This is a genomic window from Mycobacterium sp. (genome assembly GCF_035570115.1).
Classification (GTDB): Bacteria; Actinomycetota; Actinomycetes; order Mycobacteriales; family Mycobacteriaceae; genus Mycobacterium.
In genome coordinates, this window is the sequence record NZ_DATMLH010000241.1 from 1 (window position 1) to 42,086 (window position 42,086).

The 42,086-nt window shown below is 66.9% G+C and carries 37 protein-coding genes and 2 pseudogenes; 14 read left to right on the forward strand and 25 right to left on the reverse strand.

Features of this window, described 5'->3' with window-relative positions; all coding sequences use genetic code 11:
* The 3 genes and pseudogenes from aroB to aroC all read right to left on the reverse strand — a co-directional run.
* On the reverse strand, positions 1 to 969 hold a 969-nt coding region (aroB, locus tag VNW74_RS22040; protein WP_325680742.1), incomplete at its 3' end, for a 3-dehydroquinate synthase.
* A gap of 152 nt (positions 970 to 1,121) precedes the next feature.
* Positions 1,122 to 1,640: pseudogene (locus VNW74_RS22045) on the reverse strand (shikimate kinase); the annotation flags it as partial.
* Between the two features lie 6 nt (positions 1,641 to 1,646).
* Positions 1,647 to 2,861, reverse strand: coding sequence for a chorismate synthase (gene aroC / locus VNW74_RS22050; RefSeq protein ID WP_325680796.1), 1,215 nt, complete (start codon positions 2,859 to 2,861; stop codon positions 1,647 to 1,649).
* A 266-nt stretch (positions 2,862 to 3,127) separates the two neighbouring features.
* On the opposite strand from aroC, the gene VNW74_RS22055 reads away from it, so the two are divergent.
* Entirely contained in the window at positions 3,128 to 4,162 is a 1,035-nt protein-coding gene (locus VNW74_RS22055; protein WP_414686746.1) for a ferredoxin reductase, read from the forward strand.
* A gap of 15 nt (positions 4,163 to 4,177) precedes the next feature.
* Entirely contained in the window at positions 4,178 to 5,386 is a 1,209-nt protein-coding gene (locus VNW74_RS22060; RefSeq protein ID WP_325680746.1) for a fatty acid desaturase, read from the forward strand.
* A gap of 13 nt (positions 5,387 to 5,399) precedes the next feature.
* Here the strand turns inward: VNW74_RS22060 and VNW74_RS22065 are convergent, their stop codons facing one another.
* The 7 genes from VNW74_RS22065 to VNW74_RS22095 all read right to left on the reverse strand — a co-directional run bounded on the left by VNW74_RS22065 (position 5,400) and on the right by VNW74_RS22095 (position 12,075).
* Positions 5,400 to 5,807, reverse strand: coding sequence for a hypothetical protein (locus VNW74_RS22065; RefSeq protein WP_325680748.1), 408 nt, complete (start codon positions 5,805 to 5,807; stop codon positions 5,400 to 5,402).
* Between the two features lie 67 nt (positions 5,808 to 5,874).
* On the reverse strand, positions 5,875 to 6,297 hold the full coding sequence (locus VNW74_RS22070; RefSeq protein ID WP_325680750.1) for an A24 family peptidase: 423 nt from the start codon (positions 6,295 to 6,297) through the stop codon (positions 5,875 to 5,877).
* A gap of 10 nt (positions 6,298 to 6,307) precedes the next feature.
* On the reverse strand, positions 6,308 to 7,117 hold the full coding sequence (locus tag VNW74_RS22075) for a shikimate dehydrogenase (RefSeq protein ID WP_325680752.1): 810 nt from the start codon (positions 7,115 to 7,117) through the stop codon (positions 6,308 to 6,310).
* Positions 7,095 to 8,336 (reverse strand): endolytic transglycosylase MltG, encoded by a 1,242-nt coding sequence (gene mltG / locus VNW74_RS22080; protein WP_325680754.1) that lies wholly within the window; start codon positions 8,334 to 8,336, stop codon positions 7,095 to 7,097. Before mltG ends, VNW74_RS22075 begins: the two co-directional genes overlap by 23 nt.
* Complete coding sequence (gene ruvX, locus VNW74_RS22085) at positions 8,329 to 8,826, reverse strand: Holliday junction resolvase RuvX (RefSeq protein ID WP_325680756.1); 498 nt, start codon at positions 8,824 to 8,826, stop codon at positions 8,329 to 8,331. Before ruvX ends, mltG begins: the two co-directional genes overlap by 8 nt.
* Positions 8,827 to 11,538 carry an alanine--tRNA ligase gene (alaS, locus tag VNW74_RS22090; protein ID WP_325680758.1) on the reverse strand — a complete coding sequence of 904 codons (2,712 nt, stop codon included), beginning with the start codon at positions 11,536 to 11,538 and terminating at the stop codon, positions 8,827 to 8,829. It abuts the gene before it with no gap.
* Between the two features lie 147 nt (positions 11,539 to 11,685).
* On the reverse strand, positions 11,686 to 12,075 hold the full coding sequence (locus VNW74_RS22095) for a secondary thiamine-phosphate synthase enzyme YjbQ (RefSeq protein ID WP_325680798.1): 390 nt from the start codon (positions 12,073 to 12,075) through the stop codon (positions 11,686 to 11,688).
* A gap of 184 nt (positions 12,076 to 12,259) precedes the next feature.
* On the opposite strand from VNW74_RS22095, the gene VNW74_RS22100 reads away from it, so the two are divergent.
* The gene (locus tag VNW74_RS22100) at positions 12,260 to 12,886 is read left to right on the forward strand and encodes an antibiotic biosynthesis monooxygenase (RefSeq protein ID WP_325680760.1); all 627 of its coding nucleotides are present in this window, start codon (positions 12,260 to 12,262) and stop codon (positions 12,884 to 12,886) included.
* 175 nt (positions 12,887 to 13,061) lie between these two features.
* Complete coding sequence (locus VNW74_RS22105; protein ID WP_325680762.1) at positions 13,062 to 13,682, forward strand: antibiotic biosynthesis monooxygenase; 621 nt, start codon at positions 13,062 to 13,064, stop codon at positions 13,680 to 13,682.
* 87 nt (positions 13,683 to 13,769) lie between these two features.
* On the opposite strand, the gene VNW74_RS22110 is transcribed toward VNW74_RS22105, so the two are convergent.
* The 4 genes from VNW74_RS22110 to VNW74_RS22125 form a co-directional block, all read right to left on the reverse strand.
* A complete protein-coding gene (locus tag VNW74_RS22110; RefSeq protein ID WP_325680764.1) occupies positions 13,770 to 14,105 on the reverse strand; it encodes a hypothetical protein in 336 nt (111 codons plus the stop codon).
* Between the two features lie 76 nt (positions 14,106 to 14,181).
* Complete coding sequence (locus VNW74_RS22115; RefSeq protein WP_325680766.1) at positions 14,182 to 15,105, reverse strand: CoA ester lyase; 924 nt, start codon at positions 15,103 to 15,105, stop codon at positions 14,182 to 14,184.
* 13 nt (positions 15,106 to 15,118) lie between these two features.
* Entirely contained in the window at positions 15,119 to 16,303 is a 1,185-nt protein-coding gene (locus tag VNW74_RS22120; RefSeq protein ID WP_325680800.1) for a CoA transferase, read from the reverse strand.
* Complete coding sequence (locus tag VNW74_RS22125) at positions 16,303 to 17,652, reverse strand: LLM class flavin-dependent oxidoreductase (protein WP_325680768.1); 1,350 nt, start codon at positions 17,650 to 17,652, stop codon at positions 16,303 to 16,305. The genes VNW74_RS22120 and VNW74_RS22125 overlap by 1 nt, the downstream gene beginning before the upstream one ends.
* 69 nt (positions 17,653 to 17,721) lie before the next feature.
* Here VNW74_RS22125 and VNW74_RS22130 point away from each other — a divergent pair, with 69 nt between their 5' ends.
* Positions 17,722 to 18,372, forward strand: a complete 651-nt coding sequence (locus tag VNW74_RS22130) for a GntR family transcriptional regulator (protein WP_325680770.1) — start codon at positions 17,722 to 17,724, stop codon at positions 18,370 to 18,372.
* Here the strand turns inward: VNW74_RS22130 and VNW74_RS22135 are convergent.
* Entirely contained in the window at positions 18,369 to 19,712 is a 1,344-nt protein-coding gene (locus VNW74_RS22135) for a replication-associated recombination protein A (protein WP_325680771.1), read from the reverse strand. The two genes, VNW74_RS22130 and VNW74_RS22135, sit on opposite strands and share 4 nt — an antisense overlap.
* A 113-nt stretch (positions 19,713 to 19,825) precedes the next feature.
* On the opposite strand from VNW74_RS22135, the gene VNW74_RS22140 reads away from it, so the two are divergent.
* Positions 19,826 to 20,872: a hypothetical protein gene (locus VNW74_RS22140; RefSeq protein ID WP_325680773.1), complete on the forward strand. Its 1,047-nt coding sequence runs from the start codon at positions 19,826 to 19,828 to the stop codon at positions 20,870 to 20,872.
* A 63-nt stretch (positions 20,873 to 20,935) separates the two neighbouring features.
* On the opposite strand, the gene VNW74_RS22145 is transcribed toward VNW74_RS22140, so the two are convergent.
* The gene (locus VNW74_RS22145) at positions 20,936 to 21,772 is read right to left on the reverse strand and encodes a DUF3097 domain-containing protein (RefSeq protein ID WP_325680775.1); all 837 of its coding nucleotides are present in this window, start codon (positions 21,770 to 21,772) and stop codon (positions 20,936 to 20,938) included.
* 108 nt (positions 21,773 to 21,880) lie between these two features.
* Between VNW74_RS22145 and VNW74_RS22150 the strand changes: the two genes are divergently transcribed.
* Positions 21,881 to 25,225, forward strand: a complete 3,345-nt coding sequence (locus tag VNW74_RS22150; protein ID WP_325680777.1) for a transglutaminase family protein — start codon at positions 21,881 to 21,883, stop codon at positions 25,223 to 25,225.
* 14 nt (positions 25,226 to 25,239) lie between these two features.
* Complete coding sequence (locus VNW74_RS22155) at positions 25,240 to 27,906, forward strand: circularly permuted type 2 ATP-grasp protein (RefSeq protein ID WP_325680802.1); 2,667 nt, start codon at positions 25,240 to 25,242, stop codon at positions 27,904 to 27,906.
* A gap of 15 nt (positions 27,907 to 27,921) precedes the next feature.
* On the opposite strand, the gene VNW74_RS22160 is transcribed toward VNW74_RS22155, so the two are convergent.
* On the reverse strand, positions 27,922 to 28,977 hold the full coding sequence (locus VNW74_RS22160) for a putative zinc-binding metallopeptidase (protein ID WP_325680779.1): 1,056 nt from the start codon (positions 28,975 to 28,977) through the stop codon (positions 27,922 to 27,924).
* On the reverse strand, positions 28,970 to 29,923 hold the full coding sequence (locus VNW74_RS22165; RefSeq protein ID WP_325680804.1) for a transglutaminase family protein: 954 nt from the start codon (positions 29,921 to 29,923) through the stop codon (positions 28,970 to 28,972). Before VNW74_RS22165 ends, VNW74_RS22160 begins: the two co-directional genes overlap by 8 nt.
* Before the next feature lie 109 nt (positions 29,924 to 30,032).
* On the opposite strand from VNW74_RS22165, the gene VNW74_RS22170 reads away from it, so the two are divergent.
* Both VNW74_RS22170 and VNW74_RS22175 read left to right on the forward strand, forming a co-directional pair.
* Complete coding sequence (locus VNW74_RS22170) at positions 30,033 to 30,422, forward strand: MmcQ/YjbR family DNA-binding protein (RefSeq protein WP_325680780.1); 390 nt, start codon at positions 30,033 to 30,035, stop codon at positions 30,420 to 30,422.
* Between the two features lie 264 nt (positions 30,423 to 30,686).
* Positions 30,687 to 31,130 (forward strand): transglycosylase family protein, encoded by a 444-nt coding sequence (locus VNW74_RS22175; RefSeq protein ID WP_325680781.1) that lies wholly within the window; start codon positions 30,687 to 30,689, stop codon positions 31,128 to 31,130.
* 83 nt (positions 31,131 to 31,213) lie between these two features.
* On the opposite strand, the gene VNW74_RS22180 is transcribed toward VNW74_RS22175, so the two are convergent.
* Together VNW74_RS22180 and aspS are read right to left on the reverse strand one after the other, a co-directional pair.
* A complete protein-coding gene (locus VNW74_RS22180) occupies positions 31,214 to 31,651 on the reverse strand; it encodes a nitroreductase family deazaflavin-dependent oxidoreductase (protein ID WP_325680806.1) in 438 nt (145 codons plus the stop codon).
* 141 nt (positions 31,652 to 31,792) lie between these two features.
* On the reverse strand, positions 31,793 to 33,577 hold the full coding sequence (gene aspS / locus VNW74_RS22185; RefSeq protein WP_325680782.1) for an aspartate--tRNA ligase: 1,785 nt from the start codon (positions 33,575 to 33,577) through the stop codon (positions 31,793 to 31,795).
* A gap of 58 nt (positions 33,578 to 33,635) precedes the next feature.
* Between aspS and VNW74_RS22190 the strand changes: the two genes are divergently transcribed.
* Entirely contained in the window at positions 33,636 to 34,529 is an 894-nt protein-coding gene (locus VNW74_RS22190; protein ID WP_325680783.1) for an oxidoreductase, read from the forward strand.
* A gap of 8 nt (positions 34,530 to 34,537) precedes the next feature.
* On the opposite strand, the gene VNW74_RS22195 is transcribed toward VNW74_RS22190, so the two are convergent.
* The gene (locus VNW74_RS22195; RefSeq protein WP_325680784.1) at positions 34,538 to 35,116 is read right to left on the reverse strand and encodes a hypothetical protein; all 579 of its coding nucleotides are present in this window, start codon (positions 35,114 to 35,116) and stop codon (positions 34,538 to 34,540) included.
* A gap of 166 nt (positions 35,117 to 35,282) precedes the next feature.
* Here VNW74_RS22195 and VNW74_RS22200 point away from each other — a divergent pair.
* Positions 35,283 to 35,434, forward strand: a pseudogene (locus tag VNW74_RS22200) (SRPBCC family protein); the annotation flags it as partial.
* 14 nt (positions 35,435 to 35,448) lie between these two features.
* On the opposite strand, the gene VNW74_RS22205 reads toward VNW74_RS22200, so the two are convergent.
* The gene (locus VNW74_RS22205) at positions 35,449 to 36,945 is read right to left on the reverse strand and encodes a carboxylesterase/lipase family protein (protein WP_325680786.1); all 1,497 of its coding nucleotides are present in this window, start codon (positions 36,943 to 36,945) and stop codon (positions 35,449 to 35,451) included.
* Positions 36,946 to 37,016: 71 nt separating this feature from the next.
* Here VNW74_RS22205 and ypfJ point away from each other — a divergent pair, with 71 nt between their 5' ends.
* Positions 37,017 to 37,895: a KPN_02809 family neutral zinc metallopeptidase gene (ypfJ, locus tag VNW74_RS22210; RefSeq protein WP_325680788.1), complete on the forward strand. Its 879-nt coding sequence runs from the start codon at positions 37,017 to 37,019 to the stop codon at positions 37,893 to 37,895.
* 1 nt (position 37,896) lies between these two features.
* Here the strand turns inward: ypfJ and VNW74_RS22215 are convergent, their stop codons facing one another.
* A complete protein-coding gene (locus VNW74_RS22215) occupies positions 37,897 to 38,910 on the reverse strand; it encodes an Rv2578c family radical SAM protein (RefSeq protein WP_325680790.1) in 1,014 nt (337 codons plus the stop codon).
* Positions 38,911 to 39,036: 126 nt separating this feature from the next.
* On the opposite strand from VNW74_RS22215, the gene VNW74_RS22220 reads away from it, so the two are divergent.
* Positions 39,037 to 40,065, forward strand: a complete 1,029-nt coding sequence (locus tag VNW74_RS22220) for a hypothetical protein (RefSeq protein WP_325680792.1) — start codon at positions 39,037 to 39,039, stop codon at positions 40,063 to 40,065.
* Between the two features lie 95 nt (positions 40,066 to 40,160).
* Here VNW74_RS22220 and VNW74_RS22225 read toward each other — a convergent pair whose 3' ends face one another.
* Entirely contained in the window at positions 40,161 to 41,309 is a 1,149-nt protein-coding gene (locus VNW74_RS22225) for a hypothetical protein (protein WP_325680794.1), read from the reverse strand.
* 611 nt (positions 41,310 to 41,920) lie between these two features.
* Positions 41,921 to 42,086 (reverse strand): WXG100 family type VII secretion target (locus VNW74_RS22230; RefSeq protein ID WP_325678548.1); only part of this gene is annotated, 166 nt, incomplete at its 5' end.

Consider the following 42,086-nt stretch of genomic DNA (forward strand, 5'->3'; position numbering starts at 1 on the left):
CTTGTCGCCGGCCATGTACTCCAGGAGTTCCGGCAGGGCGTCGGCGTCATAGCCGACCGGCAGCCCGAGCGAGGCCAGGATGCTGCGGTGGCGGTCGGCGGTGGCGTCGTCGAGCCGCCCGGCCAGCCGGCCCAGCTCGGCCGCGAACACCAAACCCACCGATACCGCAGCGCCGTGGCGCCAAAGGTAGCGTTCCCGGCGCTCGATGGCGTGGCCCAAGGTGTGGCCGTAGTTGAGGATTTCGCGCAGCTGCGATTCTTTCTCATCCGCGGCCACGACCTCGGCCTTGACGGTGATCGCGCGCCGGATCAGCTCCGGCAGCACGTCACCCGACGGGTCCAAAGCCGCCTGCGGATCCGCCTCGATCCGATCCAGGATCACCGGGTCGGCGATGAAACCCGCCTTGACGACTTCGGCCATACCGGCCGCGATTTCGGTGCCCGGCAACGTCTGCAAGGTCGCCAGGTCGACCAGCACGGCGATCGGCTGGTGAAACGCACCGACCAGGTTTTTACCGGCCTCGGTATTGATACCGGTCTTGCCGCCGACCGCCGCGTCCACCATGCCCAGCAACGTGGTGGGCACGTGCACGATCGACACCCCGCGCAGCCATGTCGCCGCGGCGAAACCGGCGACGTCGCTGGCGGCCCCACCGCCGAGGCTGACCAAAGCATCCTTGCGGCCAATGCCTATGCGGCCCAGCACTTCCCAGATGAACCCGACGACGGGCAAGTCTTTACCAGCCTCGGCGTCCGGGATTTCGATGCGATGCGCGTCGATACCCTTGTCCGCCAGGCGGGTTCGGATCTCCTCGGCGGTCTGCGCCAGTACCGGCTGATGCAGGATCGCGACCCGGTTCCGGCCGGCGAGCAGTCCCCCGAGCTCGTCCAGCACGCCGGTGCCGATCACCACCGGGTAGGGCGGGTCGACGGCCACCTGCACGGTGACCGGTGCGTCGGCGTTGGTCATTTGTCGGCCTCGGCACTGCCGTGTCTGCGGGCCGCGGCCAGTGCCGCCGGCGTGGCGGGGGTGGGCGGCGGCCCGGTTGGAGTCTCGGCTTCGGTTGGGCTCAGCGAGGACGGCGAGCGTCGCCACGGTGGACGGCGACGGCCGCGCCCCGTGTCCCCGGGTTGCAGGTCTCGCAGCCGGCACACGATGTAGCGGACGACGGCGCCGGGATTACGACGGTTGGTGTTCACCCGGATGGTGGCGACCTGGCGGTACACCGGAACGCGTTGCGACATCAGCGCGCGGTACTTCTCGGCGCGGTCCGGGCCGGCCAGCAGCGGCCGCACGGTGCTGCCGCCGGTGCGACGCACCCCTTCGGCGGCGCTGATTTCCAGGAAGATGACGGTGTGACCGGCCAGCGCGGCGCGTACTCCGGGACTGGTCACCGCGCCGCCACCGAGCGACAGCACGCCGTCATGCTCGGCCAGCGCAGCGCGCACCACCTCTTCTTCGATACGACGGAACTCCTCCTCGCCGTCGGTGGCGAATATGTCGGCGATACGGCGTCCGGTCCGCGCTTCGATCGCCACGTCGGTGTCGAGCATCGTGACGTTGAGCGCCTTGGCCAGCCGTCGCCCGATCGTGGACTTACCCGATCCCGGGAGTCCAATTAATACGGCCTTGGGCGCCATGAGCCACTATCCCCCTACAGACCGAGCCGGGACTTCGGCGACGGGTTCGCGGTCGGCGACCGAGCGCAGGTATGCCTCGACGTTGCGGCGCGTCTCGGCCAGCGAGTCGCCGCCGAATTTCTCCAGCGCCGCGCGAGCCAAGACCAGCGCAACCATGGTTTCGACCACCACACCGGCGGCCGGCACCGCGCACACGTCGGAACGCTGGTTGATCGCGACGGCCTCGTCACCGGTCGCCATGTCGACGGTGGCGAGCGCGCGCGGCACGGTGGAGATCGGCTTCATCGCCGCCCGCACCCGCAGCGGCTGGCCATTGGTCATGCCACCTTCCAGACCACCGGCCCGGTTGGTCGAGCGGACCACGCCGTCGGGGCCGGGGTACATCTCGTCGTGGGCGCGGCTGCCGCGGCGGCGCGCGGTGGTGAACCCGTCGCCGATCTCGACACCCTTGATCGCCTGGATGCCCATCACCGCCGCGGCGAGCTGGCTGTCGAGCCGGTTGTCGCCGCTGGTGAACGATCCGAGCCCAACTGGTAGGCCCACCGCGACGGCCTCCACCACACCGCCGAGGGTGTCGCCGTCCTTCTTGGCGGCTTCGATCTCGGCGATCATGGCTTGCTCGGCCACCTTGTCGAATGCCCGCACCGGGCTGTCGTCGATCGCTTCCAGGTCGCCGGACTGCGGCGGCGGGCCCTCGTAGGGCTGTGATTCGCCGATCGAGATGACGTGGGACAGCACGTCGACTCCGAGGGCTTGCCGCAGGAAGAGCCGGGCCACGGTGCCGGCCGCGACGCGTGCCGCGGTCTCGCGGGCGCTGGCCCGCTCGAGCACGGGGCGGGCGTCGTCGAAGCCGTACTTGAGCATGCCGGCGTAGTCGGCGTGGCCGGGCCGCGGCCGGGTCAACGGGGCGTTACGGGCAACGTCGAGATCGGCTTGGTCCACCGGGTCGGCGGCCATCACCGTCTCCCACTTCGGCCATTCGGTGTTGCCGATCTCGATAGCGATCGGGCCGCCCATTGTCACGCCGTGCCGCACGCCGGCCAGCATGGTGACGTCGTCGCGCTCGAACTTCATCCGTGCGCCGCGACCGTAGCCGAGCCTGCGGCGGGCCAGCTGGAACCCGATGTCCTCGGAGGTCAGGCTGACCCCGGCGACCATGCCTTCCAGCACGGCCACCAGCGCCCGGCCGTGGGATTCACCGGCAGTGGTCCATCGCAACACGTGTCCCATCTTCCCATGACCGGAGTAGACGAGGAAAAGCGTCGCGCTCGCATCTGGCTGTTCACCCGATTGAGGCCTCGACTTGGGTTTGGTTACCGCTGAGTAGGGTAAGCAGTCTGTGATCACAGTCACAGCGCCCCGCGCGGGGCGCACGAGTGGAAGGCGGCCCCTTGTCTACGCCGCTGAAAAATCTGGTGCGCTGGGCCAGATCGCCCGCTAGAGATGTGGACTCTGCCTCAGGGGCGTGGGTCAACATGGTTCGAGGATTGGCTACCCGAGCAACGACACCGCTGCTGCCGGATGACTACTTGTCGTTGCTCAACCCGCTTTGGTCAGCACGCGAGCTGCGCGGCGAGATCGTTGCGGTCAAACCTGAAACCGACGACACGGCGACGGTCGTCATCCGGCCGGGCTGGGGGTTTTCCGGTGACTATCGTCCGGGCCAATACGTCGGCATCGGTTTGCGCGTCGAGGGTCGTTGGCACTGGCGGTCGTATTCGCTGACCTCGGTTCCCGAGCACGGGGGCGGTGATATCTCGATCACCGTGAAGGCCACACCCGAGGGATTTTTGTCCGCCCATCTGGTCAACGGCGTCGAACCGGGCACCATCATTCGGCTGGCATCGCCCAAAGGCGACTTCGCGCTGCCGAATCCTCCCCCGCAAGCACTTCTGTTCATCACCGCCGGCAGTGGCATCACACCCGTCATGGCCATGCTGCGATCGTTGCGGACCCGGGGTCAGTTCCCGGACATCGTGCACGTGCACTCGGCAGGGTCGCAGGAGGCGGTGATTTTTCACGACGAACTGCGCGAAATCGAACAAGAGCAGCGAGGCTACCGACTGCATCTTCAGCTCACCGAGACCGACGGCAAGGTCGATTTCGACGAACTCGACAATATCGTCGCCGACTGGCGGGACCGTTCGGCGTGGGCATGCGGACCCGCGGCCATGCTCGACACGGTCGAAAAAGTGTGGCGGGACAACGACGTCGATGACGCGCTGCACATGGAGCGATTCAGTATCGCCGCCACCGACAAAGGCGGTGAAGGTGGCACCGTGACATTCGCGATCTCGGACAAGAAAATCGAAATCGACGGTGCGACATCGATTCTCGAGGCGGGCGAGAAGTTGGGCATCCAAATGCCCTTCGGTTGCCGAATGGGTATCTGTCAGACCTGCGTACTGCCGTTGGAAGACGGCCACATCCGCGACGTTCGTTCAGGCCAGGAGCACGGGGCCGGCGATCGGATACAGACATGCATTTCGACCGCATCCGGCAACTGCACTATCAAGGTTTGAGAGGGAACCCGTCTAATGGCTATCACTGATATCAAGGCGTACGCGCATCTGAGCCCGCAAGACGTCGAGGATCTGGCCGCCGAGCTGGACGCTATCCGCGCCGACATCGAAGAATCGCGGGGCGAACGCGATGCGCGGTATATCCGCCGCGCAATCCAGTTGCAGCGCGGGCTCGCGGCATTCGGCCGCTTGGCGCTGTTCGCGAGCAGCAGCAGAATCGCGCGCCTGGCGGGTATTGCCAGCTTGGCGTCGGCCAAGATCATCGAGAACATGGAATTGGGCCACAACATCATTCACGGCCAGTGGGACTGGATGAATGACCCCGAAATCCACTCCACCGAGTGGGAGTGGGACACCGCCTGCCCGTCGTCGCAGTGGAAACACTCGCACAATTTCGTGCACCACAAATACACCAACGTCGTCGGTCTGGACAGCGACGTGGGTTACGGCATCATGCGTGTGACGCGAGACCACCGCTGGGCGCCGTGGATGATCGGCAATCCCGTCTACAACTTGCTTTTGGGCACGCTGTTCCAGTGGGGCGTTGCGCTGCATCACGTCGAGACCGACAAGATCCGGAAGAAAGAGAAGACGTGGGCCGAGGCACGCAAAGACCTACGCATCATGGGCACCAAGATGGGCAAGCAGGCTGGCAAGGATTACATCGTCTTCCCGGCCCTGGCCGGCAGTAACTGGAAGCACACGCTCAAGGCGAACGCTATCGCCAACCTCATCCGAAATTACTGGGCCTACATGGTCATCTTCTGTGGGCACTTTCCCGACGGTGCCGAGAAATTCACCCGGGAGAGTTTCGAAGAGGAGACCCGCGGCGAGTGGTATCTGCGCCAGATGTTGGGCTCGGCGAATTTCAACGCCGGCCCGATCATGGCGTTCATGAGCGGGAACCTGTGCTATCAGATCGAGCACCATCTGTTCCCCGATCTACCCAGCAACCGGTACGCCGAGATCGGCGTTCGAGTGCGCGCCGTGTGCGAGAAATACGACCTGCCCTACACGACGGGGCCGCTGCTGCGGCAGTACTGGCAATCTTTCTGGACCATCTTCAAACTGGCGTTGCCCGACAAGTGGCTGCGTCGGACATCCGACGATGCGCCGGAAACCCACTCCGAAAAGAAGTTCTCCGGGGAGACGCCACCCGAATTCGACGGTAAGCGTTATGGATTGCGTAGCGCGCTCAACGGCCGCCGCGCCGCGGCGGCCTAGCCCGTCTCAGCCGCTACCGTTGCCACGCGGTGAGTTGCCAGACACCCAGCACCAGCATGGCCGCTGCGGCGTCGGCAAGCGCCCAGTTGCCCGCGGCGCTCAACCCCAGCCACCCGAACCATGCCGCCGCGGCGGTGATCGGCGCCAGCAAGAAATTGGTCACTACGAAACCGGCCACCAGCCCACGTGACACCCGGCGAATTCGGTTCAGGCCGAGCAGCATGACGGGTCCAAGGATCACGAACGACAAACCGCCGACGAGGAGCACCGTGCCGGACACCTGCCACCAGTGAGCCAGTGGTCCGCTCAGCGCGGCGACGACCGCGCCCGCGGCGGTCCAGAAGACGAGGTCGGCGCGAAGAGATCGCCGGCGCGCGGAGTCGGTGTGGCGAGGGTTGGCTGAAATCGATGTGCTTGTCATGCCCAGATGGTCCGGCCAGACGCGCTGCCGACTCCAGTAACGGCACTGCCAGACGCTGCCAATCGGGTCAAGGCAGCAGCACCAGGCTCACCGCCACGACGCTGGCCAGGCACATCGACGGGCCGTGCGGCACTGATGGCCCCGAGCGGCGAAGCACGGCGACCACCGCCGTCGCCGCCGTCAGCAGCGGAGCGCCGAGCGCCGCCAGCAACCACACGTCGCCGCCGAAGCAGCCGGTCAGGGCACCGAGCCCGAGCGCGAGCTTGACATCTCCGGCGCCCATCGCCGTCGGCCATGTCAGGTGCACCAGCAGGTAGACGGCACCCAGCGCCGCGGCGCCCAGCGCTGCGGCCGCGCCGTGGCCCGAGCCGGCCGCGGCGAGCATGATCACCGCGAATCCCGGGAGTGTAAGCCAGTTGGGCAGCCGGCGGCGGCGGACGTCGTAGGCGGTCAACGCGGCCATCCACAGCAGCGCGGCCACCATCGGCATGCGCGGCACGCTAATGCAACGCGGCGATCATCGCCTCTCGCGGCGCGGGCAGCCCTGTGAATTGCTCAACCTGCGCGAACGCCTGATGCAGCAGCATCTGCAGGCCGCTGATCACCCGGCCACCCGCGGCGGCCACCGCCGCGGCCAGCGGTGTCGGCCACGGGTCGTAGATGGCGTCCAGCAGCACCGGCGCGCCGGCGAAGACGTCGCTATAACGCCCCGCCACGTCGGCCGGCAGCGTGCTGACCAACACGCCCGCGGCCGTCACCCGGTCGGCGACCGCACCGCCGTCCAGGTCGCAGAACCGGGCCGCCGCGCCGACCCGGGTCGCCAGCTCCACCAAACGGGCGGCCTTGTCCGGGTTGCGGGCCACCACGGTGATATCGCCAACGCCCAACTCGGCCAAGGCCACAATCGCCGCCGGGGCGGTGCCGCCCGACCCCGACACCACCGCGCGACCGGTCACCGTGCCCAACAACGCACCCATCACGCCGTCGATGTCGGTGTTGTCGGCGCGCCAGCCGCGCGGCGTTCGCAGCAGGGTGTTGGCCGACCCGACCAGCTTGGCCCGATCGGTGCGCTCGTCGGCGAAACGCAGCGCGGCGAACTTTCCCGGCATCGTCACCGAGACGCCAACCCACTCCGGCCCGAACCCGTCGACCACAGCGGGCAGTTCCTCGGCGCCGCATTCGATGCGCTCGTAGGTCCAGTCGGCCAGGCCCAGCGCGCGGTAGGCGGCCAGATGCAGCTGGGGAGAGCGTGAATGCGCGATCGGCGAACCGAGGACGCCGGCTTTCCTAACGCGCGGAGTCGAGGACACCGTTGCGTTTGGCCAACTCGATGTTCGCCAGATGCTGTTGGTAGTCGCGGGTGAACAGCGTCGTGCCCTGCGAGTCGATGGTGACGAAGTACAGCCAGTCGCCGGGCTCGGGATGCTCGGCGGCTTTGAGCGCATCAGTGCCCGGCGAACAGATCGGCGTGGCAGGCAGCCCCTCGGAAACGTAGGTGTTCCACGGCGTTTGCTGTGCGCGGTCGGCGTCAGTGGTGGCCACTTCGCGACGATCCAGCGGATAGTTCACCGTCGAGTCGAACTCCAGGGTGCGGTGCTCGGCCAGCCGGTTGTAGATGACGCGGGCAACCTTCGGGAAGTCCGGTGGTTTGGCCTCACGCTGAACCAGCGACGCGACCGCCAGGACGTCATACGGCGACATGTTCATCGCGGTTGCGGTCTCCAGCAGACCCGATTTCACATACTGCTCGGTGCTCGAGCTGATCAGCGCCTCCAGGATCGTCTGGGGCGAACCGGACGGGTTGACGTTGAACGTGCCCGGCGCGATCAGGCCTTCGATCCGTCGGTGTTCGGCGCCCATCCGGGTGACCGGCTCGACCGCCCATGCCGGCACCGACAGCGAGGCCAGCGGAGTCTTTTCGGCCGCCGTCCGCAGATCGTCCGCAGAGACACAGCGGTTGTCGCCGTCCAGCTCGACGCAGGTGGCCTTGGAGATCATGGTGAAGATTCCGGGCGTCACGTCGTTCGTTTTGACGTCGGTGGTGTCGTCGAGCTGTTGCCCCTCGGGAATGACGACCTTGCCCACCCGAGTCTCGGGATCGGCGAGCCGCTTCACCGCGTTCGACGCGGGAATTTCGGTGCGCATGCGGTAGTAGCCGGGCTGGATAGACGAGATCGCGTCATTGCCTTCGGCGGCCTCGACGAACGCTTTGACGGTGCGGACTACATCGCGGTTCTGCAACGTCTCGCCGATCGCGGTGGTCGAGTCGCCGGCGTGGACCTGGATTACCAAATCCCTTTTGCCATCACCGGCATAGTCGTTCTGCGGGCCCAGGGTGTGCCACAGCTTCGAGCCGACGAACACTGCCGCCAAAACCACGACCATGAGTAGGGCGACGGCAAATCCAAGCACGATGCGGTGCCGACGACGGCCACGCTCGGCGCGGATCCGCTCGGCGCGCGACCGCACCCGACGCGGCGGTCCAACCGCCACGGGTTGGGCGCGGGGCCGCCCTTGGTCGTCAGACACCCTTGACCTCCCCGGGCAGCATGGTACGACGTTCATCGAGCCAACCCTGCAGGATCGCCACCGCCGCTGCCTGGTCGATGACCCTACGCTGACTCTTGGCCCGCACCCCCGCCTGGCGCAGTGATCGTTGCGCGCTGACGGTCGTCAACCGCTCGTCGGCCAGCCGCACCGGTGTCGGCGCGATCCGGCCGGCCAGCGCGCCGGCCAGCTCGATCGCGTCGCGGGCTGACGGGCCGGTGCGGTCGGCCAGGGTTCGCGGCAGCCCTACCACAACCTCGATCGCGTGCAGCTCGTCGACCAGTTCGACCAGCCGTCGCAGATGCTTGCCCGACCGGTCGCGGCGGACCGTTTCCACCGGCGTGGCCAGGATGCCGTCCGGATCGCTGCACGCCACGCCGATGCGCACACTGCCCACGTCGATGCCGAGTCGCCGTCCGGGTCCAGGATCGTCCCCGCCGGGCCGATCCGGCAGACGGTGTGAAGAGTCCACTCAGCTGACCCGCGCTATCTCTGATCGGAGCGCAGCGAGTGCGGCTTCTATGCCCGACGGATCCTTGCCCGAACCCTGCGCGAGGTCGGCCTTGCCACCGCCCCGACCGTCGACGGCTCCGGCGAGCTGTTTGACCAAGTCGTTCGCCCGGAGGCCCAAGTCCTGGGCGGCCGGGTTGGCCGCGATCGCATAGGGCACGCTGCCGCCTTCACCCTCGGCGATCAATGCGACCACTGCCGGGTCCCTGCCGAGCTTGCCGCGGATGTCGCCGACCAAAGACCGCAGGTCGGCGGCCGACATCCCGGCCGACATCCGCTGCGCCACCAGACGGACGCTACCGATGCGCTGCGCACCGGCAGCGGCATTGACCGCGGCCGCCCGCGCCGTCGCCAGCCGGGTGCGTTCGATTTCCTTTTCCGCGGCTTTGAGTCTTTCGACCAGGTTCGCCACCCGGGCGGGCACCTCTTCGGAGGGCACCTTCAGTGTCGAGGCCAGCCCGGCCATCAGCGCACGCTCCTTGGCCAGATGGCGGAACGAGTCCAGCCCGACGTAGGCCTCCACCCGACGCACGCCGGAGCCGACCGACGATTCACCCAGGATCGTCACCGGGCCGATCTGCGCGGAGTTGTGCACATGCGTGCCACCACAGAGCTCCAGCGAGAACGGGCCACCGATCTCCACCACACGCACTTCGTCCGGGTAGGCCTCGCCGAACATGGCCATCGCACCCATCGCCTTGGCTTTCTCCAGCTGCTCGGTGAAGGTGTGTACTTCGAAGTCGGCCTGCACGGCCTCGTTGGTCACTTCCTCGACCTGCGTGCGCTGCTCGTCGGACAGCGGGCCCTGCCAGTTGAAGTCGAAGCGCAAGTACCCCGGACGATTCAGCGATCCGGCCTGAACAGCGTTGGGGCCCAACACCTGTCGCAGCGCAGCGTGCACCATGTGGGTACCCGAGTGCCCCTGGGTGGCACCCTTGCGCCAGGCCGGGTCCACGGCCGCCACCACAGTGTCACCCTCCACGAATTCGCCGGACTCGACGTTAACCCGATGCACCCAAAGGGTCTTGGCGATCTTCTGCACGTCGGTCACCGCGGCCCGGGCGCTCTCGCCCGCACCGGTGCCGCTGATGGTACCGGCGTCGGCAATCTGCCCGCCCGACTCGGCGTACAGCGGTGTGCGGTCCAACACGAGTTCGACGTGATCGGCTCCCGCTGACCCTGCCAACCCTTCTGCGCCGTGGGCTACTACCGGCACCCGCTTGCCGTCGACGAAGATGCCCAGGATCCGGGCCTCCGACGTCAACTCGGTGAAGCCGGTGAACTCGGTGGGCCCGGCATCGACCAGCTCGCGATACGCGGTCAGGTCGGCGTGAGCGTGTTTGCGCGCTGCGGCATCGGCTTTCGCGCGGCGACGCTGCTCGGCCATCAACTCCCGGAACCCGGCCTCGTCAACCTGCAGGCCGGCCTCGGTGGCCATCTCGAGGGTGAGCTCGATCGGGAATCCGTAGGTGTCGTGCAGGGTGAACGCATCCGATCCGGACAGCACGTGGGCGCCGGATGCCTTCGTGGCAGCGGCCACCTCGTCGAACAGCCGTGAACCGGACTGCAGCGTCCGGTTGAACGCGGTCTCCTCGGCCACCGCGATGCGCCTGATCCGGTCGAAATCGGTCACGAGTTCGGGATACGACGGGCCCATCGCGTCACGCACGGTGGCCGTCAGGTCGCCGACGATCGGACCCTCGACGCCCAGCAGCTTGGCCGAGCGGATCACCCGGCGCAGCAGCCGGCGCAGCACGTAGCCGCGCCCATCGTTGCCGGGGCTGACGCCGTCGCCGATCAGAATCGCCGCGGTGCGGCTGTGGTCGGCGATAATGCGGTAGCGCACATCGTCGTCGTGATTGCCGACGTCGTAGCCACGCGGCGCGCGCGCGGCCACCATGTCGATGACCGGGCGCAGCAGGTCGGTCTCGTAGACGTTGTGCACACCCTGCAGCAGCACCGCGACCCGCTCGACGCCCATGCCGGTGTCGATGTTCTTGCGCGGCAACGCACCCCTTATCTGGTAGTCCTCCTTGCTGGTGCCTTCGCCGCGCTCGTTCTGCATGAACACGAGGTTCCAGATCTCCATGTACCGCTCTTCGCTGGCCAGCGGACCGCCCTCGGGACCGTACTCCGGGCCGCGGTCGTAGTAGATCTCCGACGAGGGACCGCACGGCCCGGGAATGCCCATTGACCAGTAGTTGTCGGCCATGCCGCGGCGCTGGATGCGCTCGGCGGGCAACCCCGCGATTTCCGCCCACAGCTGCGCCGCTTCGTCGTCATCCAAATAGACTGTGGCCCATAGCCGTTCAGGATCGAATCCGTAACCACCCTCGGCAACGGAGCTGGTCAACAGGGTCCAGGCCAATTCGATGGCGCCGCGCTTGAAATAGTCGCCGAACGAGAAATTGCCGGCCATCTGAAAAAACGTGTTGTGCCGGGTGGTGATCCCGACTTCGTCGATGTCGGGCGTGCGGATGCATTTCTGGATGCTGGTCGCCGTCGCATACGGCGGGGTGCGCTGGCCCAGGAAGAACGGCACGAACTGGACCATGCCGGCGTTGACGAACAGCAGGTTGGGATCGTCGAGGATCACCGAGGCGCTTGGCACCTCGGTGTGACCCGCCTTCACGAAATGATCCAGGAACCTCTTCCTGATCTCATGTGTCTGCACTTCTCCGCTTCCTTTTGGCTCTTCCTGTCAGGCGACCTGCCCAGCCAATTTCCACCCTATTAGGGGGCCTATTCGACCGCATTACAGTACCGGTCCGGTTGCCCACGCCTGAACACTCAACGAACCGCACCGCGGGGCGGCGCCCGTTCACCCGTTGAGAAAACTCAACCGCACCGAGCGCCGCGGATTGTCCCGGTTGAGATCGACCAGCACCACGCTTTGCCAGGTGCCCAGCTGCGGTTCGCCGCCCTCTACTGGCAACGTGATCGACGGCGCAACGATGGCCGGCAGCACATGATCGGCGCCGTGACCATGCGAGCCATGCGCGTGCCGGTAGCGGTCGTCACGCGGCAACAGCCGTTCCAGGGTGTCGACGAGGTCGTCATCGGAACCCGCCCCGGTCTCGATGATCGCCACCCCCGCCGTCGCGTGCGGGACGAACACGTTGCAGAGACCGTCGCCGCACGGGAAGCAAAATGCGCGCACTGATTCGGTCAAATCCACGATGCAACGACGCGTGGTGTCCACCTGCAGCACATCGGTATGCATCGCACAAGCCTAAGAGGCGTGCTCCGTGACCTGCCATCTCAAGCGGTCCATCCTCAGCAAATGCACGGTTTAACCATCGCTAGCCCATTGCCACCGCTGATCCGGCGGAGGAGGGTGTTGGTTGAACCGGTGGCGCCACCGGGGCGCCGCCCCGAGAGGGAAGGGGTGAGCCGTGTACGCGCGCTCTACCACTATCCAGGCGCAACCATCGTCCATCGACGCCGGCGTTGCGCACGTCCGCGAAGCCGTGCTACCGCGAATTCAGGAGGTCGACGGATGCGTCGGCTTGTCATTGTTAGTCGACCGGGAGACCGGCCGGTGTATAGCGACCACCGCGTGGGAGACCGAGGACGCGATGCGCGCCAGCGCCGAGCCCACACGACCGGTTCGCGATCGAGTGGCCGGAGAGTTCGGCGCCGTCGGTAGCGCGACGGTCGACGATTGGGAAATCGCGGTGCTGCACCGTGATCACCGCGCTGGTGAAGGCGCCTGCGCGCGAGCGATCTGGGTCAAATTGCCGCCAGATCAACTCGACGCGGGCATCGAGTTCTACAAGATGTCCGTCCTGCCCGACCTCGAGGCACTCGACGGGTTCTGCAGCGCGAGCCTGCTGGTGGATCGTGCATCCGGGCGCGCGGTGACCTGCACATCCTTCGACAGCCTCGACGCGATGCAACGCAGCCGGGAACAGGCGACGGCCTTGAAGAACACGAAGATATTGGAAGTGGGCGCCGAGGAGCTCGACGACGGCGAGTTCGAGCTCCGACTCGCTCATCTGCGGGCGCCCGAGCTGGTCTGATCGATCGGAGCGGCGGTAGACCGGCCGACTGGCCGCCGGCCGGTACTGCCTTGCGCGAATCCCGAACAAGCGCAGCGGCGTTGCCCATTGCCATCGACAATCCGCCAGAGGAAGGTGATTGGTGGGACCGGTGGCGCCACCGGGGCGCTGTCCCCGACTAAGGAGGCCTTGTCTCGTGTATGCGCGCTCAACCACTATCGAGGCGCAACCGTCGTCCATCGACGCCGGGATCGCGCACGTTCGCGATGTAGTCATGCCGGCACTCCAAAAAGTCGACGGCTGTCTTGGTGTGTCGTTGCTGGTCGACCGCGGCTCCGGTCGTTGCATCGCGACCAGCTCGTGGGAGAACGAACAGGCGATGCGCGCGAGCGCCGATGGGATCCGACCGGTTCGCGATCAGGCGGCCCAGACGTTCGGCGGTAGCCCGACGGTCGACGAATGGGAGATCGCGGTTCTGCACCGCGACCACCCCTCCGGTCCGGGTGCCGGCGTGCGGGCCACCTGGCTCAAAGTGCGGCCCGACCAATTCGACCGGGCCATCGCGTTCTACCGGGAGTCGGTGCTGCCCGCGATCGAAGAGCTCGAAGGTTTCTGCAGCGCGAGCCTGATGATCGACCGCAACTCCTGGCGGGCGGTGTCGTCGTCGACGTTCGACAGCCTCGACGCGATGGAGCGCAACGGGGACCAGGCCCGGTCGCTACGTACCGCCAGGCTTCGCGACCTCGGCGCGGATCAATTCGACGTCGGCGAGTTCGAATTGGCAATCGCCCACCTGCGGGTGCCCGAGCTGATCTAGCCGCGTCGTCTTTGCTTCACCGAGATCGACGCTAGAGCAGCTTTTCGCGAAATTTCTTGCGCTGGCGTCGATCTCGGCGTAGCGCTATTACGGCAACGAGTCGCCGGGGAAACCGCGGCACGGGTGCACCTCGAAGGTGAACACCCCGGCTTGCACACCGGGATCGTCGCTCATGAGCGCGACGGTCTGATCGACCGTCCCGGTGAACACGCCGACTCCGCAGACGTCGGAGCCATCGGTGACCGGTAGCACCACCGCGAGCACGCCGGCGTCGCGTAGCCCGAAGTTGCGCCGGCCGTGCTCCCAGATGACCGCCGGCGCCGCGTCGTCGCTAAAGCTGGGGCCTCGTTTGAGGATGACAACGTTGTACTCCTTGGTGGCCGGTAACAAGGCATTCATCTCGTCGTCGGTGAAAGTTTTCATCGGCCGCCCTTCCGTGGATTGCTAACGGCGCCCGCCGAGCGTCACGCTGGTGTGGCGGCGGCCGTCGAACGTCACGCTAGCGTGACGACGGGCCGCCGTTCGCGATTAGCGCGGCGCGCGCCAGCGTTGCCTGGGCCATCTTCACGTGTGCGGCGTCGACCAGGACGCCGTTGACACCGACCGCGCCCAGCCCCTTCGCCTCGCCTTCGCGATAGGCGGCGACGTTGCGCTCCGCCAGCGCGATCTCCTCATCGGTGGGCGCGTACACCTTGTTGGCGACCGGGATCTGGGTCGGGTGGATCGCCCACTTGCCGGTGTATCCCATCAGCGACGCCCGTCGGGCGTCGCGCTCATAGCCGTCGAGATCGTGGTAGTCCGGATACGGCGCATCGATCGCGTCGATGCCCGCGATGCGCGCCGCGACGAGCACCTTGTTGCGGGCATAGGCCCAGAAGTCGCCGGGGTATTCGCCGAGCGGGTCGAAGTTGGTGTCCACCCGGGCACCCTGCGACAGCGAGAAGTCGCCGACACCGAAGATCAGCGCGTCCAGCCGCGGACTGGCCGTTGCGATCTCCTCGGCGTTGGCAAGTCCCTCGACCTCTTCGATGAGCACTTCGAGGCGGATCGGGCGGGACAGGCCGAGCTTGGCCTCCAGCTGGGTGAGCAGTACGTCGACCCACCAAACATCGCGCGCCCGTAGCGCTTTCGGGATGATGATGGTCTCGAGGTTCTCTCGGGCGTTGGTAACGACCTCGACGATGTCGTCGTGGCACCACTGGGTGTCGAGCCCGTTGATGCGGATGGCGCGAACCGTGTGCCCCCAGTCGAGCTCGTTGAGCGCCTTGACGGCCTTAGCGCGGGCCGCCTCCTTGTGCGCCGGCGCGGTGGCATCCTCGAGGTCGAGGAAGACGAGGTCGGCGTCCGACGCCGCGGCATGGGCGAACATGTGGTCGTTGGCTGCAGGCACGGCCAGTTCGGAGCGGCGCAGCAGGGATGTCATCGGGTTGTTCCTCTCACAGCACGCCGCGGGCATGCAGGTCGTTGATTTCGCCGCCGCGCAGGCCCAGCAGTTCGCCGTACACCTCGGCGTTGTGCGCACCGATCCGAGGGCCCAGATGCTCGACCCGGCCGCTGGCCGCCGAGAACCGCGGCACGGGCGCTTGGACCGTCATGGCACCGAGTTCGTCGTCGCCGACCTTGACGAAGACTTCGCGATGCGCCAGCTGTTCGTCGGCGACGAGGTCGGTGATGTCGTAGACCGGCGCCGCGGCCACTTCGGCGGCGTCGAAAATCTCCATCGCCTCGGCCAGCGTCTTGGTGGCCACCCAGTCGGCGACCACCTGGTCGACCTCGCGGGCCCGCGCCAGCCGCCGCTGGGGGTCGGAGAAGTCGGCGTCGTCGACCAGGTCGGCGCGTCCGATGGCCCGAAACACCCGCAGCGCCAGCTGTGGTGAGCTGCCCGACATCGCCAGCCAGCGGTCGTCGGCGGTGCGGTAGGTGTTACGCGGCGCCGAGATGTCCCAGCGGTTACCCGCCCGCGTCGGCACCAGCCCGAGTTGGTCGTAGCCCAGCAGCGTCTGTTCCAGCAGCCGCGCCAGCGGATCGATCAGGTTGATGTCGATCAGCTGGCCGGACGCCCCATGCACGTCGCGGTGGTAGAGCGCCATCATCACCGCGTAGGCGGCGTTCAGCGACGCCACCCCGTCGGCCAGCATGAACGGCGGCAGCGTGGGCGGTCCGTCGGCCTGGCCGGTGATGTTGGCGAAGCCGCTCATCGCCTCGCCGAGCGTCCCGAAGCCGGGCCGCTCGCTCTTCGGGCCGGTCAGCCCGTAGCCGGTGATGTGCAGCATGACGATTCGGTCGTTGACCGCACGCAGCGCCGGATAGTCCAGCCCCCACTTGCGCAGCGTCGCGGGCCGGGTGTTGACGATCAGCACGTCGGCGTGTTCGACGAGGCCGCGTAGCAGCGCCTGGCCTTCGGCGACGCGCATGTTCAGGGTGATCGAACGCTTGTTGCGCGACAACGACTTCCACATCAGCCCGACGCCGTCGATCTGGTTGCCCCAGGTGCGGATCGGGTCTCCGCCGTCGGGTTGCTCGATCTTGATGACGTCCGCGCCGAACTCGCCGAGGTAGGTGGCGGCCAGCGGTGCCGCGGCCAGCGTGGCGGCGTCGAGAACCCGGATGCCTTCGAGCATCATGCTCCGACGGGCGCACAAACCGGCCGTTGCAGGCCGAGGTGCTCGCGCAGGGTCGTGCCGTCATAGCCGGTGCGAAACAGGCCGCGCCGCTGCAGCTCCGGAACCACCATCCGCACCACGTCTTCGAACGCGCCGGGCAGATGTGTTGCGGCCAAGACGAACCCGTCGCAGGCGCCGCCGTCGAACCACTCCTCCATCTGATCGGCGACCTGCGTGCCGGTGCCGACGAACCGCGGGCCCTGCAGCAGCGTGGCGCGGTGGCCGGCCAGGTCGCGCAGCGTGATGGTGTCGCCGATGTGCGCGCGCAGGTTCTGCACCAGTCCGCGGATGCCAGACACCGATTCGATGAGCTCGTCGGTGATCGGGTCGTCGAGCTGGTGTTGGGAGAAGTCGTAGTTCATCAGCTCTGAGAGTAGGGTCAGCGACGCCATCGGGTGAACCAGGTCGCTGAGAAACACCTGTTCGCGCTGTTTGGCATGGTCCTCCGACTCCCCCACCACGGCGTAGGCCATCGGGCAGATCTTGACCGACTGCGGGTCGCGGCCGGCGGCGTCGATGCGCTCCTTCTGGTCGGCGTAATGACTGCGGGCCACCTCGATACCCGGATCGCCGGTGAAGATCAATTCGGCCCAGCGCGAAGCGAATTCACGCCCGCGACCGGATGAGCCGGCCTGGATGATCACCGGCCGACCCTGCGGGCCGCGCGGCACCGTCAACGGCCCGCGCACCGAGAAAAACTCCCCGTCGTGGTTGAGCTCGTGCACCTTCGTCGGGTCAGCGTAAATGCCTTCCACCCGGTCGTGCAGCACCGCGTCGTCTTCCCAGGTGTCCCACAGGCCGACGACGGCATCCATGAACTCCTCGGCCCGGTCGTAGCGTGCGTCATGGCTCAAATGCGTGTTCAGGCCGAAATTCTGGGCTTCGCTGTCGTTGACCGACGTGACGACGTTCCAGGCCGCGCGGCCACCCGACAGATGGTCCAGGGTGGAGAACGTCCGGGCCACGTGGTACGGCGGGTAGTAGGTGGTCGAGCCGGTCGCACCGAGACCGATGCGCGACGTCGCCTGCGCCAGCACGCCCAGCACGATGGACAGGTCCAGCTTCACCGGCCGTGCGCCGTATTTCACCGCGTCGGCGACCGAGCCGCCGTAAATACCGGGCATCGCCAGCCGGTCGTCGAAGAACATCAGATCGAAACAACCCTCTTCGAGCTGCCTGCCGATCTTGGCGTAGTACGAGGCGTCGAGGTAGCCGTGCTCGGTGGCGGGATGCCGCCACGAGCCCGCGTAGACCGAGGTGCTGCCTGCTTGCATGAAGGCGACGAGCGCCATTTGTCGTGTGGTCATCTCTAATGTGTAACATCTGATATATTAGATTTCAAGTGTTAGATTCACGATTGCCCTAAGGTCATCCGTATGCCCAACGACGTCGACATCGCCGGCACGGTGCGCGAGCGCGCTGCGCGCGAGCTGCGCGACCGCATTCTCACCGGCGCGCTGCCTGCCGGCACCCGGCTCGACCTCGACGCCATCACCAAGGAGTTCGCCACCAGCCGCACACCGGTACGCGAGGCGTTGCTCGAGTTGTCTTACGACGGACTGGTGCGCGTGGCGCCACGCAGCGGCGTCACGGTGATCGGCATCAGCCCCGAGGACGTGCTGGACAGTTTCACGATCGTGGGTGTGCTGACCGGGCAGGCCGCGGCATGGGCCGCGCGGCGGGTCACCCCGGACGACGTTGAGCGGCTACGCGCACTGGCGACCGACGTCGAGTCCCACTCCGGAGAGGGCGCCATCGTCGGCGCGAATTGGCAATTTCACCGGGCGATCCATCGCGCGGCCCATTCGCGGCGATTGATGGCGCAGATCCGCCAAGCCGTCCGCGTCGTGCCGTCGAACTTCTTGGCGATGTTCCCTGAGCACGAGCACCACGCGTTGGAGGATCACCAAGCGCTGGTGTCGGCGCTCGCCGACGGCGACGCCGAGAAAGCCCGCAGCATCGCCGAGCGCCATGTGCTCGACGCGGGTCACTCACTGGCCAGCCGGCTGGGGCAGGCGAGCGGCTAGCCGCGCTTGCGCCGGATGATCGCCCGCAGCCGCTCGAGTCGACCGGCCAGCTCGCGCTCCGCGCCGTGGCCGGTGGGGCGGTAGTAGTCCACGCCGACGAGCTCGTCCGGTGGATACTGTTGCGGCACAACACCGTCCGGGTCATCGTGCGGGTAGCTGTAGCCCTGCGCGTTGCCCAGCGCCGCCGCGCCCGAATAATGGCCGTCGCGCAGCTGCGGCGGCACCAGCCCGGCCTTCCCCGCTTCGATGTCGGCCATCGCCGCACCCAGCGCCGCGGTGACGGCGTTCGACTTGGGCGCGCTGGCCAGGTGCATCGTGGCGTGCGCCAGTGTCAACTGGGCTTCGGGCATCCCGATCAGTTGCACGGTCTGCGCCGCGGCGACGGCGGTCTGCAGCGCGGTGGGGTCGGCCATGCCGATGTCCTCGCTGGCCAAGATCATCAGCCGTCGCGCGATAAATCTCGGGTCCTCACCGGCGACCAACATTCTGGCCAGATAGTGCAATGCGGCGTCGACGTCGGAACCGCGCACGGACTTGATGAACGCGCTGATGACGTCGTAATGCTGATCGCCGTCGCGGTCGTAGCGGACCGCGGCCTTGTCCACGGACTGCTCGACGGCCTCGACGGTGACCTGCTCCCCCGCCTCGGCCGCGACCTCCAGCGCGGTCAGCGCACGTCGGGCGTCTCCGGCTCCGAGCCGCACCAGTAGCTCGACGGCGTCGGGCTCCGCGGCTTGCCCATTCAGCCCGCGGGGGTCGTCGATCGCGCGCTGCACCACTGTGCGGATGTCTTCGGCGCTCAGCGGCCGCAACTGCAGGATCAGCGACCGCGACAGCAGCGGGGCGACGACGGAGAACGAGGGATTCTCGGTGGTGGCCGCCACCAGCAGCACCACCCGGTTCTCTACCGCCGACAACAGCGCGTCCTGCTGAGTTTTGGAGAACCGGTGGACCTCGTCGATGAACAGCACGGTCTGCTCGCCGTGGGCGGCGGCGCGACGAGCCACGTCGATCACCGCGCGGACTTCTTTGACCCCGGCCGACAACGCCGACAGCGCCTCGAACCGCCGGCCGGTGGCTTGCGAAATCAGCGCGGCCAGCGTGGTCTTACCGCTGCCGGGCGGCCCGTAAAGGATGACCGACGCCACGCCCGAACCCTCGACAAGGCGCCGCAGCGGCGAGCCGGGTTGCAACAGGTGGTCCTGTCCGACCACCTCGTCCAGACTGGCCGGGCGCATCCGCACGGCCAACGGCGCAGCGGCCGAACCGCCCGGCGCGCGTCCGGTCAAGCCGGTCGGGTCGGGGACGTCGAACAGACCGTCGGACACGGTTTCAGGCATACCACGCCACCTCGACGCGACTCGCGATGTTCGGGTCGCAGCGGGGCCGCCGAATACTTGCTAAGTTCGCTGAGGCATACGGCAGAACTCCACCACACGAGGCAGGAGCGGCTATGAGCCGACCCCCAGAGCACCCCGGCGGCCCGAGCGATCCGTGGGGCGCTAACCCCAATCCCGGCAACTACCCACCGCCCGGCTACGGCCCGCCTCCAGGACCGCCTGCCGGGCCACCACCGGGCTATGGGCCACCTCCGGGACCGCCACCCGGCTATGGCCCACCTCCGGGGCCGCCGCCGGGGTACGGCCCGCCTCCACCCGGGTATGGTGGGCCGCCACCGCCGCCGCCCGGCTACGGGCCGCCGCCGGGCTACGGGCCGCCTCCCGGCTACGGGCCGCCGCCTGGGTACCCGTCCCAGCCCGGCTACCCACCGCCCCCGGGCCAGCATTTCAGCATCGGTGATGCGTTCCGGTGGGCCCGGAATAAGTTCGCCAAGAATCCTTTACCGCTGATCGCCGCGACCTTGGTGTACGGGTTGGTCGGAGTGATCCTGCACGCGCTGGTGTTCGTGTTGCTGGGCGGCGCCAACGCCAACACCACCGATGTCGGCGACGACTACGGCGCATCGTTTACGGCCAGTTTGGGCACCGCCGGCACTCTCGTGCTGTCGATCCTGTCGTTCGTCTACGGCATCTTCGTGCAAGCGGGCTTCTTGTCCGGTGCGCTCGACCTCGCCGACGGCAGGCCGGTCAGCGTCGGTTCCTTCTTCAAGCCGCGCAACTTCGGCAATGTCATCCTGGCCGGTGCGCTGCTCAGCGTGATCAGCGCGATCCTGGATTCGCTGTCGCTGCTCCCCGGCGCGATCTTCGCCCTGTTGGCGCTGGTGGCGATCGCCGTGTTCACCTTCTTCGCGCTGTTCACGATCGCCTTTGCAACCGATCACGGCCTGTCACCGATCGACGCGCTGAAGGCCAGCTTCACCACGGTCCGGTCGGACATCGGCAGTACGCTGCTGTCCTTCCTGGTGCAAGGCCTTTTGGTGCTGGCCGGCTTCTTCGTCTGCGGCGTCGGCATCCTCGTGGGCGGCCCGCTGGCGTTGCTGGTCCAGGTCTACACCTATCGCCGGCTTTCCGGTGGCCAGATCGCGCCGCTGACCCCCTGAGCCCGCGGGCTCCTCGCATCGACCCGCTGCGCCCGTCTTCGCCGCGGTTGCGATCGCCGCGGGTCACGGCTGCGTGACGAAGTCGATCAGCTCCTCTACCCGGCCGATCAGCGCTGCGTCGAGATCCGTCCAGTCGCGCACCCGGCCGCGGATGCGCCGCCATGCCGCGGCGACGTCGGCCGGGCCGGCGTGCGGCCAGCCCAGCGCCTGACATATCCCGTGTTTCCAGTCGGTGCCACGCGGCACAACCGGCCACTCTGACAGACCCAACCGGGCCGGTTTCACGGCCTGCCAGATGTCGACGAACGGATGCCCGACCACCAGCGTGTGCACGCCGCCCGGGCCGCGGCGTACCGCTTCGGCCAGTCGCGCTTCCTTTGACCCGGACACCAGGTGGTCGACGAGCACGCCGAGCCGTCGCTTGGGGCCCGGGCGGAATTGCTCGACGACGCCGACGAGATCGTCGACGCCACCGAGATATTCGACCACCACGCCCTCGATCCGCAGATCATCGCCCCACACCTGCTCGACGAGCTCGGCATCGTGGCGGCCCTCCACATAGATCCGCCCGGCACGGGCTACCTGGGCGCGGGTTCCGGTCACCGCCACCGAACCCGACGACGTGCGGGTGGCGCCGGTGGGTGACGGTCGTCGCGGCGCGGTCAGGATCACCGGTTTGCCGTCGACGAGATAGCCCGGTCCGATCGGGAACGGCTTAGTGCGGCCGCGTCGGTCCTCGAGCTCCATTCGGCCGTATTCGACACACACCACTGCCCCGACATAGCCCGTCTGCGCGTCCTCGACGACCATGCCGAGTTCTATTGGCAATTCAACCGAGCGGATCTTGCGCGCGCTGTGCGGGTCGCGGGCCAGCACGTCAGGGCCGTAGCGATCATCCACTCGAGCGATCCTAGGAAAGAGAACGTCCGAAACCCGGTTACGCCACTCGGTCGGCGTTGAATCGGGCTGTGCTGCGGCGGTGTGGCTGTTGTGATGGGATCAGCGGTTATGACCATCAAAGTTGCGCTGGAGCACCGCACCAGCTACACCTTTGACCGGCCGGTCCGGGTGTATCCGCACGTCGTGCGGCTGCGCCCGGCGCCCCACTCACGCACGCCCATCGAGGCCTACTCGCTGCGGATCGAGCCGGCTGACCACTTCATCAACTGGCAGCAGGACGCGCTGGGCAATTTCCTTGCAAGGCTGGTGTTTCCGAATCCCACCAGTCGGCTGACCATCACCGTCGGGCTGATCGCCGACCTCAAGGTGATCAACCCGTTCGACTTCTTCATCGAGGACTGGGCCGAGGTCTGGCCGCCCGGCGGCCTGACCTATCCGAAGGCGCTCGCCGACGACCTCGAACCGTACTTGCGGCCGGTCGACGAAGCCGGCGACGGCTCCGGGCCCGGTGAACTGGTCACCGAGTGGGTGCGGGACTTCTCGGTCCGGAATGGCACCCGGACCATCGACTTCCTGGTCGCGCTCAACCAGGCGATCAACGCCGACGTCGGCTACAGCCTGCGGATGGAGCCCGGCGTGCAGACGCCGGATGTCACGCTGCGGACCGGCATCGGCTCATGCCGTGACTCCGCGTGGCTGCTGGTGTCGATCCTGCGTCAGTTCGGATTGGCCGCCCGGTTCGTGTCCGGCTACCTGGTACAGCTGGCATCCGACGTCCAAGCGATCGATGGGCCGTCAGGGCCGGCCGCGGACTTCACCGACCTGCATGCATGGGCGGAGGTGTACATCCCCGGCGCGGGGTGGATCGGCCTGGACCCGACGTCGGGACTGTTCGCCGGCGAGGGCCACATCCCGCTGGCGGCCACGCCACACCCGGCGAGCGCGGCCCCGATCACCGGCGGCGTCGAACCGTGCGAATCGGTGCTGGAGTTCTCCAACACCGTCACCCGCGTCCACGAAGACCCCCGCGTCACGCGGCCCTACACCGACGAGGCCTGGCGGACGATCTGCGAGGTCGGACGCGACGTCGACGAGCGGCTCGCCGCCGGCGATGTTCGGCTCACCATCGGCGGCGAGCCGACTTTCGTATCGGTGGACAACCAGGTCGACGAGGAGTGGACCACAGCCGCCGACGGTCCGCACAAGCGCCGGCGGGCATCCGATCTAGCCGCCCGGCTGAAGGCGGCGTGGGCCCCGCAGGGGCTGATCCAGCGCGGCCAGGGCAGGTGGTATCCCGGCGAACCGTTGCCGCGCTGGCAGATTGCCCTGTACTGGCGGACCGACGGGCAGCCGCTGTGGACCGACAACACGCTGCTGGCCGACCCCTGGGGCAGTGACTCGAGTAGCCAACCCGCGGACCCCGCCGACAATGAGGCGGCCTACCAGCTGCTCGCCGGCATCGCCGACGGTCTGGGACTACCGCTTTCGCAGGTCCGGCCGGCCTTCGAGGACCCGCTGTCGCGGTTGGCGGCCAAGGTCCGGCAGCCCGAGGGCGACCCGGTGGCATCGGACGACGACCTGGCCGAGGACACCGTTGCCGGCCGGGCCGCACTGCTGGCACACCTCGACGAGCCCACCACGCCCGCGGCGGCGTTCGCGCTGCCGTTGCACCGCCGCGACGACGACCTCGGCTGGGCCAGCGCCGACTGGCGACTGCGCCGCGGCCGGATCGTGCTGCTGGACGGGGATTCGCCTGCGGGTCTGCGGCTGCCACTGGATTCGATCAGTTGGAAGCCGCCGCGGCCGTCCGCCGTCGCCGACCCGACAGCCGTCGGCGACGTGATAAGCCTGTCCGACGGCGAAACATTGCTGGAGGACCCGGATGACTCGGCGACCGCGCCGATCACCGCGATGGTCGCCGAGGTCCGCGACGGGCTGCTCTACGTGTTCCTGCCGCCCACCGAGGCGCTGGAGCACTTCGTCGACCTCATTGCCCGGCTCGAGGCCGCGGCCGCGAAAATCGGCTGCCCGGTGGTGATCGAAGGCTACGAACCGCCGCCGGACCCGCGGCTGACGTCGACGACGATCACCCCTGACCCCGGGGTGATCGAGGTCAACATCGCACCGACGGCCAGTTTCGCCGAGCAGCGCCAGCAGCTGGAGACCCTTTACGAGCAGGCCCGGCTGGCCCGCTTGTCCACGGAGTCGTTCGACGTCGACGGCACGCACGGCGGCACCGGCGGTGGTAACCACATCACCCTGGGCGGCATCAAGCCCGCGGACTCGCCGCTGCTGCGCCGCCCCGACCTGCTGGTCTCGCTGCTGACCTACTGGCAGCGCCACCCGTCGCTGTCCTACCTGTTCGCCGGCCGGTTCATCGGCACCACGTCGCAGGCGCCGCGAGTGGACGAGGGCCGCGCCGCGGCTCTCTACGAACTGGAGATCGCGTTCGCCGAAATCGCCCGGCTCGCGTCCTCCTCCAAGGACGGCGGCGCACAACCCTGGGTGACCGACCGCGCGCTGCGCCACCTGCTGACCGACATCACCGGCAATACTCATCGTGCCGAGTTCTGTATCGACAAGCTCTACAGCCCGGACAGCCCGCGCGGCCGGCTGGGCCTGTTGGAGTTACGCGGCTTCGAGATGCCGCCGCACCTGCGAATGGCGATGGTGCAGTCGCTGCTGGTGCGTTCGCTGGTGGCATGGTTCTGGGACGAGCCGCTGCGGGCTCCGCTGATCCGGCACGGCTCGAACTTGCACGGGCGATACCTGTTGCCGCACTTCCTCATTCATGACATCGCCGACGTCGCCGCCGACCTGCGCGCGCACGGCATCCCGTTCGAGACCAGCTGGCTGGATCCCTTCACCGAATTCCGCTTCCCACGCATCGGCACCGCGGTGTTCGACAGCGTAGAGATCGAGCTGCGCGGGGCGATCGAGCCGTGGAACACCCTCGGCGAGGAGGCGACCGCCACCGGCACCGCCCGCTACGTCGACTCGTCGGTCGAGCGCATCCAGGTCCGCATCATCGGCGCCGACCGCGACCGCTACCTGGTGACATGCAACGGCTATCCGATGCCGCTGCTGGCCACCGACAACCCCGACATCCACGTGGGTGGGGTGCGGTTTCGGGCCTGGCAGCCGCCCAGCGCTTTGCACCCGAGCATCACGGTTGACGGCCCGCTGCAGTTCGAGCTGGTGGACCTGGCCACCGGAACGTCGCGGGGCGGCTGCACCTACCACATCGCCCATCCCGGCGGCCGCTCCTACGACGAGCCCCCGGTGAACGCCGTCGAGGCCGAGTCTCGCCGCGCCCGCCGCTTCGAGGCCACCGGCTTCACCCCGGGCAAACTCGACCTGTCCGACATCCGGGAAAAGCAGGCCCGAATTTCCACCGACATCGGCGCGCCGGGCATCCTTGACCTGCGGCGCGTGCGTACCGTTCTGCGGTAATGGCATCGGCTGAAATGGCATTACCCTCCAGCGAGCCGTCGGCAGCTTTTCGCCACCGCTCCGACGTCGACCGGCTCCTGGCCGGCTATCGCGCCGCGCGGGCGCAGGAAACCCTGTTCGATCTGCGCACCCCCGGCTTAGCGGGCCCGGTCATCGGCTACGACGAGTTCGTCGACGCTGCGGGAAATGTGCGGCCCGCCTGGACCGAGCTCGCCGACGCTGTCGGGGAGCGCGGAAGGGCCGGGCTGAATCGGCTGCGCTCGGCGGTGCATCAACTGGTCGACAACGACGACATCACCTACACCGGAATCGAATCCGACACCCGGCCCGCAGTCGATGGCAACGGCGTCGAGCCCCGGCCCTGGCACCTGGACTCACTGCCGTTGCTGGTGGCCGCGGCGGACTGGGAAGTACTCGAGGCCGGGCTGCTCCAGCGGTCGCGCATGCTCAACGCCGTGCTCGCCGACCTGTACGGGCCCCGCCGCTCCCTCACCGAGGGCGTGCTACCGCCCCAACTGCTGTTCGCGCACCCCGGCTACGTGCGCGCCGCCGCCGGAATCGAGGTGCCGGGGAACCACCAACTCTTCATGCACGGCTGTGATGTCAGCCGGTTGCCGGGCGGCACCTTCCAGGTCAACGCCGACTGGACTCAGGCGCCTTCCGGAGCCGGCTATGCGCTGGCGGACCGACGGGTGGTCGCGCACGCGATGCCTGACCTTTACGAAAAGGTCGCGCCCCACCCGACGACGCCGTTCGCGCAGGCGCTGCGATTGGCGCTGATCGACGCGGCGCCCGACGGCGTCCAAGACCCGGTGGTGGTTGTGCTCAGCCCGGGCATTTACTCCGAAACTGCTTTCGATCAAGCGTATCTCGCGACGCTGCTGGGCTTTCCGATGGTGGAGAGCGCGGATCTGGTGGTACGCGACGGCAAGGTGTGGATGCGCTCGCTGGGCACGCTCAAACGCGTCGACGTGGTGTTCCGCCGCGTCGATGCGACCTACACCGACCCACTGGATCTTCGAGCCGATTCCAGGCTGGGCGTCGTCGGTTTGGTGGAGGCGCAACACCGCGGAACGGTGACCGTAGTCAACACGCTGGGCAGCGGGATCCTGGAAAGCCCTGGGCTGCTGCGGTTCTTGCCCGAGCTGGCCGAACGGTTGCTCGGCGAAGCACCGCTGCTGGCCACCGCGCCCAGCTACTGGGGCGGCTTCGACAGCGAACGCTCGCATCTGCTGGCGCGGCTATCGTCGCTGTTGATCAAGTCCACCGTCGGCGGGCAAACGTTTGTCGGGCCGACACTTTCGACGGCGCAGTTGGCCGCGCTGGCTGCCTGCATCACGGCTACGCCCTGGCAGTGGGTCGGCCAGGAGCTCCCACAATTCTCCTCGGCGCCAACCAACTATGTCGGTGAGTTCTCGTCGGCCGCCGTGGGGATGCGGTTGTTCACGGTCGCTCAGCGGGGCGGCTATGCGCCGATGATCGGCGGTCTGGGCTACGTGCTGGCCGCGGGACCGGCCGCGTACACGCTGAAAACCGTTGTAGCAAAAGATGTCTGGATCCGTCCCACGGAACGTGCGCTAGCCGAGGCGGTCACCGTCACCCTGCCGCCGCTCGAGCCGCCGGTGAAGATGGGTGCGGGGACTTTGGCGGTCAGCTCGCCACGGGTGTTGTCCGACCTGTTCTGGATGGGCCGTTACGGCGAACGCGCCGAGAATATGGCCCGGTTGCTGATCGTCGCGCGCCAGCGTTACTACGAATACCGGCACCGCCAGCACACCAAAGAAAGCGAGTGTGTGCCGGTCCTGATGGCCGCGCTGGACCGGATTACCGGTACCGGAATCGGGTCGGATGACCACGCCGAGGCCATCGCCATCGCACCCTCGACGTTGTGGTCGCTGACCATGGACCGCAGCCGGCCGGGGTCGCTGGTTCAGTCGGTCGACCGGCTGGCCCACGCCGCCAGGGCGGTCCGCGACCAGTTGTCCAACGACACCTGGGTGGTGCTGGCCGGCGTAGAGCGCACGCTCGCGCACCGGGCGGAGCCGCCGGATTCGCTCGTCGAGGCCGACACGGCGCTCGCCGCGGCCCAATCGCAGACGTTGGTCGGGATGCTGACGTTGGCCGGGGTGGCCGGGGAGTCGATGGTGCACGACGTCGGCTGGACGATGATGGACATCGGCAAGCGGATCGAGCGCGGACTTGGCCTGGCGGCCTTACTCGGTGCCACCCTGACCACCGTCCGCCCTGCCGCCGCTGAGCGAACGATCATCGAGTCGACCCTGGTGGCGTGCGAATCGGCGGTCATCTATCGCCGCCGCACGGTGGGCAAGGTCAGTGTCGCCGCCCTGGCCGAATTGATGCTCTTCGACGCGACGAACCCGCGGTCGTTGATGTATCAGCTGGAGCGACTACGGGTCGACCTCGGCGACCTGCCCGGCTCGTCGGGATCGTCGCGGCCGGAGCGAATGGTCACCGAGGTGAGCACCCTGCTGCGCCGGTCGGATCCCGCGGCACTGGAAGCGGTTTCCGCCGACCGACGCCGCGCCAAGCTGGCCGAGCTGCTGACTGCCGTGCATACCGCGTTGCGCGAACTGGCCGACGTGATCACCGCGACGCAGCTGGCACTGCCCGGCGGAATGCAACCGCTGTGGGGGCCCGACGAGCGTCGGGTGATGCCGTGACCGGTACTGCCGCGGCTACCCGCTGACCGCCGCGGGTTTGCCTGCCGCCGAGGTCACCTCGTCGATCACCGTGTGGATGAACTTCATCTTTTCCAGCACCGCGGTCGGCAGCACGAACGGGTACAGATCGTCGTGGCCCATCGACCGGTTCACCATGTTCAGCGACCACGAGAGCGGTAGCCACATGTCGATGATCGTCTGAAAAGCGCTGGGGCCCAGCGCCGGCCGGTCGAACGTAGCGGACGCCGCCGCCAGCCCGCACCAGGCCGACGTGTCGAGAGCGTCGCGGATGTGCAGGTAATGGGCGAACGTCTCAGCCCAGTCCTCGGCGGCGTGCATGGTCGCATACGATGACACGAACCGCTTCTTCCACCCCTCGGGCGCGCCCTCGCTGTAATGGCGGTCCAGCGCCTCCTGGTAGTCGGCGTCCGGATCACCGAACAACTCGCGGAACCGCGCGTCGTCGTCGCTGGACGGCGAGATCAGCCGATAGAAGTAGTAGTGCCCGACCTCGTGGCGGAAGTGTCCCAGCAGGGTGCGGTACGGCTCGTCCATCTCGACCCGCAACTGCTCGCGGTGCACGTCGTCGCCTTCCGCGAGATCTATTGTGATGACCCCGTTTTCGTGGCCGGTCAGCACCGTCTCGTGTGCGCTGGACAGCAGCCGGAAGGCCAGGCCGTAGTCGGGATCCTGATCGTGGCCGACAATCGGCAGTTTCAGCTCGTGCAGCTCGGCGACCAGCCGACGCTTGGCGGCTTCGGCTTGGGCGAACTCCGCGAGGCCGGCGGTGTCGGCGTCATTGGGCCGTTCGATAGTCAGCGCGCACGACACGCAGAGCAGGCGAGGTTGATTGATCGGGACCAGCCAGTTGCATTCGGCGACATGACGATTGGCGCACAGTTCGTGTTCACTGGCGCTGACGAAGCCAGCCTTGTCGGCGTCGTCGCCGGTGGTGATCACCAGCAGGGCCATCTCGTCCAGGGAGAAACCCAGAGTGCTCCCGCAGGCCAGGCACGCCGAGTTCTCGAACGTCAGACGTTGGCCGCAGTTGGGGCAGTGGAAATCACGCATACGGCTCGTCACCTTCGTAGGGCACGACGTCGACGGCGACGTGGATCACGCTCTTCTTGGAGTTGGTGTAGATGATCCCGCGCAGTGGCGGCACGTCGGCGTAGTCACGACCCCGCCCGACGACGATGTAGCGCTCGTCGACGATCTGGTTATTGGTGGGGTCTATCCCCAGCCACTCGAACCGCCCAGGCGGTTGCGGGGTCCAGACCGCGGCCCAGGCATGGGTTGCGTCGACACCGATCATTCGGTCCTTCCCCGGTGGTGGATTGGTGGCCAGGTATCCGGAAACGTAGCCAGCCGCCAACCCGTTGGCTCGCAGGCAGGCTATTGCCAGCCGAGCGAAGTCTTGACATACCCCTTCTCGGGCCATCAGAACCTCATTGACTCCGGTGGAGATCGTCGTCGAGCCGGCTCGGTAGGTGAAGTCGGTGTGGATCCGTGACGTGAGGTCGCGCAGGACGTCGATCAGTGGTCGTCCGGGCGCGAAGCTGGAAGTGGCGTACTCGCGTATCGCGTCGGTGATCTCGGGCGGATCCAGGTCCAGCGCGAACTCGGTGGCCAACGCGCCCTGCACTCCCACTGGGCGGGACTGCTCCCAGGGAGCCTGCGCCGGCCCGCTCCCCCAACGCTCGGGCGGAGACGGGTATACCTCCACGATCGACTCGCTGGTGATGGTCAGGGTCTGGTGCGGCTCGGTGACATGGAAATACGAGCTGATGTTGCCGTAGGTGTCACGGCTGGTTGAGCTGTCGGCGGGTGCAGGTGAGATCCGCAGTTCGTGGAAAAGGCAGCGCTGCCGGGCCAGGTCACGGGGGGTCAGGAAGCCCCGCCCGTAGGAGCTGGTCACCACGTGGGAGTAGCGGTATTCGGTGCGGTGGGTGATCCGGTAGCGAGCGCCCGGGCCCGGCGGGTGCTGATCCGGTGCGAGCGGCTCGTCGGGAAGCACGAGATCGGCCACAGCTGCAACACTAGCCAGCCCCGGGCCGCGGCGACGCCCGAACAAGTCTGCGCGGCGATCGGCGCGCTGGCCACGCGATATGGGAGCACAATGAGTCATGGCCACGTGGGACGACGTCGCCAGCATCATCGGTGAACTGCAGCTCACCGACGAGCGGTCACCGCACGAATGGCGGGTCGGCAAGAAGCTGATCGCCTGGGAGCGGCCGCTGCGAAAGTCCGATCGGGAAGCGTTGGCCGCCTTGGAGATTGAACCGCCCGCGGGCGATATCCTGGGCGTGCGGGTGGCCGATGAAGGCGTGAAATTCGCATTGATCGCCGACGAGCCGGGTGTGTATTTCACCACCCCGCACTTCGACGGCTATCCCGCGGTGCTGGTCAACCTGGCCGAGATCGACGAACTGGGGCTGCGTGAGCTGATTGTCGAGGCGTGGCTGACGCAGGCTCCGAAACGGCTCGTGCAGGAGTTTCTCGGCGAGGTCAACTGAAAGCCGGCGATGCGGGACGCGTCGACCCAATAGTCACAGTAGTAACTCTGATAACACTAGCAACTTTAGCCACTCTAGATAACTCAATCACAACTGCGTAACTCTAGTAACGTTAGAGTACTTAAGTATCAATTACACCAACCGGCACACTAATTTACTTCTATTAACTCCAGCAACTCAAAACGCCGGTGCATCAAAGATCTCATTAAACGCATAAAGTCCCACCCGTTGACAATTTTCACGCTGATTTGTTACACGTGTTAAATGAGTTATTTACGGGGAGCACTGAGTATGCAAGCGGTGTGCAAGTCGCTGGTGCTATCCGCCACGGTCGTCCTGGCGATATCGGTGTTCATTGATCCGACTACCGGGGTGGCATACGCGGAAGGCATGGACTGGGACGCCGTGGCGCAGTGTGAGTCGGGCGGCAGGTGGAACGCCGACACCGGAAACGGGTTCTACGGTGGTCTGCAATTCAAGCCGTCCACCTGGGCCGAAAACGGCGGCATCGGTAATCCGGCTAATGCGTCGCGCGACCAGCAGATCGCGGTCGCCAACCGGGTGCTGGCCACCCAGGGGCCCGAGGCTTGGCCCAAGTGCGGCGGCAACCAGGATCTGTTCCCGATCGAAGTGATCAACATCCTGCGGTCCGGGCACCCGATACGCAGCGGGCTGCACAAGCTGTGGTCGCTGTCGATCCCGCAGTAGCTCAATTCGCGGAGCCGGGCGACGTGATCGGCCCGTGATCGGCTGCTCCGGTCGATCGGGTTGCGAGGCCGCCGTCTCGCCGGCTAAGCCGCCGGTTGCAGCTCGAAAACGGGGATGACCCGGGTCGTCCTCGCCTGATACTCGGCGAAACCCGGTGCCGCCGCGGTGATCGTAGGGAACAGCTCGTCCCGTTCCTCGGCCGGCAATTCGCGGGCAGTCACGTCCGAGGATTCGTTACCGATCTCGACCTGCGCCGACGGGTTAGCGCGCAGATTATGCACCCAGGCCGGGTTGACGTCGGCGCCCGCATAAGACCCGATGATGAGCAGCTTGCCGTCGATACGGAAATAGGCCAGCGGCGAGACTCGCGGCTGACCGGATTTGGCGCCCGTCGTGGTCAACAGCAGCAGGGCGGCACCCTCGAATTGGCCGCCGACCTTGCCGTCGTTGGCCCGGAATTCGTCGGCGACGGTCTTGTTGAACGCTTTGAGCGTTTCGGGGTCCGGGATCGGTTGGGCCATTAGCGCTGCCTCCTCGTCGCTTCGCCCCGCATCGTCGCCGAGGCGGGCCATGTCCCGTCAACCTAGCGGGGTCGGCCTTCTATTCCGCCACGCATGTCCCCGAGATCGACGCCGGCGCCGAAAAACGCGACAAATCGTGCGCTAACGTCGATCTCGGTGCGACTCGGGCACGACGTCGATTCCCGACTCCTTGCGCTGTTGGGCGGTGATCGGCGCCGGAGCGTCTGTCAGCGGGTCGACGCCGCCGCCCGACTTCGGGAAAGCGATGACCTCGCGGATGGAATCCGTGCCGGCCAGCAGCGCGACGATCCGATCCCAGCCGAACGCGATCCCGCCGTGCGGCGGCGCACCGAAAGTGAACGCGTCCAACAAGAATCCGAACTTCTCCTGGGCCTCGGCCGCGCCGATACCCATCATCGCGAACACCCGTTCCTGAATGTCGCGGCGGTGGATACGAACCGATCCGCCGCCGATCTCGTTGCCGTTACAGACGATGTCGTAGGCGTCGGCCAGCGCGCTGCCCGGGTCGGTGTCGAAGGTGGCCTCCGAATCCGCTTTGGGCGCGGTGAACGCGTGATGCACCGCGGTCCACGCGCCGGTGCCCACCGCGACGTCACCGGCGGCGGTGGCCTCATCGGCCGGTTCGAAGAGCGGGAAGTCCACCACCCAGGTGAACGCCCATGCGTCCGGGTCGATCAAGTTGAGCCGGTGGGCGATCTCCACCCGGGCGGCGCCCAACAACGTGCGTGACGCCTTGGCCGGCCCCGCCGAAAAGAAGATGCAGTCACCGGGCTGGGCACCGACGTGTGCCGCCAGGCCGGCGCGTTCCGCGTCGGACAGGTTCTTGGCGACCGGCCCGCCCAACGTACCGTCGTCGCCAACCAGCACGTACGCCAGACCCTTGTGCCCGCGCTGCTTGGCCCAGTCCTGCCAGCCGTCCAGCGTGCGGCGCGGCTGCGACGCCCCTCCCGCCATCACCACCGCACCCACATACGGCGCCTGGAAGACCCGAAATGTGGTGTCTTTGAAGAAGTCTGCGCACTCGACCAGCTCAAGCCCGAATCGCAGGTCGGGCTTGTCCGAGCCGAACCGTCGCATCGCATCCGCATAGCTGATCCGCGGCAGCGGCAACGGCAAGTCGTACCCGATCAACACCCATAGCGCCTTGACCACCTGCTCGGAAATCGCAAGAACGTCGTCGGCTTCGACGAAGCTCATCTCCATGTCGAGCTGGGTGAATTCCGGCTGACGATCGGCCCGGAAATCCTCGTCGCGGTAGCACCGCGCGATCTGGTAGTAGCGCTCCATGCCGGCCACCATCAGCAGCTGCTTGAACAGCTGCGGGCTTTGCGGCAACGCGTAGAACGAGCCTGGCTGCAGCCGTGCCGGGACCAGAAAATCGCGGGCGCCTTCCGGTGTCGAGCGCGTCATCGTCGGGGTCTCGATCTCGACGAAGTCGTGCGCGGCCAGAACCGCACGCGCCGCGGCATTTACCTTGGAACGCAACCGAATTGCCCCGCCGGGGCCGTCGCGCCGCAGATCGAGGTAGCGATATTTGAGGCGGGTCTCCTCACCGGCGGGCTCGTCGAGCTGAAACGGCAGCGGCGCGCAGTCACCCAGCACGGTCAGCGACGTCGCGTTGACTTCGATCTCGCCGGTGGCGATCTCCGGGTTGGCGTTGCCCTCCGGCCGGATCTCGACGACACCCTCGACGGCGATGCAGAACTCGGCGCGCAGCCGGTGGGCCTGGGCCAGCACGTCGGCGGCGCGGAACACCACCTGCGACACCCCCGACGCGTCGCGCAGGTCGATGAAGATCACCCCGCCGTGATCGCGGCGATGCGCCACCCATCCGGCCAACGTGACCTTTTCACCGGCATCGGCGGCCCGCAACGAACCCGCGGTGTGACTGCGCAGCACAAACACTCCTCGTAAACGGTGGAAACGACAGCCCAGTCTAGAGGCGGTAATTTCAAGGATCACCATGGATGTCGTCGGAAAAGTGGCGATTGTCGGTCCCGGCGCCGTCGGTACGACGGCCGCCGCGTACCTATATGCGGCCGGCCACCCGGTTCTGATCTGCGGCCGGACACCGCGACCACGGATCGAACTGCGGCCCGACGACGCCGAGGCAATCGTGGTGCCCGGCCCGGTCTGCACCAACCCGGCCGAGATCACCGAACCGGTCGGCGTGGTTCTACTCGCGCTCAAAGCCACTCAGAACGACGACGCCGGTCGCTGGCTGGCGCGGTTGTGTGATGAGCACACGATCGTCGTCGTCCTGCAAAACGGCGTCGAGCAGGTCGAGCAAGTGCAGCCGCACTGCCCGTCGTCGACGGTGATCCCGGGCATCGTCTGGTATTCGGCCGAGACGCAGCCCGACGGCTGGGTGCGGCTGCGCAGCGAAGCCCGGCTGGCGCTGCCGACCGGGCCCGCCGCAACCACGTTCGCCGAATTGTGGCGCGGTGCCGGCGGCACCGCCGACTGCGACCCCGACTTCGTCACAGCGGCCTGGCGCAAGCTGCTACTCAACGCGGTGGCCGGTCTGATGGCGCTCACCGGGCGACGTGCCGGAGTGTTCCGCCGCGACGACCTGGCCGCTCTGGCCAGCCGCTACGCCGCCGAATGCCTGGCGGTCGCCCGCGCCGAGGGCGCAAAACTGGCCGACGACGCCGCCGACGGGACAGTCGAGATGTTCCGCCAAGCAGCCACGGACGTGAGCACCTCGATACTCGCCGACCGCGAGGCCGGCCGGCCCATGGAGTGGGACATCCGCAACGGGGTGATCATCCGGAAGGCGCGCGTGCACGGCATCGCGACGCCGATCAGCGACATCCTCGTGCCGTTATTTGCGGCGGCCAGCGACGGCCCGGGTTAGCCGGTCCGTCAGAACCCGCCGTATGCCAGATCGGCGATGAACTGAATCTGGTCGGGGAGAATAAGTTGGTCGATCGCTGACACGGCGTTGTCGAACTCTGTGAGCCCGTAGTCGGTCGAGGGCAGACCCTCGATCGTGGTCGCGAGGGCGGTGCCGTCGGTGTAGTAAGTTTGCGCTTCGGTCACGGATTCGGCGACGGTCGTCGGAGTCGCGAAGTCAAACCCGAAACCTCCTGTCGCGGTGGGGGTAAAGTCGCTGGCCAGAGCGTTGGGCACCGATGTGTCCGTGAGCACACCCACCGTTCCCACGTCGAGAATGTCGGGGACCCCAACCACATCGTCGTCCAAACCGATGAAGAGCTGTGTGAGACCAGCCGCTGTATCGCCGTCGGCGAAATCCGTGGACGAGGTCGAGATAGCGGTCGCAGCGGCGGTTCCCTCGGCTTGAATGTCGGCGATGACGGCGCTGAAATCGTCGTCGGCACGAGCGGTCGGCGCGACTGCAGCCGAGATCATTGCCGCGGCCGCAAAAACACCGGCTGCGGCGCTAAGGCCGACCAGCACGGCCCGCGATCTCTTCTGGCCCATGGGAGACTCCCATCTCTCGAAGGCCCAAAGATAACGTGCCACCTGAGAAAACCGGCAGCAAGCCGCCATGATTTTCTCAGAATATAACCTGTTGTTCGCGGCAGGAGGTCGCGATGCGGGTCAGCGAAGGCGCCGGTTAGACACGTTAGGAGTGCCCATAACGAAGATGTTGCCCTGCGAACGCATCAGCATGAGTTTTACCGAGACCGCGCCGTACAGGTTCACCAACAGCGTTGACCTCGCGATCACACCAGAGCAGCTGTTGACGCGCTCGCCGACGCGGAGGCCTGGCCCTGCTGGGCGAGTGTGATCGCTGAGTCCAGAGACTTGGATCAGTACAAACCTGCCCACGCCGAGCGACGTGCGGCGTCGGGATCGTCGACGATGACGTCGGACGCCGACCGAATGACGCGGGTCGCCCTCCGCGGTGTGTCGTAGCGGGGCCAGTCATCAGACCAGGGCTGACCGCCCGACCAGCCGACGGTGGCAAAGTCGAGCCAGCTCCGCTGCATCCGACGGCCCACCGCGGGCGGCAACCACCGGCCCAACGGGTGCACCCGTCGGCCCAGGCGAGAGTCGTAACTGTGCTGGATGTGCACGATCTCGCTGCCATGCGCTGCGCCCAGGCCCAGCGCCCGCAGCGTCCACGGCGCGTGGTCGAACCGATAGACATAGGTAGGCGCGTGCGCACTGTAGGCGTCAGCGAACGCCCATGCCGGTGCGACGAACATGGCGTCAGCGCCGATGGCTTCCAGCGCGCGGCGGCGTGGGTAGCCGGGATAGGCGGCCAGCACCCGCGCCCGCGCCTGCGGCGCCACCCGGGTGAAATAGCCATCGATATTTGCCGGCGTCGTCGGCAGCATCGGCGGCTTGTCCCTGGCAAACAGCGACGCCTCGTTCTTGTTGGTTCCGATGATCAGCGGGATCCGGGCCACCGTGCCCGCCCGCGCCGCCTCGATCGGATGCCGCGGCAGCAGATCGACCCCGTAGGTCAGCCCATGCGCCAGCGTCGGCGTCGTCGCGATACTCGCCAGCTGCAGCTCGCCGGCGGCCCGTCGCAACTGACGCTGCGGCAGTTCTTTCAGCTCTTCCGCAGCTACGCCGAGCCGGCTGAGGAACCGCTGCGCCTGCTCGGCTCGCGTCGCGGGATCGGCGATCAGCGGCAAGGCAGGGCTCTGCGCGATCGCCCGGCCGAACAGCCCGTCGGCGGCCGGACTGGCCAGTAGCGCCAATACCGAAGTGGCGCCAGCTGATTCACCGAACACGGTGACCCGATCCGGGTCACCGCCGAACGCGGCGATGTTTTGTCGCACCCAGGTCAACGCGGCGATCTGATCGCGTAGGCACAGATTATTTTCGAATCCCGCGCCGAGGCCGCCCAGCTCGAAACCACCGAAAACCCCCACCCGGTACGTCACGTTGACCACGACCACGTTGCCGTCGGCGGCCAGCCGCGACCCATCGTAGAACTGCAGCTGGCCGGCGCCGCTGAGAAAAGCTCCGCCGGGAATCCAGACCATCACCGGCACCGAGCCAGACACATCCGGTGACCACACCGTCACCGTCAGGCAGGCCTCGTCGCGAATCTTCGGGTCGTTGCGGTCGCCCGCGACCGACGAGCGGCTCTGCAGCGGCAGCGGCGCGTGCTCGACGGCGTCGCGCACACCCGTCCACGGCACAAGCGGCGACGGCGCGGCGAATCGACGCTGGCCGACGGGTTGCTGTGCATACGGCACGCCGCGCCACACCGCCACGCCGCCTGTGACGGTGCCGCGAAGATCACCGACCGTGGTGTGGGCGAGAGCAAGAACTTCGGCAACCGCGGGCACGCCTGAATCGTAATGTGCAAAGCTGATCTTGCCGGGCTGCGCGGCACGCCATAGACGCAACGGAGAGTGCGATGACCTTCAACGAGGGTATGCAGATCGACACCAGCACGACGTCGGCATCCGGCGGTGGCGGACGGGGAATCGCTATCGGCGGCGGACTGGGCGGACTGCTGTTCATCGTGGTGGCCCTGCTGCTCGGGGTCGATCCCGGCAAGGTGGCCACTCAGCTGCCGGCGAGCACCAGCCAGGACGCAGCACCCGGGTTCGATCTGAGCAAGTGCCGAACCGGCGCCGACGCCAACCAATACGTGCAGTGCCGTGTGGTGGCTACCGGCAACTCCGTCGACGCGGTATGGAAGCAGCTGATGCGGGGCTACACCCGCCCGCGCACGCGGCTGTTCAGCGGCCAGGTCAACACCGGCTGCGGACCGGCCAGCACCGAGGTCGGGCCGTTCTACTGCCCGGTGGATCAGACCGCCTACTTCGACACCGGCTTCTTCGACGTGCTGCGCACCCAATTCGGTTCCAGCGGTGGCCCGTTGGCGCAGGAGTACGTGGTGGCTCACGAATACGGTCACCACGTGCAGGATCTGCAGGGAACTCTCGGCCGCGCCCAGCAGGGCGCCCAAGGTGCCACCGGCGGCAGCGTGCGCACCGAGTTGCAGGCCGACTGCTACGCCGGGGTGTGGGCGCACTACGCCTCCACCGTCAAGCAGGAGAGCACCGGCGTGCCATACCTGGAACCGCTGAGCGACAAGGACATTGCCGATGCGCTGTCAGCGGCGTCATCGGTGGGCGACGACCGGATTCAGAAAGCCGCCACCGGGCGCACCAATCCCGAGTCGTGGACCCACGGCTCTTCTGAGCAGCGGCAGCACTGGTTCACCGTTGGCTATCAGACCGGTGACCCCAACCAGTGCGACACCTTCCGCGAACCCAGCCTCAACTAGCTCAGAACAGCGTCGGCGGGGACGCCTCGGCGACCCGCTGCGGCGGGGCGGCGTCGAATCGTCGGTGATCGCCGCCCAACCCGTACTTGGCGATCAGCGGTGCCGCGCGCGCCCGTAGCTTGTCTCGGTACGACGGCGGCAAATATGCTCCGCGCCGGTACAATTCGCGATATTGCCCGACCAGTTGCGGTTGGGTGCGCGCCAGCCAGGACATGAACCAGCCACGGGTCGATCCACGCAAATGCAGCCCGAACACCGTGACACCGGTGGCCCCGGCCAATGCGATCTGGCGCAGCAGACCATCGAGATGCTCGACGGAATCGGTCAGATACGGCAGCACCGGTGCCACCATCACGTGGCAGTCCAGGCCGGCGTCGCGAACCGCGGCGATCAGCCCGAGGCGAGACTGCGGGGTGGGCGTACCCGGCTCGACCTGCTTGTGCAGTTCGGGATCACCGACCGCGAGCGAGACTGCGAGGCTGACCGGCACCTGCTCGGCGGCGTCGGCGATCAGCGGCAGGTCACGCCGCAGCAGCGTGCCCTTCGTCAGAATCGACATCGGCGTGCCCGACCCCGCGAGTGCGCCGATGATCCCCGGCATCAACGCATAACGCCCCTCGGCGCGTTGATAGGGATCGGTGTTGGTGCCCAACGCTACGGTCTCGCGGCACCACGACCTTCGCCCCACCTCGCGGCGCAGCACGTCGGCGACGTTCGTCTTGACGACGATCTGGGTGTCGAAGTCGTTGCCGCAGTCCAGATCCAGGTATTCGTGAGTGGGCCGGGCGAAACAATAGCGGCACGCATGCGAACAACCGCGGTAGCCGTTGACCGTGTATTTAAAGGGCAGGACGGCAGCAGCGTCGGGAATTTTGTTCAGCGCGGACTTACACAGAACCTCGTGGAATGTGATGCCGTCGAACTGAGGCGTCCGCACGCTGCGGACGAAACCGATGCGTTCCAATCCGGGCAGGGCGCCGTCATCGACCTCGATGTTCTGGCTGTCCCACCGCACATCCTATTCGAACGCCTGTTCGACTGGTTTGTCAACCCTGCCGCTGCCTGCCGACGGCGACATTCGCCGACCCGCGCCTCGCCAATTTGCCTGCGGCCGCCAGGTTGTCATTTAAGCTGGTCCACCGTGGGGTCTCATTCTGACGATCCGGATAATAATAGGAACCTCAAGTGGGCGATGGGCGCGGTCGGCGCGGTCGCTGTGCTGGCGACGGTCGTCGCGGTGGTGTTGCTATTCGGCGGGGGTGGCTCGGGGTTGCCGAAAGGGGCTCAATCCGATAACGGCTCGGGCCAGGAAGGCGCGGCCGCGGTCGCTAGTGCCAAAGACACCGGGCCGGTCGCCGTGATCACCGAGGATCCCAGCTGCGCGGCGTGGACATCGATCAATAACGAGCTTGCGCACAGCGGCGATGGCCTCTGGAACCAGCGGGATCGATCGGTTCCGGCCTCGGCGTGGACGCCGAAGCTGCGTGCGCAATTCATCGCGGCGGCGCAGTCGATGCGCGGTGCCGCAGCGCAGGCGGTCGGCCTGGTCAAGCTGACGCCACATCGGGTGATGCGCGAGCTGTACCAGCAGTTCATCGCCTACGCGCGCGCGTACGCCGAACGCGTCCCCAAGTACACGCCGGCCGACAACAACCTGGCGGGTGCCGCGAACAGCGCGTCGTCTGCTTTGGGGTCAATCTGCGCTGCTATCAGCGATGGTCCCGCGGCTGCGCGCGGTCCGCTGGTGCCGCCTGCGGCGCCACCGTCGGACATCGCCCCGGTCGGTAATCCCGCTAACCCGCAGCCCTTCCTCACGACCACCAATCCTGTTTGCGATGACTGGAAGTCGGCGTTAGATCAGTTCGCCAAGGACACCGCCGCGTGGCAGAAGATGGATCCCAACATTCCCGCGATCTACTGGAATCGCGAGCAGAAGGCCGTCAACTATGGGGTTGCCCAGGTGATGAACTCGTATGCCGGCAAGCTGGAACAGCTTGGCCGGCAAAGCGATAACGCTCTCTGGCAGGATTTGGCCAACCTCTCCGCACAGTATCGCCGCGCATTCGTTGTGTCGCTGCCCACCTACACGCCAACCGATAACCACTTGGCCAACGCCGCTAACTACGCATCGACCACCATCCTCGGCGCGTGCGCCGCGGTGGGCATGTAGTCATCTGGCCCGATCCGACCGTAGCGCCACGGCGAACGCCTCTGGGAGAGTCCGCCGCGGCGTCACGCTCGGATCGGCTTGCTGGGGCCTATATCTCAGAACAGCGAGAAGACATCAACGACCCAGCCGCTGGCGTTGGGTGCCAGGTCGCCGGTCAGCAGCGACGTAATGTCCGCTACGGCGTTGGGGTCCAACGCCGAGGCGAAGTCGCCCAACGCTGTGCTCGGGTTCAGCAGAGAGCTGATGTCCCCAACCAGGTTGGAATCCGCGCTGGCACTGCCGTCGGCCGTCACTAACTCCCTGGCACGCTCCGTGATCTCGCGTGCGACCGTCTCGGTTGCCTCACGCTCCGTCTCGATTGTCCCGTTTTCGCTCAGTAGCCCTTGCGCCGACTCCACTTGCATGATTGCCGCCAGGGCGGATGCTGCTGGCCCGTAGGTGGGGCCACCGCCATCGTCACCGAGGTCATATCCGTTGAGGAATGCGTTCACGACTGTGGAGCCTGCATTCTCCAGATCAGTCACGGCCAGGGTGTCGTTGCCGTTTTGCAGCGCATTGACGATGTCCTGGCTGACCCCGGCGAACGCTTCCTCAGCGGCGTGCGGCGCGAGCAGTGGAGCCTGCACGAGCTCGCTAAACCACTGGGGGATGGAGTCGTCGCCTCCGACTCCGATGACGTTGGTTTGGTAGGCGTTGTCCGAACTCAGCACGTTCTCGACGTTGTTCGCGATTGACTGAGCGACGTCAAAGAATGCGTTGTCCAGAGGCCGGCTCACGCTCAGCGGCGTCTCGGTCAGGTACTGGGTGATGATCTGGTCCGCTTGGTAGACGTCCCCGGACGTCAGATCGCCGAGAGCCTTCGACAGCACGTCCGGCCCGTCTTGCAGGGCGCTCACCAGGTTGGTGGCGGATGTCTCCGCGCCCGTCGCCAGCTCATTCCCATAGTCCAGCTGGTTGGTGATGATCGCCGACAGGATCGGTGTGGGGTCACCGGTGAACTGCGAACCGATCGTCTCAAGGTTGGAGAGGGTGTTGGTGGACACGTCCGCCCAGGTCGCGGTCGGGAACTCCTGACCCTGGGCGAAGTCGCTGCTGAGATCGGCGCCGAGGGCGTCCACAGAAGCGAGCTGCACTGCGCGGGTCTGAATCTCCAGCGCCGGCGGTCCGAGCGGAGCGGCGGCGATAAAGCCGGCGCCCGCCACGACAACACCGGCGGTTACGTACGGACGAAGACCGAGCTCCATAGACATCTCCCTTTAACGGCGGCCGACCTCTGTCGAGTCACACCCCTGGACTCGCGTCGAATACTAGCTGAGAGCAGTCTGAGAACCATCCGAAAACACGAACTAAATTTCCCGAATTTTGGATGTCTTCGCCGAGTCGCTGGAGTGGGGCCTTTTGGCCGGATTGCCGGCTGTCAATCGTTGATGGTCAGCGGCAGCCAAACAGGCGGTGGACACTCGAACGGCAGTCCTGGCGGTTATCAGCGGCCGGATAGCCTGCTCAGCCGCCTGCGGGGCTAGCTACGCTGGCTACGCTTATGCCGGCGGTCCCCTTTACGGACCAATCGCGAAGCGGGTGGCAGCCTTTGGTGATGGCCGACTTTCGCCCGATCTCCGCTACTTAACCAAGTTCAATAGCGGCTGAGATTAGCCTGAGAATCGCCCCGTACTAAAACGCCAATGCATTGTGTTGCAGCGATGACGTCAAAATCCAGCTGACATGGATTGGCCGCGCCAGATCGAATAGTCAAGAGGCGCAACCGGTTTCGCCAATAGCGCAAGCAGCGCGATGCCTATGAAAAATATTGTGGCCCGCACACCGTTGGGTGCGCGGGCCACGGGGTTGGTGTTTGTCAGGCCCAGCTGGAGCCGACGGCGGAGTCGGTGGAGCTCATGTTGTTGCCGGCGTTTTGCACGCTTTGGCCGTGGGAGTTGGCTTGCTGGTAGATGACCTGGAAGTTGCGGCCCAGTTGGGTGATGAACTCCTGGCAGGCCACCGAACCCGAGCCGCCCCAGAAG

Excerpts from the sequence above, each read along its gene's own strand:
- VNW74_RS22060 (WP_325680746.1), top strand. The coding sequence starts at position 4,178 with ATGGCTATCACTGATATCAAGGCGTACGCGCATCTGAGCCCGCAAGAC.
- VNW74_RS22065 (WP_325680748.1), bottom strand. The coding sequence starts at position 5,807 with ATGACAAGCACATCGATTTCAGCCAACCCTCGCCACACCGACTCCGCG.
- VNW74_RS22070 (WP_325680750.1), bottom strand. The coding sequence starts at position 6,297 with ATGCCGATGGTGGCCGCGCTGCTGTGGATGGCCGCGTTGACCGCCTAC.
- VNW74_RS22110 (WP_325680764.1), bottom strand. The coding sequence starts at position 14,105 with ATGAAAACTTTCACCGACGACGAGATGAATGCCTTGTTACCGGCCACC.
- VNW74_RS22115 (WP_325680766.1), bottom strand. The coding sequence starts at position 15,105 with ATGACATCCCTGCTGCGCCGCTCCGAACTGGCCGTGCCTGCAGCCAAC.
- VNW74_RS22120 (WP_325680800.1), bottom strand. The coding sequence starts at position 16,303 with ATGCTCGAAGGCATCCGGGTTCTCGACGCCGCCACGCTGGCCGCGGCA.
- VNW74_RS22125 (WP_325680768.1), bottom strand. The coding sequence starts at position 17,652 with ATGACCACACGACAAATGGCGCTCGTCGCCTTCATGCAAGCAGGCAGC.
- VNW74_RS22130 (WP_325680770.1), top strand. The coding sequence starts at position 17,722 with ATGCCCAACGACGTCGACATCGCCGGCACGGTGCGCGAGCGCGCTGCG.
- VNW74_RS22135 (WP_325680771.1), bottom strand. The coding sequence starts at position 19,712 with ATGCCTGAAACCGTGTCCGACGGTCTGTTCGACGTCCCCGACCCGACC.
- VNW74_RS22140 (WP_325680773.1), top strand. The coding sequence starts at position 19,826 with ATGAGCCGACCCCCAGAGCACCCCGGCGGCCCGAGCGATCCGTGGGGC.
- VNW74_RS22150 (WP_325680777.1), top strand. The coding sequence starts at position 21,881 with ATGACCATCAAAGTTGCGCTGGAGCACCGCACCAGCTACACCTTTGAC.
- VNW74_RS22155 (WP_325680802.1), top strand. The coding sequence starts at position 25,240 with ATGGCATTACCCTCCAGCGAGCCGTCGGCAGCTTTTCGCCACCGCTCC.
- VNW74_RS22160 (WP_325680779.1), bottom strand. The coding sequence starts at position 28,977 with ATGCGTGATTTCCACTGCCCCAACTGCGGCCAACGTCTGACGTTCGAG.
- VNW74_RS22170 (WP_325680780.1), top strand. The coding sequence starts at position 30,033 with ATGGCCACGTGGGACGACGTCGCCAGCATCATCGGTGAACTGCAGCTC.
- VNW74_RS22175 (WP_325680781.1), top strand. The coding sequence starts at position 30,687 with ATGAGTTATTTACGGGGAGCACTGAGTATGCAAGCGGTGTGCAAGTCG.
- VNW74_RS22180 (WP_325680806.1), bottom strand. The coding sequence starts at position 31,651 with ATGGCCCAACCGATCCCGGACCCCGAAACGCTCAAAGCGTTCAACAAG.
- VNW74_RS22190 (WP_325680783.1), top strand. The coding sequence starts at position 33,636 with ATGGATGTCGTCGGAAAAGTGGCGATTGTCGGTCCCGGCGCCGTCGGT.
- VNW74_RS22195 (WP_325680784.1), bottom strand. The coding sequence starts at position 35,116 with ATGGGCCAGAAGAGATCGCGGGCCGTGCTGGTCGGCCTTAGCGCCGCA.
- ypfJ (WP_325680788.1), top strand. The coding sequence starts at position 37,017 with ATGACCTTCAACGAGGGTATGCAGATCGACACCAGCACGACGTCGGCA.
- VNW74_RS22225 (WP_325680794.1), bottom strand. The coding sequence starts at position 41,309 with ATGGAGCTCGGTCTTCGTCCGTACGTAACCGCCGGTGTTGTCGTGGCG.